Here is a 57,671-nt window from a genome sequence, read left to right on the forward strand (position 1 = left end):
AAGCCTTTAAAAGAACAACATGGCCGAAGGTTAGACGATGTTTTTAAGTTCACCCTGGAAAACTATCACCGACCCATTCAATTAGAAGAAGTGGCCGAAGTGGTCCACATGAACAAGGCAGCCTTTTGCCGTTATTTTAAACAGCACACCCGAAAAACCTATCTCAACTTCCTCAATGAAATCAGGCTGCAGAAAGCCACTGAATTGCTCAAAAATTCTGAAATGCCTATCGCCCAAATTGCTTATGAAGTGGGTTTTAATAACCTTTCGAACTTTAACAGGACTTTTAAGTTAATGAAAGGGCGTACACCGGTAATGGAGCGTTCGAGATTTACAATTGCCTGACAATCGACTCAAAATCCAGGCTCTGCCAATGTTCCTCAAGACTCTCTTGCTCCATTACCTTATCCATAATCTTCTGTTGCTTCCGCCCAATTTCCAGGGCCTCGGAATAACGAAGATCACTGAAGGTTACCATTGAGTAGAGCGGAAGCCATTGATTAGGGTAGAGCTCATTCAGCCGTTTTTCAATCTTTTTTTGAAGAACGAATTTAGGGTCGGCTACCTTGTCGCGCATTTCTATAAAGTTGTATAGGGCCAAATCGGCTATGGCCTCAGCGTCCGGCTTGCGCATTTCCTGATACCGGCTAAGTACCTCGGCATTCAAGGTTCCTAGTTCTTCAAGCAGTTGGTTTAGCACATGACAGTCTTCAAACCCCGCATTCATGCCCTGTCCGTAAAACGGAACTATGGCGTGAGCGGCATCGCCAATAAGGGCACAGTTTTGTTTTACCCACGGATAGCACCGCATTGTAACCAAGCCCGAAGTTGGGTTGCTGAAGAAGTCTTCTACAAAGTCGGGCATTAAGGGTACAGCATCGGCAAATTCACGGTTAAAGAATGTCAGAACCTGGTCAGGGCTCTGCAAACTTGCAAAAGAGTTTTCTCCTTCAAAGGGAAGAAAAAGAGTTACCGTAAAGCTCTTGTCTAAATTAGGCAGGGCAATGAGCATAAACTTACCTCTTGGCCAAATGTGCAGGGCATGAGGGTCCATAGCAAACTCGCCCTTAGTGGTGGCCGGAATATGAAGTTCTTTGTAACCGGCCGTTATATAGTGCTGCTCATAGTTGAACCTATCGGTGCGCATAAACGAATTTCTCAAAGCGCTAAAGGCGCCATCGGCCCCAAACACAAAATCGGAGTTTACTTCAATACTTCCCTGGGGTGTAGTAAAGTAGGCCGTGGTTGTTTGATGATCTACCCGGGTACATCGGTGTTCAAAATGGAGGTAAACACCTGCTTTTTCGGCTTCATTAAGCAATAGTTCATTGAGTCCGCTGCGCGAAACGGAGTTGATAAACTGTCCTTCCTTTCCGTAGGGATGAAAGTCCAAATTGCCGGCCGTATCATGTATCATTCTACCGGGCATTGGTATGCATCGGGCTTTAATTTCGTCTTCCAGCCCCACGGCCTTCAGTGCTTTAAGTCCTCTATGGCTCAAGGCCAGGTTGATAGAACGACCGCCTTCCAATTGAGATTTCCGGAGGTCCGGGCGTCCTTCATAGGCATGAACATTATAGCCTCTTTTGGCTAGAAAGATGGAGAGCAATGTGCCAACAAGCCCGGCTCCAAGCACTGTTACTTTTTTACTCATAGGTTAAAAAATTTTGCCTAAACCTCCTTTGCTTACCACAACCGTAAAGCCTGCCTGCTGTAGGAGAGCAAAAGAGAGCTTCAGTGCTTCGCCCCCATAAGCGTAAGGATTGACTGAAGCATTAAAATCGTATGTCGTGGCAGAGCTACGCATCAGCATATTTCTTGATAGCTTCCTTCAATAGTCGGCCAAAATGATAAACGTCTTCAAACGAATTATACATAGGAGCTGGAGCAATACGAATAACATTGGGCTCTCGCCAGTCTCCTATTACACCTTCTTCTACCAGATAATCGAACATTAATTTACCATTTCTGTGGAAGTAAATGGAAAGCTGAGCTCCACGCTCCTGAGGGTTTCTGGGTGTAATTATCTCAAATAGCTTGTCTTCACCACTTAATTCATCGATGATGTACTCCAGAAACCCGGTGAGTTTAAGGCTCTTTTCGCGCAATGCCTCCATGCCCACTTGTTCAAAGAGTTGAAGCGAAGCCAGGTGAGCGGCAGTAGAAATTACGTTTACGTTGCTAAGCTGCCAGCCATCGGCCCCTGGCATGGGGTCAAAGCCTTTTTCCATAAGAAAGCGCTCTTGCTCGTTGTGCCCCCACCAACCGGCAAAGCGAGGCAAATCTTTATCGTAGGCAAAGCGCTCGTGAACAAATATTCCGCTTACATTGCCCGGCCCCGAATTAAGGTATTTATAAGAGCACCAGGTGGCAAAGTCTACGTCCCATTCATGCAAATGCAAGGGAACATTACCTGCCGCATGGGCCAAATCGAAGCCCACAAAGGCTCCCGCCTTATGGCCGGCTTTGGTAATGGCCGGCATATCGAATAGCTGACCGGTGTAGTATTGCAATCCGCCAAAAAGCACCAGGGCCAGCTCGTCTGCATTTTGCTCAATAGTAGAAATAATGTCTTCTGTTCTTAGGGTTTGCTCACCGGTTCGGGGAGCCACTTCTATAAGCGCTTCGGCCGGGTTTAATCCATGAAATTTGAGTTGCGACTCAAACATATACTGATCGGATGGAAAGGCACCTGCTTCGCAAATCACTTTGAAGCGCTTTTTTGTAGGTCTAAAGAAAGAAACCATTAACAGGTGAAGGTTTACAGAAAGGTTGTTCATGCATACCACCTCCAGGGGTTTAGCACCTACAATTTTAGCCAGAGCGGCTTTGCTTGCTTCATGAAACTTGAGCCAAGGTCTTTCTTTGGGTACAAAATGACCTTCGACTCCGTAGGTTTCCCATTTCTTCATTTCTGCTTCCACAAAAGTGCGGGCTTGCTTGGGTTGTAGCCCCAGCGAGTTGCCTGTAAAGTAATAAGCGTCTTTACCCTTTATTTGTGGAAAGTGAAATTCATTCCGCCACTCTCTAAGCGGGTCGTTCTTGTCTGCCTCTTGGGCAAACGCTAAGCTGTTTTCGTAGATCATCCGAATAGTTTCAGTTGATTATAACCAGGTATGGAGTTTTCGTGTTTAAGTAGCCATTCTTTTCGATGCAGGCCTCCGGCATATCCGGTCAGGCTGCCATCGGTGCCAATTATTCTATGGCAGGGTATAATTATGGCTATAGGGTTTTTCCCATTGGCCGAACCCACCGCTCGTATTTTTTTGAGGTCACCCATTTTTATGGCTTGTTTGGCGTAAGTGGAGGTTGAACCAAAGGGTACGCTGAGCAGATTGTCCCACACTTCTTTCTGAAAATCGGTGCCTTCCGGATCAAGCGGAACGTCAAAAGTTTTGCGTTTGCCCTCAAAGTATTCTTTGAGCTGAAATTTACAGGTACGAACTATGTTAGGAACCTTTCCATCGGTCGATCGTTCGGCCTCATCGGTAAACGACACCAGTTTAATGGCCGTTTCATCGCCCACTATTTTGAGCTTACCGATGGGGGTTTCCAGAAAAGATATGGCTGTGTGTTTCACTACTCAAATATTTCGCGTTTCAAATTGAGCCATTCCAGCGCGGCATTGCAATAAATATCTTCAACAATTTCCGGGGCCAGATTCATTTCCTCAATGTAGGCTCCTATTTCCAAATCGCCTAAGGGGAAGGGGTAGTCCGAACCTAACATAATGCGCTTAGACCCTTGCATTTTTAGTACATACTCGAGCAGGTCGGCATCGTGGGTAATAGAATCTATCCAGAATTTTCCTAAATACTCCCTGGGGTTTACGGGGTTGTCTATGGCCACAAGGTCCGGACGACAGTTAAACCCATGTTCAATTCGGCCCAAAGTAGGTAAAAACGACCCACCGGCATGCGAGAAGCAAATGCGCAAATCCGGGAGACGCTCCATTACTCCGCCAAATATTAGCGAGCAGGCTGCACGTGAAGTTTCGGCCGGCATTCCTACTAACCACGGAAGCCAGTAGCGTTCTATACTCGAGAAGCCCATCATGTTCCACGGGTGGATCATTATGCACATACCCAGCTCCTGGCAGGCTTGGAAAATGGGGAAAAACTTGGGCGAGCTTAGGTTTTTATCGTTGATATTGGATCCTATCTGGATGCCCGGCAAACCGAGTTCATTTTTACAACGCTCCAGCTCCTTTACCGCGAGGTCTTCATCTTGCATAGGCAGTGTAGCCAGGCCAACATAGTTTTTAGGGTACTTGCGGCATATTTCGGCCATGTGGTCGTTGAGAAAACGAGCCATTTCCCATCCATCTTCAGGCTTGGCATCATAACCAAACATTACAGGAATGGTTGAAACTACCTGCACTTGTGTATGGTGCCGGGCATATTCTTCAATTCGTAGTTCAGGGTCCCAGCAATTGGCTTGTATTTCTCTAAAGAATTTTGCTCCCTTCATCATCATAGCGGCCCCTTCTTTGTGGTGGTGCAGATGAATGAAATCACCATATCCGAACTTGTCTGCCCATTTTGGCAGGTGTTCCGGAATGATGTGGGTATGCATGTCGATTTTTAGCATAAGTTATCGGTTAATTAGTTATCAGTTAATCGGGAGCCCTGATTACTGATAACTGCTTTCTGAACACTATCCTACGAAACGTGGATCCGTTTCCATCACTTGCCCGCAATTTTTGCAGGTGCGCAGTTCTTCGGAGTTGTAGAATTCTTTAAATCTTGGAAGAAAGTCTTTCTCAATATTGGTAAGCGGAAAGTAGGTGTCATGAAGCTTGGTGTTGCAGTTGTCGCAGAACCACATCAGTCCATCGGTATGTTCGGGTTTTCTTACTCTTTCAATCACCAGACCTAAAGAGCCTTCTGAACGAATGGGGGAGTGAGGTACTTTGGGCGGGTGTAGGTACATGTCGCCTGGGCCAAGTGGAATGTCAACCGCTTTGCCATCTTCCTGAATACGTACCGTAATGTTGCCTTCCAGTTGGTAAAAAAGCTCTTCGGTTTCGTTGTAGTGGTAATCTTTTCGGGCATTTGGCCCGGCAACAATCATCACAATATAGTCGGTACCTTCCGGATAAAGGTTTTTGTTACCAACGGGTGGTTTCAGTTTGTCGCGGTTTTCTTCAATCCACCGCGTCAGGTTAAATGGTCTTCTTATTGACATAATTTCTCTCCATTTGATGTGTTCGAATTTACCCAAAAATCGGCTCATGCCTAAATTCGATTTTCATAACTTTGAATGAACCCCAATGTCTATGGATTTAAATTTAAAAGGAAAGTCGGCTTTGGTTTGCGGAAGTACGCAGGGCATAGGAAAAGCCATTGCAGAAGAACTGGCCAACTTAGGGTGCAGCGTTACACTTTGCGCCAGAAATAAGCAAAAACTAGAGGAGGTGAAACAAGGGTTGTTCAAAGCCTCTGGTCAAAAACATCAGATTCTTGTGGCCGATTTTGCTAGCCCAGCGGAACTGAAATCGACCATTGATAAGCATCTGGCCGAGGGCAATCAATATCATATTTTGATCAATAATACGGGTGGTCCACCTGCAGGTCAGGCCATAGATGCCGATGTGGAGGCTTTTAGAATTGCGTTCAACCAGCATTTGGTATGCAACCAGATCTTGGCTCAGGCTTGTGTGCCGGCTATGAAAGAAGCAGCTTACGGAAGAATCATCAATGTGATTTCCACTTCCGTGAAAATGCCCATCCCAGGCTTGGGGGTGTCAAACACCATTCGTGGAGCCGTGGCCAATTGGTCGAAGACTCTGGCGAATGAGCTGGGTCAATTTGGCATTACAGTCAATAACGTATTGCCTGGGGCAACTTCAACACAACGCCTTTCTTCAATCATTGAGAATAAGGCCAAAAAGACAGGCAGGGCTGTAGAAGATGTTGAAGCAGAAATGAAGTCGGAAATTCCGGCCAGGCGATTTGCCGAAGCTTCTGAAGTGGCCGCTGCGGCAGCTTTTTTGGCTTCTCCGGCAGCAGGTTATATCAATGGAATTAATGTGCCCGTAGATGGTGGTAGAACGGGTTGTTTGTAAAATGGAAAGGATACTCAATTATATCGGAGGCAAATTAGTAGAACCTCAGTCAGGGGGCTATTTAGATAATATTGAACCGGCCACAGGAAAGGTATATGGTGAAATTCCAGACTCAGATCATCAGGATATTGAGCTGGCTGTTCAGGCAGCCGAAGAAGCATTTCTTGCATGGTCAAAGACCTCCAGAGAAGAGCGTTCTCGTTGTATGCTTAGGATTGCAGACCTGATCGATGACAACCTGGAAATGCTGGCTATGGCCGAAGCCAAAGACAATGGGAAGCCGGTAAAGCTGGCCAGGTCAGTCGATATTCCTCGGGCTTCTGCAAATATGAGGTTCTTTGCCACGGCTATTCTACATGAGTCTACTGAGGCACACCAAACCGATGGTGAAGCTTTGAATGTGACCACCCGGAGCCCATTAGGGGTAGTAGCCTGTATTTCTCCATGGAACCTGCCACTCTATCTCTTTACCTGGAAAATTGCTCCTGCTCTTGCTTCGGGCAATACGGTGGTGGCTAAACCCTCAGAAATTACACCTATGACGGCCTTTATTTTTTCCAAACTTTGCAAAGAGGCCGGTCTGCCCGATGGAGTACTCAATATTGTTCATGGCTTAGGCGCCAAAGCGGGGCAGGCCTTGGTAGAGCAACCAGGAATAAAGGCCATTTCTTTTACGGGAGGAACACAAACCGGGAAAAAAATTGCAAGCACGGCTGCCTCTCAATTCAAAAAACTATCGCTGGAGTTGGGTGGGAAAAATCCCAACATAATCTTTGCCGATGCCGATTTTGAGAAAGCCCTGAAAACCTCTGTGCACTCCAGTTTCGCCAATCAAGGACAAATTTGCCTATGTGGATCAAGAATATTTATAGAACGATCCATTTATAACAAGTTTAAAGAGGCATTTGTGAGCAAGACCAAAGCGCTGCGAATAGGTTCGCCCTATGCCAGCGATACTCAGGTTGGTGCTTTGGTTTCTAAACAGCACATGGAAAAGGTGCTTTCATACATCGATCTGGCCACAAAAGAGGGGGGGGCTTTACTTGCCGGAGGTCAGCGAGTCGTGCTGGATGGGGAGTTTGCTGAGGGCTATTATGTACAACCAACGGTGTTTGAAGGTCTTTCACAAGAGTGCAGAACTAATAGCGAAGAGATTTTTGGTCCGGTAGTTACCCTGCAGCCTTTTGATACAGAAGAAGAGGTAATTGCTATGGCCAATGCAACTGACTATGGCCTTTCGGCTACAGTTTGGACAAGTCACTTAGACCGTGCCAACCGTGTGTCGGCTGCTCTTCATAGCGGCATAGTGTGGGTAAATTGCTGGCTATTTCGCGACTTGAGAACCCCTTTTGGTGGGGTAAAACATAGCGGTATGGGTAGAGAAGGTGGCTGGGATGCGTTAAATTTCTTCACGGAAAAGAAGAATATCTGCGTTAAACTTTAATTTTGTGACGTACAGCAAATTAAATGGTGTGAATTCAACCCTAAGTGTGGATTTCGATGTGAATAACTTTTTTGAATTATTGGTTTGTTAAATTTTATTTAATAAAAAATCCTACTAACTTTGACTTCACATGAGGAAGAAATTCCTCTCCTCCAAAGACAATTCGCGAAAGCAATTAAAGATAAGTCTGGGTGTAGGAATCGAAAGATTCACTATGAGTAGTTAGTTACCCAGGTGTTTAGGTGAAAGGGAGTCGCTCCAACGGGAGTGACTCTTTTATTTTAGCCCCTTGTCTTTAAGCCTTACTCTATGCCTGCCATGCCCGTGAATATTTAGCTTTTTTTTGCAACTTTTTGAAAATCAGCAAGTCTCTGATGTAATCTTTTAGGTACCAGGGTCGTCTTAGAAGACAGACACAGAAAGTCGCAACCAACTAAACTTAATTCAAATCGCCATGGTCAAAAACTATTTGAAAGTAGCATTGCGCTCATTGCTCAAAAACCAAATCTTTTCTTTAATCAATATTACAGGTCTTGCTCTGGGCATTGCCGCCAGTCTGCTCATTATGCAATACGTTAGTTATGAGCTGAGTTATGATAATTTCAATCAGAATGCGGATCGTATTTATCGGCTGAAAACCAACCGGTACGAAAAAGGAGTATTGAGCACAGAATGGGCTGCCGGTGTGGTTTCCATTGGGTATTTGCTCAATGAAAACCTGGCCGATGTAGAGGCTTATGCCCGACTAACCCAAACCAGCGGTGTGTTTTCCAGAGGAGACATAGAGTTTGCTGAGAGCAAGGTGTATTTCGCCAATCCATCAGTGTTCGATGTTTTCGATACTAAAATATTATATGGCGATAAGGAAACGGCTTTAGTTGATCCCTCTTCGGTAGCTATTTCAAAGACAACTGCACAAAAATACTTTGCCAAAGTAGATGTGGTGGGAGAAACCATGTATTTCAATAAGAACCGGCCCATTAAGATTACAGCAGTGTTTGAAGACGTGCCCCAAAACTCCCATTTCAAGTACGATATTTTGGCCTCATGGAGCACCATGGCACAAGGAGAGAGAGCTCAACAGGCCAACAGTGTCTGGTATTGGGATGGCTACTTTAATTATGTGATGCTCAAAGAAGGGGTTAATCCGGAAGAGTTTGCCGGCAAGGTCGATGACTTTGTAGAGGCTCAGTGGGGAGATGAAATGCGAGAGAATGAAACCTGGATGGACTTTGATCTTCAGCCATTAAGAGACATTCATCTCTACTCGAACTATATGATGGAAGCAGAGGTAAATGGCGATGGTGATGCGGTATATGCGCTTCTTGGCATTAGCTTCTTTATCATAATTATTGCATGGGTCAACTACATTAACCTGGCCACAGCCAAGTCCATGGAGAGGGCTAGAGAAGTAGGTCTGCGTAAAGTCTTAGGTTCGCTGCGAGGGCAGTTGATCAGGCAATTCCTTACCGAAAGCTTTTTAATTAATCTGCTGGCAGTAGTACTGGCCTTTGGTATTGTGGTTTTGGCTCTGCCTTCTTTTGCGCGTTTGGCAGACCAGCCCATAACCATGGAGCTTTTTATGCAGCAGGGCTTCTGGGTAGGCCTGGGGGCACTTTTTTTAGTTGGAACATTTCTTTCAGGGTTATATCCGGCTATGGTGCTATCGTCTTACAAACCCATTGATACCCTGAAAGGTGGTGCGGTGTCTGGCTCAAGGGGTGCTTGGCTAAGAAAGGGGCTGGTGGTTTTTCAATTCATGGCATCTGTGGGCTTGATTATCGGCACTTATACGGTTTATGAACAGATTTCATTTATGAGGAACCAAGAGCTTGGGGTAAACATAGACCGGACTTTGGTAATTGAGGGGCCAAGTGTCAGAGATTCCACTTATCAGGAAAAACTCACCGCTTTTGGCGATGTAATGGAAGCCAATGCGAACGTCAGGAAAGTGGTAGTAAGTACCGGTGTTCCAGGTAGATCGGTCGATTGGAATGCAGGAGGAATCAGAAGACAGGGAGAGCCGGACACCGAAGGTAAGCAATACAGGGTTTTGGGTATAGGTTATGATTTTGTGGAAACTTATGACCTGAAGTTGGTAGCTGGGAGAAGCTTTGATGAGAGCTTTGGCGATGAAGGCTCCAAAATTCTTTTCTCTCGGTCGGCTGTAAGGCAGCTTGGTTTCGATAATATTGAAGATGCACTGAATGTGGATATATACTTTTGGGGGCAGAACTATACCATAATAGGGGTTCTGGAAGATTATCATCATACTTCGCTCAAGGAAAATTATGATCAACTGATTTTTAGGCTTATTCCCGATGCCAGCAACTACTATTCGATAAAGTATGAAGCGGCCAATACTCAGGAAGTCATTCGACTGGCGGAGGAAAATTGGGCCAGGTTCTTTCCGGGAAACCCATTTGAATACTTCTTCCTGGATGATCGATTCAATGAACAGTACAAGGCCGATCAGCAATTTGGTAGTGTATTCACCATTTTCTCAGGCTTAGCCATTTTCGTAGCCTGCTTAGGATTATTTGGATTGGCTGCCTTTATGACTGCCAAGCGAACCAAGGAAATTGGCATTCGAAAAGTGCTAGGAGCTTCCATTTCAAGTATTCTGCAATTGCTTTCTACGGACTTTATGAAGTTAATTTTAGTGTCGGTGGTTCTGGCAATTCCTGTAGCCTATTATGGCATGGAGCAATGGCTCAACGGCTTTGCCTTTAGAATAGACCTCTACTGGTACATTTTTGCCTTGCCGGCCGTGCTGGTTTTGACTATTGCCTTGTTAACGGTAAGCTTCCAGACTTTCCGGGCGGCTAAGTCTAATCCTGTGGAGAGTTTGAGGTATGAGTAGATGTATTTAAAGGTATTTTTTGACTAGTCACCTATCCAAAAAATACCTTTAACATCAATTGCCTCGAAATACCCGGTTTCGATATTTGCCCATCCCAACAAACCGAGTTGTGTTTTGATGAGATAATAGAATTCACTCAAGTTATCTTTTTTATAGGCTAACACCACCTCTATTTTATAGTTTGGAGGCAATGATGCGATCTCTGTGTTCATTTGTCTATCCGTATATAGTTTGATGCTCCTTAGGGTTTCGGTTTGTAAGCCTAGATGATAAAATTCAGGTTCTATTTCGACTGTTTTGTAGTTCTCTAGGAGAACAAACTTTTTTCTTATAGTGAAGGGAGCGTTGTAGCGTCCTACTGTATAGAATTTGTCATTTTGAGGCATAAATAACTCTGTGCCTCCCATGAAATTTCTGCCAATCGAGTCATTTTCTGAATCAAAAACATAAAAATGAGGGTCGCAACTTGGTCCCCAGGAAAAAAGTAGGGCTAATTCCTTGTTTGGATTTTCGGGTGGGTTAAAATAGAGCACGAGAATGTCAGTATCTCTCAATTCATCCCTCAACGGGTTATGAGTTTCTAGATATTGAACCTCTTTGTTGACTATTCGAACTTTATTGGGGTCGAAGTGGATTTTAGGCTCAGATTTCACCCCTTCTATTTTACAGGCATCAGCGTTGCCTAATTCCAAGCTTGTGAGGTATGAGAATGCTTCTTGGCCCATCAAGGTGAAGGAGCAGATTCCAAAAATGATTATGAAAACTGAGCGCATGATTAATTCAATCTAGTGATTTGATGTATGCTTCTCAAAATTACTTTCGTACTTCTCACTTTCTGTTCTCATCAACTTGTCCCAAAAGGTAAAGTATAGGCCAAAATTGTATTTGTATTGAGTGTGATGAAGGCTGTGATGCGTGGCACCAATAAACCATTTCCCTAGCCAATGTTTATGAAAGCCTTTCGGGTAAATCTCCACATTGGAATGATTGATAGCACTAGTGATGGTCATAAAAGTGAGTAAAGCCACAATGGTCCAATAATGCATTGGGAGAAAGAACACGATCATAGGAATGATCAAAGACTGAAGCAATCCCTCTCCCGGGTGGAATGAAAAGCAGGTCCAGGGGGAGGTGATATGACTGTCATGATGCGTCTTATGAATTAGTCTGTAAACCCTTGGTTTGTGCATCCATCGATGAAACCAGTAGTAATAGGTTTCATGAATGAAGGCGGCAATCAAAAAGCTCGTAGGAACCCACCACCAGCCGAACCGATCGATCTCTTCATAAATGGCAGTATACCCCAATTGCCACATCACCACCATGCCTGCGCCCGCCAAGGCAAAAAGCATAGAAGTAAAAGTTGACCAGAATATTTCCTTTCGAAACTGCTTTTTAGATGTGCCCGAGCTGAATATTTTTCTGCTTCGGGTCGATTTTGGGTCAATTACATAAAACACCAGATAGAAGATGCCTGCTACAAATGAGTAGCGAAAGACCACCACCAGAAACATAAGTCCTGTAAGAATAAGGAAGTTTTCAGGTTGGGTAAAATCGTGGTCACTCATTTAGATTATTTATACTTGAACTGGCTTCGAAGGACTTTTTCGAGCTCTGCTTTTTCAAACTTATTGAGTAACGGAATTCGTAAAACTTTACCCGTTTTTAATGTACAGATTAGCACTTCTCCTCTACGTAGACCATTATTTAGACAAACAATTCCCAAAGCAAGTGGAATAATTGGTACCACAAATTGCTCAATATATATGATGTCATCAGTGTTAATAAGAAAGTCTATTAACCTAATAATATAATAGCTTGCGAACGCTATCAGACCAAGCCCCATACTTAACAGAACCATCCAGTTCTTGACCTGGGGCCCTCTTGTAATGTACACTTTTACTAAGTCAGTCTTAAGTAATGTTTTATAGTCAAAGCCGTTTCGGAGTAAGTGAATACCATCATTCTCAATATGGAAATTCTTGTGTGTAAAGAGGGGTGTGCTCATGGTATTCTATCGAGAGAAATGAATGGAACATTAACCTATTTGATGTCGTTAGAAGATTGCTAATTTAATCAAGTAATGAAAGGAAAATTTGATGCTTTAGTGAGTCAGGATCAGCCGGTGTTGGTTGATTTTTATGCCGATTGGTGTGGCCCTTGCCAAATGATGGCACCTGTGTTGAAGGAAGTGGCACAGGAAATGGGCGACAGGCTTAAGGTCATTAAGATTGATGTAGATAAGAACCAGCCGATAGCTCAAAGATTTGGCGTTCGGAGCATTCCAATGCTTATTCTGTTCAAAAGCGGAGAGATACAATGGAAGAAGGCAGGGGCCATAACCAAACGAGAACTTACTCAACTACTCAGTCAGGTGTAATTAGAGCCTGTCATCCCAAAAGAAATTTTCCAGAGAGGCAATGCTCACATTCTTAAATGCAGGGTGCTTTGTATTGATCACATAGTTGAACTCAGAAGGTATCAGTACCGATGGAACCTTTAGCAAGAGTTGCTTACTTTCTTCATACCATTGAGAGCCTATTCTCTGCAACTGCGGATATGCCTTTACCGATTTCCAGTTTTTGGGGAGTTCTTCATCGGTTATTTCTTCAATCTTTGTTTCTGGGATTTCGATAACCATGGTTCTATAATTTCCGGCAGGAACCACTCCATTGGTATGGGCCAGTAGTTCCAGGGCACACAAGGCTCTGGATTCAGCAGCGTAAATCACATGCTGGCCATCTTTGTTCCACCGGTTCATTCGTCCCGATGCCACTAGCTCAAGGGAATATTCCTCCCTACAGATTCTGAAAACCCTCATTTAAATAGTGTCTCCTGATTCTATAGAGCACAGCTTATGATCTAAAAACTGTATGCCCGATATAGTTTTGAGAAATTGAAATGGCGGCAGGTTGTCAAAAAAGTAATTGGGCTTCTCTAGCCATTCGGTGAGTTTCTCTTTGCTGCCAAACACCTTAACTCCATGCTTCAGAACCGATAACATGGCCAATGTATGCTCTTGCTGTATGGGCTTTAACTCAACGGTTTTGTCTCGGTAGCTTCTATAGGTTTTTACGTTGATGTTCAGGCACTCGGAAATAATTTCATCATTGAGAGTGGTGAACTCTTTAATGAATGGCACATAGTTGGAGCTTATGGTATGGCCTATCAAATAGGCCACAAACGCCTCATCTACGACTGAATCTGGAAATTCGGGTATGGTGTATTCTTTGCCCATACCCTAAGGTATTAATTTTTTCTTGAATCAGGTAATTTTACCTAAATAATTTTCCAAAATTACCTTAATCTGATTTTCGTCTTCAAACATGCCCATATGCCCAATTTCTGGCAGAATATAACCGTCTATCTTGTCTCTCGCATATATGTGTTCTTCAGAAACCCGGGCGGGAATCCTTATGTCTTCACTCCCTCCTATATAAAGGCAGTGATTCGCTATGTTTTGCCATACTTCAAACCTGTTCTTTCGGTCTCTCATGGCCAGAGTATAAGCCACTATGGTTTCAACTTTCGTATTCACTCCCATGGCATGCACCATGGCAACAGCCTCTTGGCAATAGGCAAGGTTGTTTTTTGCGAATAGACTTGGAGCAAAAGTCTCTATCCACTTTTCATGACCATGCTTGCCAATGAATTCAATTACCCTATTTCTATTGATTTTTCCTTCCTCCGAGTCTGCAAAGGCAGTAGAGTGTACCAAGCCCACACCAGCTATAAGTTTAGAGTACAGCTCGGCCAGGGCCAAACAAACGTAACCTCCAAGCGAGTGGCCAATAAAAACTGCTTTATCAATTTTCTGATCCTCGACCCAGTCGGCCACTGCAGAGGCTACTGACTCCAGGCTCACTGTGGTTTGCCACAATGGCGATTGACCAAAACCTGGCAGGTCTATGGTGTAAACCTTATAATTCTTTGATAGAGTGGGTACAAGGTGCTTCCACATTTCCAGGTTTTCACAGAAACCGTGGATGAGGACAACCGGCAACCCTTCACCTTCAACCTTGAAGTTAATTGCTGGCATAGGAGCTCGTCACCTTTACTCCAAGCATTTGTCTTACGGTGTTGGCAATACCCAGCGGATCGAAACCACATTCAGCGTGCAGTTCGAGTTGAGTGCCATGTTCAACAATTCGGTCGGGGATACCCAAAATTTTGATTTGAGCAGAGTAATTGTTTTGAGCCATAAATTCTAAAATGGCGCTGCCGAAGCCACCCATCACACACCCATCTTCTACCGTAACTACTTTCTTGAAGTTCCTGAAAATATCGTGCAATAGTTCTTCATCCAGAGGCTTAACAAAACGCATATCATAGTGAGCGGGAACAAGGCCCTGCTCAGCCAGCATTTCTTTGGCTTCTACGGCATAGTTGCCCATATGGCCAAGGGTTAAAATGGCCAAATCCTTTCCGTCAGAAATTTTTCGGCCGGTACCAATGGCTATTTTTTCCATGGCCGTGCGCCACTCAGGCATTACACCTTCCCCCCTGGGGTAACGAATAGTAAAGGCCTGTCCTTCGCGCGGAAGCTGAGCCGTGTACATCATGTTGCGAAGTTCGGCCTCATTCATTGGGGCGGCCACAATCATGTTGGGTATGCAGCGCATGTAAGCAATATCATAGGCACCATGGTGTGTGGGGCCATCTGCACCGGCAAAACCGGCTCTATCGAGGCAGAAGTTGACCGGTAAATCCTGAATGCACACATCGTGAATTACCTGATCGTATGCCCGCTGCATAAACGTGCTATATATGTTACAGAAAGGTACCAGTCCTTGCGTAGCCAACCCGGCAGAGAAAGTAACCGCGTGCTGTTCGGCAATTCCTACATCGAACGCCCGATCGGGCATTGCTTTCATCATTATGTTCATGGAAGAACCTGAAGGCATAGCCGGAGTTACCCCCATAATTTTATCGTTCTTTTCGGCCAGTTCTACGAGTGTATGACCAAACACCTCCTGATACTTAGGAGGAGTTGGTTTGTCTTGAACTTTCTTAAAAACCTCACCTGTCACTTTATCGAACTTGCCGGGAGCATGCCAGGTAGTGGCATTTCCTTCTTCGGCCGGTTTGTAGCCTTTTCCCTTTACCGTAACACAATGCAATATTTTCGGACCCGGAATATCCTTCAGGTCATTCAAAACATGGGTTAGGTGGTGTACATCGTGTCCGTCTACCGGTCCAAAATACCTTAAGTTGAGCGACTCAAAAAGATTGCTTTGCTTGAGAAGCAATGCTTTAAGGGAATGTTCTACTTTAGAAATTATGTCTTGGGCACTTTTTCCAAACTTGGAGAACTTGCTCAATATTTTCCACACATCGTCTTTTACCTTGTTGTAGGTGTGGGAGGTTGTCACATCAGTAAGGTAATCTTTGAGTGCCCCCACATTTGGGTCTATCGACATGCAGTTATCATTCAGGATGATAAGTAAATTGGCATTAGTTGAACCCGCATGGTTCATGCCCTCAAATGCCAGACCGCCAGTCATGGCACCATCACCTATAACTGCAATGTGCTGTCGGTTATCGTTCTTGTATTGGTTGGCAATGGCCATACCCAGAGCACCAGATATGGAGGTAGAAGAATGACCTACCCCAAACGTATCGTACTCACTTTCTTTTCTTTTTGGGAAGCCCGAAATACCGTTGTACATCCGGTTGGTATGGAAAATGTCGCGTCTTCCGGTTAATATTTTATGGCCATAGGCCTGGTGCCCAACATCCCAAACCAGCTGATCGATTGGCGTATTGAATACATAATGAATAGCCACCGTCATTTCTACCACCCCCAAACTAGCACCAAAATGGCCTCCATATACAGAGACGTTGTCTATGATGAATTGTCTGAGCTCATCGCATATCTGAACCAGTTGGGCCTGATCCAGTTTTTTTAAGTCTGCGGGAGAATCGATTTTCGAAAGTAGTGGCCCTGGCTTTATCAACATTGCTTAGTTTGAATGTCTAATGAACAAACAGATACTACAAATGTTTTCATCAGACTTTTATAACAAGCCGTAAAATTAAAAATAATTTTTGCTCCATCCGTTCCATTCTGTCAATCTCTATATATTTGATTCAAAAGAAATTATCCGGTGAGTTTCGAAATAAAGCTTCCATTGTTCGAAGGCCCTTTCGACCTGCTGTTGTTTTTTATTCAGCGAGACGAGCTGGATATTCATGATATTCCCATCAATAAAATCACTAAGGACTTTCTGGACTATCTCCATCATTTGGAGCAACTCAACGTTGAAGTAGCCAGTGAGTTTATTTTAGTGGCAGCTACGCTCATGCGTATCAAAGCTAAAATGCTTTTGCCTCGTCCTGTTTTAGACGAAGAAGGCAACGAGGTTGATCCGCGAGAAGAGCTGGTCAGGCATTTGTTGGAGTATAAGAAGTACAAATCGGTAGTAGAAGAGCTGGCCAATATGGAACACACCCGTTCCTTGCAGGAGTCTCGTGGCAACATTGCCAGGGAACTTAAAAAGCTTGCTGAAGGAAATAATGTGGAGGCAGAGCTGCAAGATATTGACCTCTATAAATTACTCAGGGTGTTTCAAAAGGTAATGTCGCGCTATGAATATGAGCAAAGCAAACCGAAGCACGAAGTAGTGCAATATCCCTATTCCATTGCCAAACAGCGCCAGTACATACTGGACCAGTTGGTAGAAATACCGCGACTTTCATTTACACAGCTCATTGAGTTTGAACCCAACAAAATTGCAGTCATATTCAACTTCCTATCCATTTTAGACCTGTTGCAAATGAGGCAAATTACTATGCACCTGGGAGAAGGCTTCAATAATTTCTGGATTGAGCGTTTGGAAGAAGACCTAGTATCGGAGGGGTAGCATGGAGCGGGCCAAGGCGCAAAAAGTTCTCAACCCTAAGAGTGTTTGGTTACCTGTTGTTATTGGCATTTCTATAGTAGTCTTTCTGGCTTATAGAGACGATCAGTTTTCAGGCCGTTCACTTCAATTGTTTTCCGATTTCCGGGTGGCTTTCCTGCTTTTTGTGTTTTTTCTACTGCTTATTAAAGACGGGCTGAATGCTTTTCGTATTCGGCTGCTCTCTCATGGGCAGTTAAATGGGCTTTCGGCCATACGCATTGTGCTGCTTTGGGAGTTTGCCATTGCCGTAACGCCTCCCGTTATTGGTGCAGCTGCTGTTTTGGTTTTCATAGTATACAAGGAAGGTCAGCCATTGGGAAAGGCTCTTGTCTACACCTTGTTGCTGGCCATTCTCGATAATCTTTTTTTTCTAACAGCTTCTCCATTGGCAATTGGGTTGAGCAACGGAGCGGTATTTCCGATCTTAAAAGAAGCTCCGGCTTATTTTGAATCGGGAGTGAGCCGGGTTTTTTGGTTGAGCTATACCTCCATTGCTTTTTATACCTTCTTTATGCTTTCGGCACTTTTATTTTTTCCTGAAACCGTAAAGAAAATACTCACCTACCTAATGACTATCAGGGTTCTGAGGCGCTGGAAGGAGCCAGTTATTCAGCAAAGTGAGGAGTTGGTGTTAGCTTCAAAAGTGCTGAGGGGCCAATCGCCAGCATATTGGGTTAAGTTGCTGGCTGCCACCTATGCCATCTGGATTTTTAAGTTTGCTCTAATAAACGCCTGGGTGAGTGGGTTTAATCAAGTTTCTGTAAACGACCAGCTTCTCATGCTGGGTCGGCATCTCACCATGTGGGTGGTCATGCTGGTATCTCCTTCTCCGGGCAATGCCGGCACAGCCGAGTTCATTTTTCCGGTTTTCTATGAAGATTTTGCGGGGAAGTACACCTTTATTTCCGGCCTGTTATGGCGGCTCACCACTTATTATCCCTACTTAATTGCCGGGGTTTTGCTTATTCCCAAATGGTGGAAAAAATAAAAGCGCCTGAGTGTTTCTCAAGGCGCTTTTAAAACTTGCTTAATGCTTATGCTTAGAATCTCTCAAACTCAGAGAAGAAGAAGTTACCTTCTATGGCTGCGTTTTCGTCAGAGTCAGAGCCATGTACAGCATTTTCGCCAATAGACTTAGCATATAATTTTCTAATTGTTCCTTCAGCAGCTTCGGCTGGATTGGTAGCACCAATAAGGGTTCTGAAGTCGGCCACAGCGTTGTCTTTTTCCAGAATAGCGGCTACAATTGGTCCGGAAGACATGTACTCAACAAGCTCTCCGTAGAATGGTCTTTCGCTATGCACAGCATAGAACTTTCCGGCCAGTTCGGCAGAAAGTCTTGTGTATTTCATAGCGATGATTTTGAAGCCTGCCTCCTCAATCATTTTCAAAATTGCTCCCATGTTACCATCCGCCACAGCATCAGGCTTAATCATTGTAAAGGTTCTGTTACCTGCCATTTTATTTGTCGTAAAATTGTTGCGTTTCAAAATTCGGTCGCAAAAATAGAAGATAATTTCGATTTAAACCCCTTAAGCTACGTTCTTTTAAATTCTTAATAATCAGATAATCAAGGCCTAGCATTGTTTGGTAAAACAATTCTTGTCAAATTTGCCCTCCTTTCAAAGGCCCTTAGGGTTGTTGATTGCATGCAAGACATCAAAGAACTTCAAAATAAATTAGCCAAACCCTCTAAAGTCGTCATTACAACCCATGATAAGCCAGATGCTGATGCACTGGGCTCTTCACTGGGAATGGCCAACTACTTGCTCAAGCTTGGGCATGAGGTTACGGTAATTACCCCTTCAGATTATCCGGCTTTTCTTCACTGGATGAAAGGTAACGATAAGGTGAAGATTTTTACGGAAGAAGATCCTAACGACTGCCGGCAGTGGATCGAAGAGGCCGCCCTTATTTTCTGTCTCGATTTTTCAGTACTGAGCCGAATCAACGAATTGGGTGAGATGGTTAGAGCGGCCAGCGGCTATAAAGTAAATGTAGACCACCACCTGGATCCGGAAGATTTTGCCGATTTTAGGTATTGGAGTACCCAGGCCGCTGCTACTTGCGAACTTTGCTACCAACTTATTGTAGACCTGGGCCATAATAACCTCATCGATAAAGACATTGCCGAATGTTTGTATGCCGGTATTATGACCGACACAGGAGGTTTTAGGCACCCAAACACAACCAAAAATGTACATGAGGTTGTAGCAAAGCTTATTGAGAAAGGAGCCGATAACAGTAGAGTAGCTAAAAACATATATGACAGAAACTCCCTGAACAGGTTGCGTTTTATAGGCTATGCCCTCAGTGAAAACATGCAGGTGTTGCCCGAGTATCGAGTGGCCTATTTTGCCATTACTGAAGAGGAATTGGCCAGATACGAATCGAAAACCGGTGATACCGAAGGGCTGGTAAATTATGCCCTGTCCATAGAAGGAGTTACATTGGCGGGCCTCTTTAAGGAGGCCGATGGCAAAGTGAAAATATCTCTCCGCTCCATTGGAGACTTCCCGGCCAATGAACTAGCCGCAAAATATTTTAATGGTGGAGGCCATAAAAATGCGGCCGGAGGAAGGGTAGAAAAAAGCCTTTCCGAAACCATCGAATACTTTAAAAGCATACTTCCGGAGTATGCCAACCAACTAGAAGACGAATACAAGAAACTATGAGAAATATGAAGAAATATCTTCCTGCGGTTGCCCTTGCGGTAGCCTTGATGGGCTGTGACAGCACACCAAAATACGTTGAGCTTGAATCTGGCCTGAAATTTAGAAAATTGGTGAAGGGCGATACCACCAAAGCCCAACCTACCGATGTAATGAATGTGGTAATGACCCACGTAGAGGGCGATTCAGTGCTCTATGATTCCGGCTCCGATCCAGGCTATTTTGTGAATCCAAGCGTAGGGTTGCCGCCCAACTTGCAAGAGGCTTTTTTACTTTGTAGCAAGGGAGATAGCGTTCAGATTGAAATGCCTTACACCGAGTATGCCACAATGACCGGCAGGCCGGTGGGAGCTGCAGACAGCTCGAAAGTTGTTACCTGGAATATTAAAGTACGCGAAATAGAAAATGAACAGGTGGTAATAGACCGACTGGTAGGCGAGCAGTTGGAGAAAGACAAAGTAAAAATCAACGAATACCTCGTTAACAATAATTTAGAAGCTACTGAAACAGAAGAAGGTGTTTCGGTAGTAACTTTGAAAAAAGGAAATGGAAAGTACCCGGCTTCGGGCGATAAAGTGGGAGTGAATTACGTTTTACGCCTGTTAGACGGTACTATTATTGACACCAGTTATGAGGAACTAGCTAAAGAAAATGGTCTGTATAATCCAAACAGAGATTATGCACCCTATTCTTTTACTTTAGGTAACAGAGAAGTGATTCAAGGCTGGGATGTGGCCATTCCTAATGTGGATCAGGGAGGAAAAGCCAGGCTCTTAATTCCTTCTAAGTTAGGTTATGGCTCAAGAAATACAGGAGGACCAATACCTCCTAATTCCGTTTTGGTTTTCGATGTTGAAGTAGTTGAATTGAACAAATGATGAAAGTAAGGTTTTTGTTAATGGTGTTGTTCGTTGCCCTGATGGGTTGCGATGGTGAAGAGGTTTTTGACGAGGCGCAACAATTGGCCATTGATAGAAAGCTCATTGAAGACTACCTGGCCGAAAATAATATTGTAGCTCAGGAGGTTGGTGAAACCGGAATCATGTATGTGATTCATCAGGCCGGTTCAGGGCCCAAAGCCGCTTTTGCCAACTCAGTTTTCACCCATTACAGAGGTTATTTGCTCGATGGCACCGAGTTCGATACTTCCTCAGGTCGGGGCGTTTTCGATTTTGTGATTGGAGCCGGACAGGTAATAAGAGGATGGGAGTTAGGTTTTCAGGAACTAAACAAAGGGGCTAGTGCCACATTGTTTATTCCTTCTAAATATGGCTATGGTTCTACCCGTCAGGGTTCTATTCCACCTAACTCCGTATTGCTTTTCGATGTAGACGTGGTAGACATTCGCTAATAATAGCAGCAATGCAAATTTGCTTTACCACCAATAACCAACACAAGCTCCAAGAAGTAAAAGCCATGCTTGGCGATAGCATCAAACTGCTGTCGCTGAGCGATATTGGCTTTGAAGGAGAAATTCCTGAAACCCACGAAACCCTGGAGGAAAATTCGTTGGAGAAAGCCCGGTATATTTTCGATCGGTTTGGTACAGCCATTTTCTCTGATGACTCAGGCTTGGAAGTAGATGTGCTAAATGGTAGGCCGGGCGTCCATACGGCCCACTACTCGGGTAGCCGCCATGCCGTAGACAATATGACCAAGGTGCTAAACGAAATGGGAGATACCTCCAATAGAGCCGCGCGTTTCAGAACTGTAATGACCTACATTAACTCTCAGGGAGAAGTTCATCAGTTTCAGGGTATTGTGGAAGGAACCATTGCTGCAAAAATAGCGGGTTCCGATGGTTTCGGATATGATCCCATTTTTATACCCAATGGGTACAACAAAACTTTTGCAGAATTGCCGGCAGAGGTTAAAAATAGTATCAGTCATAGAAAAAGAGCCCTAGACAAGCTTATTCAGTTTCTTAATCAATAAACATTTTCAGTTCCTTTCTAACTTTGCACGATGGAAAAGCCCTACATCATTGGTATTTCAGGCGGAAGCGGTTCAGGGAAAACACTCTTTCTCAACGAACTTAAAAAGTGTTTTGATGCCAAATCGGTAACCTGCATTTCACAAGACGACTACTACATGCCACGTGAGTATCAGTTGGTAGATAAAAATGGTCAGCACAACTTCGACAGGCCCGAGTCCATAGACCATGAGCACTTTGCCAGCGACCTCAAAGCTCTGAGTGAAGGCAAAGAAGTGGAGAAGGAAGAATATACCTTCAACAATCCGAGCATTGTGCCCAAGAAGATTATTCGAAGACCGGCTCCTGTTATTCTCGTAGAAGGCATATTCATTTTTCATTACAAAAAAGTGGCCGAATTGCTCAATCTGAAAGTGTTCATTGATGCTAAAGACTATATTAAGCTTCAGAGAAGACTTAAGAGAGACAGGGAAGAGAGAGGATACGATGCAGACGATGTGTTGTATAAATATGAGAACCATATAATGCCCTCTTTCCAAAAGTATATAGCCCCTTACAAAGAAACGGCAGACCTGATAGTGCCAAACAATACGGACTTTCAGAATGCTTTAGATGTACTAAAGGCTGTAATAACCTCAAAAATACCGGTTAAAGCCTAGGATTTTCGGTGCATTTGCTACATTTGTGACCCAATATGAGAAAAAAGGCTACATCCATGAACAAACTAAAACATACCCTGGTGTTTCTGCTAGGCTTGTTTGTGGCTGTTTTTGTGGTAGCCCAGGAGGTGCTGGAGATTCCGTGTGAAGAATCGAACGAAAAACAGGAGCAAGCCGAAGGAGAAGATTCTCAAGAGGTGGTCTATGAATATACCTGCGATGCCCTTTTACCGGCCAGCGGTGTTCATATAGAACCCTTTGAGGCCATACTTATTGCGGAAATAGGTTTTGAGATTACCGAGGAGCCACACCCGCTAGTGAGTGTTCCCTTATGTAATTCGCCTTATTACAAGACCCTATTCAGGCAAATAATATCGCCTAACGCGCCATAGGGAAAAGCCCTTTTTCCCTGATAGAACCCAACGGTTCACCTTTATTATTACTCCAATTTTTGCAAAACATACTATTAACATGAAGAATAAGAATACCATTGTATTTCTGACGCTCGTAATTACAGCACTCTGTCTGTATTACTTGTCAATCACCTTCTTTTCGAGGGGTATTCAGGCCGATGCCATAGAATATGCCAAGAATGAGCAAGGCGTTATCGATCAAAGTAAAAAACAAGCCTACCTGGATTCCATTTGGTTAGAGCCTGTTTTGAATCTGTTAGGTGCCGAGTTTACCTACAAAGAAATTAAAGAACAAGAACTCAATCTGGGGCTCGACTTGCAGGGAGGTATGCATGTAACCCTGGAGGTTTCTCCGGTAGAAATTATTAAAGGATTGGCCGGAAACAGCCAGGACGCTAACTTTCTGCGAGCACTGGAACTGGCCACAGAGCGCCAGCGTAACAGCCAGGCACCATTTACGCAGTTGTTTCAGAATGCCTACAACGAAGTAAACCCTGACGGGCGCTTGAGCAGAATTTTTGCCAATGCGGCCAACCGAGGAAAAATTAGCTTTGAGTCTACCAATGCAGAAGTAATGCAAGTGATTGAAGAAGAGGTAGACCAGGCCATAGATAGGGCTTTCCAGATTTTGAGAACCAGAGTAGACCGCTTTGGTACGTCTCAGCCTAATATTCAGAGAATTCAGGGTACAGGTAGAATTCAGATTGAACTACCGGGAGTAGATAACCCTGCTAGGGTAAGAAAACTGCTTCAAGGTGTGGCTAAGCTCGAATTCTGGGAAGTGTACCGTGAAAATGAGATACTGCCAACACTCAACGCCATAAATGAAGAGGCATTAAAGATTGAGAAGCTTAGCAACAGCAATAGCCTCAATACAGAAATTAACACTGCCGCCAAAGAAGGTGAAACACCTAATTCACTGGAGGCTAAAATAGCTCAAACAGATAGTGCCAAAACAGACTCAACTAGCCTCGATGCTGCTACCTCCGGTTTATCTAAGTTTTTTAGTCTTAGAAGACAAGGCCCTTACCAGGGATTTTTCTATAATCTGGCGGATACGTCTCAGATTAACAGAATTCTTAAGCATGAGCGCATAAAGCGTGTTATTCCTGCCAATCTGGACTTTAAATGGGGAGTAAAACCGGTTGAAGAAACTGAGCTTCTTATTCTATATCCCATCAAAGTATCGCGTGGAGAGGCTCCTCTAACCGGAGAAGTAATAACCGATGCCAGACAAACTTTAGATGAAAGAGCACGACCTGCAGTAAGCATGCAAATGAATACGGTGGGTGCAAAAAAATGGAAAAACATAACCGGCCAGAACATTAACCGACAAATCGCCATTGTACTGGACAACTATGTATATACGGCTCCAAATGTAACTGGAGAGATACCAAACGGCAGCTCTTCGATTTCAGGAAACTTTACTCAAGAAGAGGCAGAAGATTTGGCCAATATTCTCAAGGCCGGTTCTTTACCAGCACCAACCCGAATTGTGGAAGAAGCGGTAGTAGGACCAACTTTAGGTAAGGAAGCCCAGCGTCAGGGAGTTACCTCTATAGTAGCTGGTCTTTTGATAGTGATTGTGTTCATGATCTTCTATTATGCCAAAGGAGGTATTGTAGCCAATGTGGCTCTCTTGTTCAACATCTTCTTTATTCTGGGTATTCTGGCCAATATTGGCTCTGCTCTTACCCTTCCGGGTATTGCAGGTATAGTACTTACCATCGGTATGTCTATCGATGCCAACGTACTGATCTTTGAAAGAATAAGAGAAGAACTAAGAAACGGTATTCCGTTGCTTCAAGCCATAAGTTCAGGTTATCAAAAAGCTTATAGCTCTATTATAGATGCCAACGTAACCACTTTGCTTACCGGTGCAATTCTTTACTTCTTAGGTCAGGGGCCTGTGAAAGGATTTGCCATTACCCTGATAATAGGTATCATTTGCTCATTCTTCTCAGCGGTATTTATTACCAGAGTAATTGTTACCTGGATGACCAAGAAAGGAAATGACAGCAATATTTCGTTCGAGACCCCACTTTCAAGAGGTTGGTTGTCCAATATCAACCTGGACTTCCTTGGCAAAAGAAGAATGGCCTACATTGTTTCTGCGGTGGTAATTACTTTGGGTATTTCTGCCCTCTTTACCAGTGGTCTAAGACTTGGGGTAGACTTTAAGGGAGGTCGTTCTTATGTGGTTGAGTTCGATGAGCCCATGGTGGCTTCAGATATTAAAAGTGCTCTTTCTTCGGGCGTGTTTACTGAGGCCGGTGTGGAGGTGAAAACCTATGATGCCAGCAACGTGCTTAAGATTACCACCTCTTATCTGGTAGACGAAGAGTCTACTGAAGCGGATAATCAGGTTAAAGATGCCCTAACCCAAGGTATTGAAAACGCTACCGGAAAAACCTTTGTGGATGGTACGGTAGATCTCAGCGAAGGCCAGTTTACTATTGGAGCTTCATCTAAAGTTGGAGCAACCATTGCCGATGACATCAAGAAGTCTTCGTTCGAAGCCTTCGGGTTGTCCATTCTGGCCATATTCGTTTACATTCTGGCCCGATTTAGAAGATGGCAGTTCTCGTTAGGTGCCATTTTGGCTCTGATTCACGATGCCACAATTGTACTTTCTGCATTTGCTATTGCAGGTTGGTTTGGTCTGAGCTTTGAAATCGACCAGGTATTCATCGCATCCCTGTTAACCATTATTGGTTACTCCATCAACGATACGGTGGTTGTATTCGACAGGATCCGTGAAAACCTTCAACTTAAGGGAGGGAAAGACCTGATCGGAACCTTCAATATGTCTATCAATTCTACCATCAGCCGTACACTCATTACTTCTATGACAACCCTCATTGTGGTATTGGTGCTATTGATTTTTGGTGGTGAGGTATTGAGAGGATTCTCGTTTGCCTTGTTGGTGGGTATATTAGTAGGTACTTATTCTTCAGTTTTCATTGCCACCCCAACAGTGGTAGACTTAACGAAGAAAACACTTACCGCAGCTGCCGATAAAGAGCAGGCAAGTGCCAGAGCCAAAGCTGCCGCCAAGGCTGAAGCTTCAGCACAGCAAGGATAATATCAACAGAGGGGCTTTGGCCCCTCTTGTTTTAAGCTATAAAAAAGGCTACCCCACAACTCTAATCCGGAAAGGGTATGTGTTAACCAACATACCGCTTCGGGAATAAAGTGACGGAGGTAGCCTTCTTGTTTTGAAAAATGAGAGCTATTCTCCAAATAGTTCTAGCCATGCCGCTTGCACAGCCCTCGACTGATTCCCCTTCCATTCCGGAGCTCCCGGTATCTCATTGGCTTGAGCCAGTTCTTCTTTTGTCTTTCCGTTGGCTTTCCCTTTCTTCACAAAACTTAGTACCTGGGCCAGATAGTTCTGAAAAGCTTTGAGGTCTTCTCTGTTGCCGGTTATTTCATAGCCCTCTCCGGAGTGGCCATAAACAAACAAAGTGTCTGCATCGAAGGTGTTGTAGGCTTTTTCAAGCACCTGTTGCCAGTTGGCTATGTCGGCTCCTGCCGATTTATCGATGTAAGGCACCCGTCTGTTAAACAATAAGTCTCCGGTGTGTACAATGTTTGCATTTTCAAAATGTACAAACGAATCACCGTTAGTGTGTCCTGCGCCAAAATAATGGAGAGCTATGCGTTCACCACCTACCCTTTCTCTGTGCACACCACTCTTATACGTAGTATTGGGTAATAGCTGGCCATCTAGTCCACCGCGGGCTTCAGCAGTAGTTTTCTGGTTGAGCATAGAGTTTTCATGGGCCACCACTTTGTTCACCAAGCCCTTAAAGGCAATGTTGCCGGCTGTGTGATCGCCATGGTGATGCGTGTTTACCAGAAGGTCTATCTTCCGCTCCGATTGTTTTTTAATCTCATCAATAAGGTGTTGCGATTGATCGGGGAACTGAGAGTCTACCACAGCTATTCCTTCACTACTGATCATGTAGGCAATAGTTCCGCCCCTTTCCGTAAAAATGCCCACATTGTTGCGGAGTACCTTCATTTGATATCCGTTTTGAAACAAGAGCTTTACCAGAGGCGAAGAAAGGCTAAGGCCGGCAGTGCTAATAATGGATTTTTGAATAAAGTGTCGTCTGCTAATCATGGGATTCAATTTGTATGAAATTACACGGTTCGTTTTCCAAGTACCAACCACTTATGTAATTGAAAGTTTAGATACGGCCTGTGTTGGGCGTTTTTTGGTATTTTGGGCGACTAAATTTCAACTCATGAAGCAAATACTGATTGTTCTTCTCGTTTCATTAACACTTTCCCTTCAGGGGCAAGAATGGCCCAGGGAGTTGCTTACTCACCCCGAACTGACAGCCTACCGCGAAACCTCCAGCTATGAACAGGTGATGGGCGTGGTAAAGGCCGCCATAAAAGATAGCCCATATGCTCACCTCATTTCTATGGGGCAGTCTAAAGAAGGAAAAGATATTCCCGTTGTAGTAATGGCCAACCCGAAAGTGACTTCGGCTGAAGAAGCAAAAGCTACCGGAAAGCCTATAATTTATGTTCAGGGCAATATTCACTCCGGTGAGGTGGAAGGCAAAGAAGCTCTGCAGGTACTGTTGCGCGAAATATTAAAAGGAGAGCGTAGCTATTTGCTCGACAATCAGATATTGCTTTTTGCACCCATTTACAATACCGATAGCAACGATAAAATGGAACAGGGCAGAAGACCTTCTCAGGAAGATAGCCCCGTAAAAGTAGGGATTAGGGCCAATAGCCAGGGTTGGGATCTCAATCGCGATGGAATGAAGGCTGAGGCATTGGAAACACAAGGTCTTTTTCAGAACATAATTGTTCCGTGGGACCCCGCCCTGTTTGTAGACTTACACACCACCAATGGTGTGTGGCATGGATACTCCCTCACCTGGGCACCTAGTTATCATACGGCCGGAGAGAAAGCACCATTTGATTATACCTGGAATAAAATTCTGCCTGATGTAACAGATAGAGTACTTAAAGATTATGGCATTTACCTTGGGCCATATGGCTACTTTTATACCCGAAGTGAAGGCTGGCCCATAAAGTCTATTTATACCTACAACCACCATCCGCGTTATCTGGTCAACCAGTTTGGTTTGCGGAATCGAATGGCCATACTCAGCGAAGCATTCGCTCATGAGCGCCTTTATCAGCGAATGGCCAGCACTTACGCCTTTGTGCGCGAAATTTTGGAATATACCCACAAACACGGCCGCGAAATACTGGAAGTGAACAAGACAGCAGAAGAGGCTGCCATTCGTTTGGTTAAGGAACAAGCAGGAAAGGTTAAAAAGGGAGTTCGGTTTGAAATGGTAGCCATGGAAGAACCCATAGACGAGTATAGAATATACAACCACGCCAAAACCACCAATGCTCAAGGACAGGAACAATACATTCGTTTGCCCGAAATTATTACCCTCAAAAATGTAGAAAATCACAGTGCATTCAATGCCACCGTTACTGCCACGCTTCCCAGGGGTTATGTAATACCCAAAGAAATGGGGCACATAGCCGCACATTTACAAATGCTGGGAGCAAAAGTAGATACCCTTACCCGAAATAGCCGGGCCACGGGCGAAGTATTTACTGCCACTGGGTTGGAGTTGGCCAATCGTCCTTTTGAAGGCCACAACATGGCTACGCTAGAAGGTTCATTTAGTAGCCAAACCCGCAGATTTAGCAAGGGCGATTTTTACATAGATCTGGCACAGCCACTGGCCAATCTTATTTTCTACCTTATGGAGCCTCAGTCAGACGATGGCCTGGTCACCTGGAATTTCTTCGATGCTTATTTTGAAAAGCAGAATATTGCGGAAAAACCGGTAGAATATCCCATTTTTAAGTACTTCGAACTAAAGTAAACTATGAAAAAGAGACACCTTACCCTAATGTTGGGGGCCTGCATACTTTCACTAGGAGCATGTGCCCAAAAGACCGACCTGGAAAAAACCCTGGAAACGGTCAGTCAGCAAACTATAAAAGATCACATTTACTACCTCGCGTCCGATGAAATGCGTGGTAGAGACACTGGGTCTGAAGAAATTTTGAAGGCGGCCGACTATCTGGCCAAACAGTTCGAAACTTATGGTGCAAAGCCGGTTCCAGGAGCCGATGGCTACTTTCAGCCGGTGCCGCTGCGTATGAAAACGCCTGCTACTTCGGCTTCTTTGGAGTTTAGCAATAAGTCTTTTGAACTTAATAAAGACTTTCTGATTGTAGACGGTCAAAGTGCTGAGGTAGAAGGAGAGGTAGTGTACCTCAATTATGCCTTTGAAGAAGATTATACCAATGCCGATGTGAAGGGTAAGATTGTATTTGCCAAAGCTGGCGATGGAAAGGTGTCTAGCCGTCAAGAGATACTACGCCTTAGTCGGGAGAAGTACGAAATCGCCAGAGCCAACGGAGCTCTGGGGTTGGTGGAGTTTTATAGTTCGCCCTCTACTCCATGGGAGCAGCTGGGTTTCCTTTTCAATAGGGTCAATATTAGCCTCGATAGTTTCGAAGATAAGGCAGAGATAATTCCACACCTGTGGTTGAAAGACCTGGACAATGCCAACCAACGGTTTATGATGACCAAGAGTATAAAACGTGCTTCAATTGGCATTGAAGGAATGAAAAATGAGCTTACCAAAGATAAAAACGTGGTGGCCATGGTAGAAGGAACAGACCCCGAACTGAAGGATGAATACATCATGTTCTCGGCCCATTACGACCACGTGGGTGTAGGACGACCCAACGAAGAAGGAGACTCCATTTATAACGGTACCAGAGACAATGCCATTGGTACAGTCACTGTGCTTTCAGCTGCTGAAAATATTGCCCGGTACCCCATGAAGCGCAGTGCTTTATTCGTGTTGTTTACGGCCGAAGAGAAAGGGCTAGTGGGTAGCCGATACCTGGCCAACAATCCAATTATTCCTAATGAGCAAATTGTATTCTGCTGGAATAGTGATAATGGCGGGTATAATGATACCACCATTTCTACCATTATTGGTCTGGAAAGAACCACTGCGGCTCAGTATATTAAAGATGCTAATGTGGCATTTGGACTCACGGCCATCGATGATCCGGCTGGGGAACAAGGGCTTTTCGATAGATCTGATAATGTGAGTTTTGCCCGTAAGGGAATTCCAGCCCCCACGTATAGCCTGGGCTTTAGAGCCTTCGATGCAGAGATTATGAAGTACTACCACCAACCGGGAGACAACCCCAACACGGTGGATTATGACTACCTGGAGAAGTTTTTTAAGAGTTACGTGTATGCTTCGCGCCTGATAGGCAACGCTGCCGAAACACCTTTCTGGTTGCCCGGTGATAAGTACTACGAGACGGGACTTGAACTGTACGGAAGGGATAACTAGGGTTTATAACCCCTGCGCGCAAGCCCCAATGATAAATGGAGGCTGTCTTAAAAGCTAGTTAGCGTTACCCTAAACTTGCCTGCCTGTCGGTAGACAAGTTTAGGGTGATGAGTTTTGATGCTTTTGAGACAGCCTCTTTTTTGGAGCAACTTGTTGATCTTGGGCTCAAACGTCCATTCTAATGAAGGAATTGTCAGGCTAGTTTACTGTGCAGATGTCTCGGCTTCGCTCGACATGGAAAAGGGAGGTGGAGCCTGATTCTGTACATTCTTCCAGATGCTCTGAACAACTCCAATTTTTATCCTGACGAAGGAAGGAGCTGCAGAGATAGTTTGCCTTGTAGATGTCTCGGCTTCGCTCGACATGGAAAAAGAGGGGTGGAGCCTGATTCTGTAAATTCTTCCAGATGCTCTGAACAACTCCAATTTCTATTCTGACGAAGGAAGGAGTTGCAAAGCTAGTTTGCTATGTAGATGTCTCGGCTTCGCTCGACATGGGAAAAGGAAGAAGATTTGAACCCCTATTCTTTACCCTGCTTACTCTGAAACTTCTCCTTTAAATATTTGTATCGGTACCAGCCAAACGCTACCCCCGCGGGTATAGCAATAATCAGGTTAATTAGGTTCTTTTCCGGCTCCATAGGTTTGGTATCGTCAAAATATGGAATACCAATATAAATGATCAGCCACACGGCCAGCATGAAAATAACGCCTTTAACGGCCCAGTTATACTTGCGCATCTTTGTTTACAATTTGGTGAATTAAGCGAAGGCCATCCAGTGTTAAATGTCGTTTTACTTCATCGAACCGCTGATGGAGGGGATGCAATATAGACGAAAGACCTCCGGTGGCTACTACCTTCGTTTTTTGGCCCAATTCTGCATGAATTTTATCGAGCATTCCTTCAACCATGCTCACATAGCCCCAAAGCACTCCCGACTGAATGGCATGTATGGTGTCTGTACCCAGTACTGAGTCAGGCAATTCTAAAGGTACTTCAGGCAGTTGAGCAGTATTGCCCACCAGTGCCTTGATAGCAGTTTTTAATCCGGGAGCAATGTTAACCCCCTGAATGAGTCCGTCTGCCCCCACTATGGTAAAAGTAAGCGCGGTACCAAAATCTACGATCACAATATCTTGTTTGTACAGCACATGACCGGCTACTGCGTTGGCTATTAGGTCTGTGCCAATCTGGTACGGCCTTTTAGTGCGAACAGGTAAATACTCATAAATCTTTGGCCCAACGAACAGCGGCTCGCGCTTAATAAGCGGTTTAGAAAACTCAGAGAGAATATCATTGAGTTGTGGAACCACCGAAGAAATCACAATACCATCAACCTCTTCGAGTTTAAGGTTTGCCTCAAGAAAATTGAGCCTGAGAAACATTTCGTACTCAATCTGATTCTTAACAGGCACGGTGTTAAATCGCCATTCATGGATCCACTCTCCCTCTTTGTAAATACCAAATACTATGTTGGTGTTACCTGCGTCTATAGCTAAAAGCATCTTTTCAATTTGACATTCAAGCTTTGGGGCTTAAAGTTGCCCAAAACTTTCAAGCTTTAAACATTATACAAACTAATCGATAAACTTTGGCGGGTGTTGCTCATCGTACTCAGTGGCCTCCTGATATGCTCTGGCCACTGCCAGAATGGTTGCTTCATCGAATAAGTTGCCTATAAACGATATACTCGTAGGGCTGCCATTGGTGTTGTATCCATTTTTGAGTACCACACACGGGTGCCCTGTCAGGTTAGTGGTGAGCAGTTGACTTCCTCCAAAGCTTGGAGTCACTATTACATCGTAATTTTTCATTAGCTGATTTACTTTTTCTATCAGCTCGTATCGTGCCCTGTTAGCATTGATGTAATCTACGGCAGAAGTGAAACGCGCTGAGCGAAACAGGTTGGGCCATGCTCCGGCATTTTGTCTAACTAACAGTGTGTCCTGATCAGAGCGGGTGAGTGCATCGAAAGCTGCTGCAGCTTCGGCTGTTAATATGGCTTGCATTCCACTGAAAGGCATGTCTGAAACCCATTCTACCGGCTCTAAATTGGCTCCTAACGACCGCAATACCTCCAGTGTTTGGTCATCGTTTTCTTTTTGACTGCCTCTCCCATTTTCAAAATAGTCTTTGAGATAACCAATCTTAAGCTGGCTTAAATCTACTCTGCCTTTAAAATTGAAGGGATGATCTTCCACCGTAAGGTCTATTCCATCTGTTCCGCGAATGGCTTCAAAAACCAGAGCACAGTCAAGAGCGGTTCTGGCCATAGGGCCAATTTTGTCCATGGTCCAGCTTAGAGCCATAGCTCCTGCCCGACTCACACGGCCAAAGGTTGGTCGAAGTCCGGTAACACCATTTCGGGTTGAAGGCGAAACAATGGAGCCTAGTGTTTCTGTACCAAGAGCAAACGGAACCAGCCCCGCAGCCGTACTTGATCCTGAGCCTGCGCTCGATCCGCTGGAGCCCTGTTCTAAATTCCAGGGGTTTTTTGTGGTGCCTCCATACCAGACATCGCCCATGGCCAAGGCTCCCAGGGTAAGCTTTGCCACTAGCACGGCCCCGGCCTCATCGAGCTTCTTTACCACTGTAGCCAGTTCATCGCCCCTGTACTGATCTTTAAAAGGGCCAGCACCCCAGGTGGTTTTGTATTCAGGAACAGCCAGTAAATCTTTTGCTCCGTAAGGAATGCCATGCAGTGGTCCCAAATAAGTGCCGTTTTTGAGAAGTTCATCGGCTTTTCGTGCCTGTGCCATGGCGCGTTCTTCGGTAACGGTAATTACCGACTGTAGAGTGTCTCCATACTTCTTTAACCGTTCAATGAAAAACTCTGTAAGCTCTACACTGCTAATTTTTCGCTCCCTTATTAGTACCGATAGTTCAGCCACGGTGTAAAAAGCCAGATCGTTTCGGTTGGCCGGCAAATCTACTTTTTCAGGTAATTGCCAACGCAGTGTTTCCTGTCTGGAGGCAATGGCTTTGCCTGTTTGTTGAGGCTTGAACCAAACAGCGGGAGGGGTGCTGTTGTCTAGTTCATAGGCGTGTAGCTCTTGTATTCCATTGAGGTTGCGGTTCACATTGGGCAAAAGCTGTTCTATTTCATTATCTGTAAAGTTCAGGTTCAGTATTTTCTGTGCAGCTTTAATGTCTTCTGCCACAATGGGGCTGTCTTGAGCCACTTTATAGCCGGCAAAGAAACTTAGGCCTACAACGGCTATAGTGCCCAATGCCTTGTGGCTTGTAAGAAATGAGAAGCGGTTTTTCATAGGTTAGAAGGTTAAGCTTAATATTGTAGCGGCTTATCGCAATAAGTCTTCAACAATAAGAATGGACATAAGTTATATAATCGATGGAAACACCACAAAGATTATTTCCACACTGGATGAGAGGCCTGCTTCTGGCTGCAGCAGCGTATAATATTTTATGGGGAGTGTTTATTGGATGGTTCCCTCAAACCTTTTTTCAATGGGTGGCCGAAACCGAAGCGGTGGCACCTTCTATTATTCGTTGGCAGGGTAGAGGTGTTTTGGCTATGGCACTGGTATATCTTTTATGTGCCATACACCCCGGCAAACTTTGGTTTTTGGCGGCTTTTGGTGCCCTTACCAAATTACTGGGAGCCTTGTGGTTCTATCAGGTGGTATTGGAGCAATTCTTAGGTAAAAAGGCCTTGTTTCATCTCATTATGAATGATCTGGTTTGGGTGCCATTGCTCTTCTGGATTTCCATTAGAGCCTATCAATACAAAAAAGAGAAAACATGAAAGAACGCTTTACCAGACTGTTTGAATATAACTTATGGGCCAATGGTCAGTTGGCAGAATCGCTGAGGGTGAATCCCATAGAAAACGATAAAGTGCTTAAGCTTACCAGTCATTTGGCCAATGCGCAGGTTATTTGGTTAGATAGGGTTCAGAGGCAATCGTCTACGGTTGGTGTTTGGGATGAGTACTCTCAAAAAGAAACCCTTGAGTTGTTGGAAAGATCGAGTCAGGATTGGCTAGACTTTCTCTACTCTGCCGAAGATTTGGAAAAGGTTATTGAATATAAAAACTCAAAAGGGCAAACCTATGAGTCGCGTATCGAAGACATTCTGAACCATGTGGTAAATCATGGTACCCACCATAGAGCTCAGGTAATGCTCTTGCTGAGACAAGAAAATATAGACCCGCCCTCGTTAGACTTTATCTTCTACGTGCGCAGCTAGAAGAAGATAAACTTCTTGCGCTTATAAATAGGGGTGCGCTGCTTTCTTACCATTGCACTTCCCACACGCGAACTTCCAAAACAATAAGGCTTTCTGGCGTTGGCTTTCAGCTGGCTGATGGAGATGCTAAAGAAAAAACCGGCCGAGGTTTTCTCTTTCTTAAAGAGTGTTTCTAAGGTATGAGTGCCAATGGTGAATGGTCCATAACGAGCTGCCAGCCCCACTTCGGTATCGTTGCTAAAGTTGTACATTATGGGAAGGTACACTCCATAAAGCCCCGTTTCGTAACGAGGTGTTAGCATAAGGTGATTGATATACGATACTCGAAAGTCTGCCGGCATAGCCCAACTCAAATCGGCCAAAGCAGCTGCATTAAAGTAAAAATTGTTGCCAAAGTTGTAATCGTAATTGAGTCGCAGGGCGGTTGGTAAACTCACAGTGTATGTGCCTGTAACATCGGTAGTGGTTAAGTAATTTTCAAGACTATTGCGAAAGGCTCTAAAGCTTGTCACTCCGGTGAACAAGCTGTTGAAGTCGGCACTGTTTGCATTGGGATTAAGTCCGGTTGTTGCAAAAGAAGCTGAGCCATAGTCCATGGTCATTGTGCCTATGTCGGTGATGCTGGCACTTACTCTGAATTCATAAGTAATGTCGGGGTGTAGGCTTGTGCCGGAGGCACTCTTGGGGTCGGCTCTAAAGGCAACCCGTTCATAAACCAGACCTATGTCTGCCCCGCTCAGTTTATAACCTGTGCCTTGGGGAGGAATGCGCATGGCATTAGTTCCGTCAAAAGGTTCATAACCGTCAAGGTTGGCAGAGTAGCCCGCGCGTAGGTTAAATCGGTTTACGTCCAGTCTACCATCCGCCAATACATCATAGTCTGCACGTTCTAAAACTGCCCAGGCATGGCCCATGGGGTTTACTGCCTTAAGAGTAACACCCAGTTTTATGCGATTCACCCCGTCATCTCTGAGTAAGCCTCCATAAGTAAAGGCCAGTTCTTGCCATGTGGCCGAAGAAAAATTCAATTGTTCATTCAGGTAAGTTCGCCCGGTGTATTCAGGTGAGTTGAATCGGTTGATTTGTGCAACAAAATTGGGCGATATTTCGGTGCCGTTCATTACGCTTCTCACATTGTAACGAATACCCACGCCTCGCTTGCGGCTCAACGAAAGCAATACAGAAAGTCCGCCAAGACTGGCGTTTCCTTTCACATATTTTGTTTCGGTATCATCGAACCGAATAAGCCGAATGGCTCCTTCGGAGTTTTTAGCAGTGTGGGCAATGTTGTTGGCGAGGTATATATTGCCATTCACCAGATTAAAATCGTATTTGTAAGGCGAGTTGGCTACTGAAGCAGGCTGCTCCCCCAAGCCCAATACTCCCGAGAAATCTGAAGTAAAAAAGCCATTGAACTGTTGAGCCGAGAGCCTTTGAAAACAAAAGGTTGTTGATAAACAGAGACTTATGATCAGGCTAAAATGTCGCACTTACCGGTTGGTTTGACCAAAAATAAGCGATGAAAACTAAATTTTTTTTCATTCTCAACGCATTTGGCATTTGTGAATCTTTAACGACTAAAACAACAGGGTCTTCTCTCTAACACCAAATAAAATTCCACTAAATAAGAAATGTTACATATTTTCTATTTATGGGTAAGTTTAGTTATTGTCTTTAAAATGCATAAAAATGTATGTCAACGACCATATTTTTTGTACGAAATGCGTTTTTCTGTATCTTTGTAGCACTTTCACTTACCACCTAGAGAACTCCTTCTCGCAGTAAAACTTCCCTTAGACTACTTTTCCAAACAACCTGAATCGAACTAGCGACTACGCTTTGGCGTGCGCTCATAAGTATTTTTCCTACGCCCTGATATCAGGGTGACAAGTAGGTGTTTTACGATCGAACTAAGTAAAATACCCAAAATGAATGACCAGTAAATCGCTCTCATTATAGCGAGCCTTTACAGGGAATTTTAGGCTGTTATGGAACGCACCTTACAGCCGCTTGAACATCGCCCTGATGACCAGTCAACAGGGTTAACGATGAACAAGAAATTGCTTAGTAGCGCATTCCTTTTAGTGCTGATCGGCATTGTGTCGATTGTACCCATATCCCTTTTTGCCAACAACAACTTAGATCGACTCCTATCCCGCGAAGCTGCAGCTGAAGATATTGAGCTTTATTTCAGTATAATTGATCAGCAGCATGGGAATCCATACCAATACATTTCCCGAAAGGAATTCAGACAATTGGTCGATGAAACCATTGCCCGCTTGCCTGAGTCCATCCCCTACAAAGAGTTTGACGTGTTGCTCACGCAGCTCAACAATAAAATCAGATGTGGCCACACTGTGGTAAGCCTAGACACTGACTTCTTAAAGAGTGCCACTAACCTTGCTCAGTTTTTTCCTTACCCGGTAAGAATTATTGAGGGCAGGTATTTCATCGATTTTGAAGATGGCGATCTACCCCTTGGGTCTGAGCTTATTTCAATTAATGAGCAGGCTATTGCGGGCATGACCGAGCAACTCAGTGCACTTACCGTGACAGACGGCTTTAGTTCAACCAAGCCCATTAGAGAAATTGAAAGCCGTTTTGGCTACTACTTCTTTTTAAAGTATGGAGCTGCCAGTAGTTTCATGGTTACATATAAAACGCCCAATGGTTCTATACACCAAGCCGAAATTGCGGCTATAGAGGGAAATCGTATGCTGGCCAATAATTACTACAGACCGGTGTACAAACAACATGAGAGATACTATCACTTTACACATTTAGATGCGATCGACTCCCTTCAGACATTGGTGCTCACCCTAAATACGTTCCAGGCTAACCCTGACTGGTTCTATGAGAAACTGGCATCGCGATACAACGAGGAGACCAAAGAGTTCGACTTTGAAAACCTAGTGATCGATTTACGATTGAATGAGGGGGGCGATCGCAGAATATTAAACTTCCTTTATGAATTTATTGGAGGAGGTCAGCTAAACGATCCGTCAAAAACGGTGGTTAGAAACCAAGATATTGCCCTGGCAGACTATCTGGTGGGTATTAACGGGTCTAATAGTTCGGCTGAAGTGATTGCCAAGGCCGATGCTTACCTGAAGCAGCATTTTACCAATGCCACCGAAAAAGGCTTTGAAGGTGAGGTTCAAAACTGGCACAATACCTTCGACCTTGGTATTCACTGGAAAGGAACGGCATTTAAAGGGCAAATTTATGTGCTTACTTCAGGCAAAACCTTTTCTGCGGCTGCAGACCTTGCCCGAATTTTGAGCGATATGCCCAATGTTACGCTGGTTGGCGAAGAAACAGGCGGTGGTCATAAAGCCCGTACGGCCAACATGCTGCTCAATTATAGCCTGCCCAATACCGGAGTAAACTTGCAGGTGCCTGTCATATATGAGGAATTCCTGAACGTTTCTAATCAGTCTACTGGCCGCGGTACTTTCCCCGATCATTTGGTAACCCAAACTTATGAAGACTTGCTGGCCAAAAAAGATACGGCCTTCGAGTTCACCCTTCAACTAATAGGCCAGCGAAGCTCGTTCGGCACGAATTAGTCAGAAACATTTTCCTGACTTAGCCCGAATAATTTACCTTTATGGAATGAGTAAACCCGAGAAGACCCTCTTCTTGCTCGATGCTATGGCGCTTATTTACCGAGCCCATTTTGCATTTAGCAAAAACCCTAGAATTAACTCAAAAGGACTCAATACAGGAGCTCCTTTTGGCTTTACCAACAGCCTGTACGAAATCATAGAAAAACGAAAGCCAACACACATTGGTGTAGCTTTCGATACCAGTGCCCCAACCTTTAGACACAAAGAGTACAGCGAGTACAAAGCTCAGCGAGAGGAAACCCCGGAAGACATAAAGATTGGGACACCTATTGTTAAAGATATAGTAAGAGCTTTTAACATTCCCGTGCTGGAACTTGACGGTTACGAAGCCGATGATGTGATAGGTACGCTAGCTAAAAAAGCAGCCAGAGCAGGGTTTGAAGTATTTATGATGACCCCCGACAAGGACTATGGGCAACTGGTGGAAGAGCATATTTACTTATACAAACCTGCTTTTATGGGTAATGGGGTAGACATAATGGGAGTACAGCAGGTTTTGGATAAATGGGATATTGAACGGATTGATCAGGTTGTAGATATGCTTGGCCTGCAGGGCGATTCTGTCGATAACATTCCGGGCATTCCGGGCGTTGGGCCCAAAACTGCTTCCAAGTTGCTGAAAGAATACGGATCAATGGAGGCCATTATTGATAACGCGGCCGATATAAAAGGAAAGCTCGGAGAAAAGATTGCCACTTTTTCAGAACAGGGTCTGCTTTCGAAAAAACTGGCCAGGATTAACATTGAAGTACCCATAGCATTCGATGAGAAGGCCTTGGAATATACCGGGCCCAATGTAGATAAGCTAAAGTCCATTTTTGAAGAACTAGAGTTTAGAACAACCCTAAAGAGAATATTGGGCGAGTCTACCGGAACAACCGCCAGACCAAAACCAGTGGCTTCAGAACAAATGGCTTTGTTTGGAGAGGCTCCCCCTCTAATGGAAAAAGAAGTGCCGGTTGTAGAAGAAAAATTGAACATTTCTACCACCCGCCACCACTACCACCTCATAGATACACCCAGCCTCAGAAAGCGCCTGGTGAATTACCTCCTGTCCCAGCCAGAGTTTTGTTTCGATACAGAAACAGACAATCTGGAGCCTATTGAAGCTAATCTGGTAGGGCTGGCCTTTGCCTACAAAACAGGTGAAGCTTACTACGTGCCAACTCCAGAAGACAAAGAAGAGACCCGTGCTATTTTAGAGGAATTTAGACCGGTATTCGAAAACCCAGAGATTGGTAAAATTGCGCAGAATGCCAAATATGATATACAGGTGCTCAAGAACTATGGTATTCAGGTAAAAGGCAAAGTCTTCGACACCATGATTGCCCACTACCTTATTGACCCGGACACACGCCACAACATGGATGTGCTGGCCGAAAATCTACTCAACTATACCCCTATTTCTATAACCGAACTCATCGGTAAAAAGGGTGTGAAACAGGGTAATATGAAAGATGTAGCTGTTCATAAGGTGGTGGAGTATGCGGCAGAAGATGCAGACATAACCCTACAGCTTAAACATAAACTCGCTCCCGGCCTAAGCGAGGGGCAACTACAAAAGCTGTTCGATGAAGTAGAAATGCCTCTCATGCATGTGTTGGCCGAGGTAGAATATAATGGTGTGAAAATAGACACGGAGGCCCTTGCTGCTATGTCTAAAGAGCTGGAAGAAGCCAGTGCCATCGCTCAAAAAGAAATTTTCGAAATGGCCGGGGAAGAATTCAATGTAGCTTCTCCCAAGCAGTTGGGTGTGGTGTTATTCGAAAAACTTCAGTTGGTTGAAAAGCCCAAGAAAACCAAAACAGGACAATATGCCACTGGCGAAGATATACTTTCCAAACTGGCTGTAGAACACGATATTGCCCGTAGGATTCTTGAATTTAGAGAATATCAGAAGCTAAAGTCTACCTATGTAGACGCTCTTCCTAATATGATTAGTCCGGTAGATGGTCTTGTCCATACCGACTATCGACAAGCCGTGGCGGCCACCGGAAGGCTAAGCTCCAACAACCCCAACTTGCAAAATATCCCCATCCGTACAGAAAAAGGAAGGGAAATACGAAAGGCATTTATTCCTCGTTCGCAAGACCATGTACTAATGGCGGCCGACTACTCGCAGATTGAACTTAGAATTGTGGCCGCATTTGCGAAAGATAAGAGCATGATCGAAGCCTTTAGGTCAGGAAAAGATATTCATGCAACCACCGCCAGTAAAGTTTTTGGTGTGCCACTAGAGGAGGTAGACCGAGACATGCGTAGAAAGGCCAAAGAAGTAAACTTCGGGCTCATATATGGTATTTCAGCCTTTGGTTTGGCACAAAACATTGGCATATCCCGTACAGAAGCTCAGGAAATTATTACCGCTTATTTCAATGAATTTCCGGGAGTAAAGGAATATATGGATGCCCAAGTGAATAAGGCCAGAGAGTATACGTACGTAGAAACCATTTTAGGCAGAAGAAGGTATCTCCGCGACATTCATTCAAAGAATATGACGGTTAGGGGCCATGCCGAAAGAAATGCTATTAACGCGCCCATACAAGGGAGTGCAGCCGATATGATTAAAATTGCCATGATTAATATTCATTCATGGATGAAAGAAGAAAAGCTGAAATCTAAAATGATTATGCAGGTGCACGATGAACTGGTATTTGATGTTCACAAAAGCGAGCTTGACTTAATGAAAGAGCGAATACCAGAACTTATGAAAAACGCTATGACCTTAGAGGTTCCTATGGATGTTGAGGTAGGCGTAGGAGAAAACTGGTTAATAGCACACTAGCATGGCAACATTTAATGTATCGTGGCAAGATATTGAGCAGGCCCATGAGCGGGTTAAGCCCTATATTCACCGTACACCGGTGCTCAGCTCAGAAAGTATTAACACTATAGTAGGTGCAGAGCTTTATTTTAAATGTGAGAACTTTCAGAAAATAGGTGCCTTTAAAGCACGAGGAGGGATAAACGCTGTTTTTTCACTACCCAAAGAACAACGTTCCAGGGGGGTTGTCACGCACAGTTCGGGCAATCATGCCCAAGCCATTGCTTTGGCAGCGAAAATGGCCGGTGTACCAGCTTACATTGTTATGCCCAAAACCGCTCCGCAGGTAAAAATTGCGGCTGTAGAAGGCTATGGAGCTCATATTACACTTTGCGAGCCTACTCAGGCATCGCGCGAAGAAACTTCTGCACGAATTCAGAAAGAAACAGGAGCCGTATTTATTTCGCCATACAACGACTTTAAGGTTATTGAAGGGCAGGCCACTTGTGCCAAAGAGCTTCTGGAAGAATTGCCCGAATTGAACACCTTAATAACCCCGGTTGGTGGAGGAGGCCTGCTGGCCGGAACCGCATTGACTGCGCACTACCTGAATGACAAGGTAGAAGTATTGGCCGGTGAACCGGAGGGAGCAAACGATACGTATCTTTCTATGCAAAAGGGAGAGCTTGTGAGAATTGACGCACCGAAAAGTATTGCCGATGGACTTCTGGCTACTATGGGAGACAAGAATTTTGAGATAATTAGGCCTCTTGTAAAGCAGATATTGGTGGTTTCTGATTCAGAAATAATTGATGCAATGCGGATGATTTGGGAGCGAATGAAAATTGTCATTGAGCCCTCTTGTGCAGTTCCTTTTGCCGCCATCTTAAAAAATAAAGAACTGTTCGAAGGTCAAAAAGTGGGCGTCATTCTTACCGGAGGCAATATAGACCTAGGGAAGCTGCCCTTTTAATTAGGGAGTATACAGGAATGCCAGAGGCTATTTTACCGGGGCATAGGGATTAATCTCTTTCAGTTTTTCTTCTAAAGCACGCAGGTCTTTGAGTCGTAGCCAACTCACTTTTATTCTGTGCTTTCTAAGTTTCTCCTCCTCATCAAGCACGTTGAGGCCAATGTGAAGATGGTCTGTTTCAAAGTAGCTATCGAAGTTGTATTTGGTAACCACCAGCGAGTTTCTTTTTTTGGAAAAGAGCTTTTGCGTATTAATAACCACTCCGCCATCGGCTTCTGTAGCATGCACATATACGGGCCAATTGACAAATGAAGACATAAAGCCAAACAATGGAGCAAATGCGGCAAGTAAAATGAGTCGTGGTAAATCAGGAGCTATAATAAAAGTGTAAACAAACATGAAGAGCACAAAAAGCCCGTAGAAATAGAGCAGATACTTAAACCGGTTTACTCTTCCTTTGTTGTTAATGTCTTTCATAATGGGTTAGTGTTATGTAGCCAATTATAGCATATAAATACGGTAATGTTATGAGCAGTCAATACAAGCACTTTTGCTTGGGGGTCAGGCTCGCCTTACTTTGCTGAGGATGTCCCACAAAACCACCCCAATACTAACGCTTACATTTATGGAATGTTTAGTGCCGAACTGAGGGATTTCTAAACACAAATCGGCCGATTTAACAATGCTTTCTTCTACACCAAATACCTCATTGCCAAAAACAAGAGCTAGCTTTTCGTCAGGCAGAGGGTTAAACTCATTTAGCAGAATACTTTGATCTGCCTGCTCAACGGCTGCAATGCGATAGCCCGCTTTTCTCAAATCTTCACAAGCCTCATTGGTGGAGCCAAAGTATTTCCACTCTACCGAATCAGTAGCTCCCAGTGCCGTTTTATGGATTTCGCGGTGTGGTGGTTGGGCGGTAATTCCACAGAGATAGATGGCCTCAATAGCAAAAGCATCGGCCGTGCGAAAAGCAGACCCCACATTGTGCATGCTTCTGAGGTTGTCCAAAACCAAAACTATGGGGTGTTTGGGTAGTTCTCTAAAGGTTTCTATATCGGGTCTGTTGAGCTCCTCGTTACTGATTTTTCGCATGATTCAAAAATAGAAAAGATTTTGGAGCCCAGGAGAGCCAGACTTACCCTATCAATAGGAGAAGCCCGACTCTCCAGCCGGGCTTCGTGTCCCGAAAAGGGTTTCGGGATCAACACCAACCAACAACTCAAATTTTCTTTGATATCACCAGGTATTTGCTAACCTTCCAGAAGCGCTCAGGATCGGTAATCTCCAATACCTTTTCGGCTTCAGATTCTCCCGGCAGTATTTGGTAAGATCCTTCCGGATGGCTGCTCACCAGGTCGAGCATAGAGGCTTCAATTCTAAGGCGTTGCAGGTTTCTCCGGTCCACGGTCATAAAGGCAGCTTCATCGGCTTCTTCCTGAAGTTTCCAGGCCTTGCCAAATAAGCCCAGAAAACCACCTTCTTTCATTACTACTCCTTTGGCTTTTAGGTCTTCGTATGTGCCAATGGCGAGGTAGCTTTTGTTGAGCTCATTGTTTTGAGCGGTGAGCTGCTTTACCTCTAACGATCGCTGTTCAAGGTTTTCCAACTGGGCGTGTATAGTGCTGTGGAGTGAATCTTGCTCAACAATAAGTTTTGCAAGCGACTCATCTTTTTTACTGAGCTCTTCTTTTAGCGAAGCTATTGTTTCAGAACGTGTGCTGAGTTCGGCTTGCAGGCCTGCAATTCGTTTTTCAAAAAGCCCTAGTTTTAGGTTAGCACTTTTGGCTTCATCCTCGAGCTGGCGTAAGTCTTGCTTCGACCGAAAGATAAGGTCATCAATCATGCTAATCTGCTTAAAGATTTTTTGCGGATTGCGCTTATCGAGCTGGTCGGCATTGTGCTGCTGAACAAGCCTTTCTCTCTCCAGGATATCACCTATCTGTCCTTCCACCTTATCATAGAGGGTCAGGATGTCGTTAAATGCCAATTCTTTCTGCATTATTTCCGCCTCCAGTTCGGTGTATTGGTTGGTGAGCACTTCTTTTTTTTTGGATACGGAAGATATTCCGAACCACATGGCTATGGTAAGGGCGCCTAGCAGTACCATGCCTACTTTCATTGTTTGTTTCATCTTGCTTTTATTTAAAGGGTTCAAAAAAATTCACTACGATTTCCGTTTTCGGAATGTGATGAAACTGGGGTTAAGGGTTGGTTGTTGGTGGTTTGGGTTATGGTTAGTGTTGCACAAAAGCGCCCGGCTTACCCCGTTAAGGTGGAGGCAGCGCCACCGTAGGCGGCTGTTGCCTCCTGTGCTTGTCTACTTAAAACCTAAACCTAAACTCAGCGTTAATGCAGAGTTTTTAGCATCTTCAGTGGCTTCTCCTGCAAAGGAGCCGCTACGACCAATTTCTCTCATACCATAGTTGTACCTTAGCGATATATGGCCTCCGTTAAAGGTGTAGGCCAGTCCTAGCGCGGCACCATAGTCGAGTGTATTGAAATCGTCCCTGTCTAATTCCGTGATTTGGTTGATGTTGCCGTTGCTGTCTACATCTTTTACATTGGCACTAATGAGGGCGGCAATGTAGGGTCCGGCATGGAGGTCTAGCGAGCCGGCTTTGGCCGATAGCATGACGGGAAGTTTAATGTAGTTGAGGTTGAACCTATAAGTGCCACTTCCCTGAAAGAAGTTGTTGTAATAGGCCGATGCCCCTTTCTGGCTGTAGAGCAACTCGTGTCTAATGCCCACATTGCCGGCTAAATCCCAGCGATTGTAAAGGCCCAGGTTCAAACCTATTTTGGCATTTTCATCGTCTACATTATCTATGTATAGGTTAGACATGTTCGCTCCTATAACAAAGCCTCCCTGGGCTTTTAAACCGATGGTAAGGAGCAACATGGGTACTATCAATAAAATATTTCGCGTTTTCATGGTTGTTATGTTTTGGGTTGTTTTAGGTGAGTGCCGACCCGTAATGACCGGGTCGGCACCGATCTATTGTTGAGGAATTATCCTTTGGTAGTAACTACCAGGTAATTCGAAATTTCCCAGAATTTTTTGGCGTCTGTCACCTTCAGGTATTTTACGTTTTCGTTGATTTCATCCTGCACAATGGTGTAGGAATCCTTAGGGTGTTCGGTTACCAGTTCAAATTTGGAAGCATCTATTTTGAGCTCAGAAAACTCTCTTATGTCAGTTTCAACAAAGTCTTCTGTGTTGGCTGTGGCCTTTAAGTCAATGGTTCGGCCAATCCATAAGAAGCCTCCTTCTTTATCAACAAGCCCTTTTTCTTTTAGCTCTTTGAATGTGCCTACTGCGTAGTGCACTTTGTTAAGCTTGTTGTTGGTGTCATTGAGCAATTCAATTTCTCTGGTTTGCTCAGCAATAAGCTGTTTTTGGTCTACCGTTTGAATCTGTATAGAGTCGTACTTAGAAGAGATCAGCTCAATCTGTTGATTTTTGCTGGCTACTTCGGCTCTCAACTGCGTAATGGTTTCTTTCTGAACATCGAGCATGTCAGAGAGCTTATCGATCCTGTTCTGGAAGGCATTGAGTTGCACATTGCTCTTTTTTAACTGAGCTTTCAGGTTCTGAATAGAGGCATTCGACTCCTTTACCAGTTCGTCAATTAGCTGTAATTCTTCTAGCAGTTGGCCCTCCTTCTTTTTTCCTTCTTCACCGGAAGTACTCACCACCAGGTTTTCTCTCCTTGAAATTTCAGCTACTTGCTCCTCTGCTTTGTTAAGCATTCCAATCAACTCATTGTATGTTGAGTCCCTCTCAGCTAGTTCTTGCTGAATAGTTTCTATCTGGCTAGACTGCTGAGCAATTTGCTCATCTTTCTTCTTGCTACAACTGCTGAGCACCACAGCTCCGGAGAGCATCAGTGCCATGGGCAGTTTTATTTTGTTTAACATTGTCTTTTTCATGGTTATGCGGTTTTATGGTTTATTCTAGAAGAATACTTTTACTCCAAATCCGGGGTCAATTCCAAAGTAGGCATTGCCCGTAGTGGCCACCTCAAAGAATGGCTTAATGTCTAAGCTCAAGGCCAGCGGAGTTTGAGGAATCATCAACTCAAGGCCCAAAATAAAATCTACCCCCAGGCCAAAGGCATCATCTGCATCGTCAAACCGGTTGCGATCTACCCCGAGGTTTGAATCGGATTGGAAGACAGCATGGCCACCAAAACCGTAGTAAAGCTCCAGGTAGTCAGAGTCGAATGGCGCTGCATATTTTTCGGCCAAACCGGTAATGCTGAACGAGTTGTTGCCAAATCCAAGAATGGCCTCGAAGGCATTTCCTTTTGCATTAAAATGCTTGTAGGTGAGCCCGGTAGTACCCACGGCTCTAATACCCAGTGCGTTGATGCCGTAGTTATTGGCTACTTGCAACATGGGGTCTCGGTATATCACAGAGTCTTCAGGTTGTGGGTCGGTAGCGGCATTGAGTTTATTGGTTGTACTTACTAGTGCCATGATCATCACGGCAATTCCAAGTATGGTTAATGTTGATTTTTTCATGGTTTTATGTTTTTAGTTCATTTGGTTGAATGAGGCCTGAGGCTGTTGAGTATTTCGGTTTTGTTTTGGTTTTGCGCCAGTGCGCTCATTCATTTGCCTTTGATTATGCCAAAATGAAACCAACAATAGAAACCAATGTAACTAACTGATTTACAGTAGTTAATGATGGTAATAAATAAAAAAGCCTCTACTTTTGAGAGGCTTTTTATCAGTTTGACAAAATTTTTGAGATTACATCTCCTTGAGCATACGGTAGATGGTGGATTGTCCTATGTCTAGTTTTTGAGCGACTAGCTTAATGTCGTCATCATAGGTTTGTAGGTAGTGCTTTACAATTTTGAGGTTGTACTCTTTCAGGGTCATTTCTTCACCGGAGAATTCGGCAATGATATCTTTTGTTCCGAAAGAAATGTCTTCAGCCTGAATGGTGTCGCCTTCGGCCATTACTACCGAAAGCTCTACTACCGATTTTAGTTCGCGAATGTTGCCGGGGTAGCCATAACCCATAAGCTTTTTGCTAGCTTCAGAGGAGAGCTTCTTTTCAGCCATATTATTTTCCTTACAGAAGGCCTTAATAAAGTGCTTGGCCAGCAATAAAATGTCTTTGCCTCGTTCGCGCAATGGAGGCAGGTTAATGGTAAGTCCAAACAATCTGAAGTAAAGATCTTCTCTAAAGTTGCCTTCTTTTACTTCGCTCAGCAGGTCGCGGTGAGTAGCGGCAATTATGCGGCAATCAATTTTAATGGTGTCTTTGCCACCCACACGTACAATTTCGCGTTCCTGCAGTGCCCGAAGTATTTTGGCCTGAAGGGTTTTATCCATTTCGCCCATTTCATCAAGAAAAAGGGTTCCTCCCTTGGCCTGTTCGAATTTACCTATGTGTCGGCTGGCGGCTCCTGTAAAGGCTCCTTTCTCGTGACCAAATAGCTCACTTTCTGCCAGTTCTTTTGGAATGGCACTCATATTTACCGCCACAAAAGGATTGTTTTTACGGTCTGAATTGTAGTGAATAGCCTTGGCTATTACTTCTTTACCGGTACCGGTTTCTCCATTAATAATTACTGAAATATTGGTAGAGGTAGCTTTTTGAAGCAGGTGGAAGACTTTCTTTAGGGGTTCGCTTTGCCCTATTATTGATTTCTGAAAGTCGTATTTACCCTGTACTTCTGTCTGAAGTTCTTCAATGCGCTCTTCCAGGTCGGAGCGTTCCCGAATGTGTTTAATCACATTGTGAAGTCTCTCTTTAATGTCTTTGGTTTTGGTAATGTAATCGAAGGCTCCCGATTTGAGCAGGCTGACGGCCGTTTCAATTTCGCTCTGCTCACTAATTACGATCACTTTGGTGTGAGGAGAAATGCTAAGCACCTGCTTGAGGAGGTCTTCTCCATTAATATCGGGCAGGCGATAGTCTAGCGTAAGTACTTCGGGCCGCTCTTTCTTTACGGCTTTCAGTAGCGTGGTGCCATCTTCAAAAGCTGTTACCTTAAAATCGGGGTTAAGCTCCAGGGTGTATACCAAAAGTTTCCTGTACCAATCGTCATCATCGACAACATAAATGGAATAAGAACTGCTGTTCATCGCTAAAAAGTTAGTAGTTAAAAGTAAGGTCTTAAACCTGGCTTTCTAAGTCTTTTTTTATCTGCGAGTAGATTTCTTCTACAATTTTAATCTGCTCATTGATTTCTTCGAAGCTAGCCTGCTCTGCCATGCGCTGTAGTTTTTCTATAGATGACACCAGGCTGTTGGCACTGAGGTGTCGGGCAGGCGGAAGCATTTTATGGGCCTCTTCTTTAATGCTCGACCTTATTTTGAGGTCTACGGCTTTGTATAGGTTTCTGATGCTTTTGGCAGCGCTAATTTTAAAAGTATTCACCATTTCGGTTACAAAATCTTTGTCTCCAATGCTTTTTAAGGTGCTAAGATCATAAAGACTTTGTCCGTTCATATGCTGTGAATGCTGAATGCCGTTACGGGTTTTGGTTTTTTGAGCAGTAAGTTGGTGTACGGCTTCAAGAAACTCGGCTTCATCGAATGGCTTACGCATAATATGGTCGAAACCAATTTTTTTACTCATTAGGCGCTCTTGGTCAGAAATAGTGGCGGTAAGCGCCAGGGTTGGTGTTTTTTGGTTGGGGCCATCATTTTTGCGAAGCTGTTCCACCACTTCAAAACCGCTCATGCCCGGCATTTTCACATCGAGTATGGCAATATCAAAAGGCTGCGAAAGTAAGGCTTCTAAAGCCGACTGCCCGTCATTGGCCAAAGTAAGCTCTACCTCATGACTCTTGAATACCGCTTCGAGTAGTTTTAAGTTGAAGGGCTCATCGTCTGCTATGAGTATAGTTAATTGCTTCAGGTGTATTTGCGGTGTTTTGGCCTTATCTTTTTTGGGAGTCAGAGCCTCGCCAATTTCATAAGGAAGGTAAAGAATCATTTCAGTGCCTTCGTCTACCTCGCTATCGATGTCTATACTGCCGCCATGCAGGTTAACGAGCATACTGGTAATGGCCAGCCCTAGCCCGGTGCCCTGTCTTTGGTCGCTTGCCTGGGCCTGTTCAAATTCTTCAAATATTTTCTGCTGTTTTTCTTTTGGTATGCCCACACCGGTATCTTTCACGCTAATTTTAAGGGTCACCTGCTTGTCGGTCTTTTGTTGGATCGAGGTGCTTAGGGTAATAGAACCACTGTCAGTGTATTTTATGGCATTGTGTACCAGGTTGGTAATCATTTGCCGTAATCGGTGAGGGTCACCATTCACATATTTGGGTACTCCTTCAAACTCAGATTTTAGTTTGAGGCCTTTGGCCGATGCTTTGTCTTCGAAAATGCGGATTACTTCCAGCAGAGTAGCTCGAACATCGAAGAGTTCTTTTTCTAACTCAACTTTATTGGCCTGGAGTTTAGATAGGTCCAGTATATCATTGAGCAGGTGAATGAGGTGGTCTGAAGAGTTTTTTACTACCTCTAGCTGATCGCGTTGCTCGGGCGACATATTCGATTTAAGAAGCTGATTGGTGAAGCCGGCAATGGCATTCATTGGGGTTCTTATTTCATGGCTCATATTGGCCAGAAAGCGCTCCTTGGCATGCGCTAACTCTTCGGCATTGCGCTTGGCCGATCGTAAGGCCTGTTGGTATTTTCTGTTTCTGGCCAGGTAGTTTACTTGGGTTACAATGGTAATGAGCAAAAGAATGCTAGTGAGTGCCGAAAAAACTACAATTTCCTGGTTGGTGGCTTTAGCCAGAAGCTCCACATTTTTCACGTTTTGTTGGTCTTTCTCTACTTCTATGGCTTCCAGATTGTTAATGAGCGAAACAATTTCATTCTGTAGCTGAGCCGACTCCTGGCTGAGATTGGCCAGTCTGTTTTTGAGGGCATCGCCCTCGCGGCTGCTTTGAGACTTGGCATTGGATAGTTCAGCTAAAATTTCTTTTTGCAAACGTTCCGATTGGCTAGGACGTGTGGTAGTATCTTGTTGATTTTTTTTCCTGCCAAAAATTCTGCCCAAGAAACGTTTCTTTTCTTCGGGTATGGTGGCCGTGTCATCTTCGGCCAATGTTTCGGGTAGTTGTGCAATTTTCTGGGTTAGGTCATCTAAAGTACTCTCAAGAATATCTGAGTTTAGTGCCCCTATTTGGGTTTGCACCTTGGCCCACTGACCTAGCAGGCTGGATAGGGAATCATAAAGGCCTACGACTCTGTTGTCGTCTATGGTTTCTTTTAAAGAGTCTATAAGGTATAGGCTCTCATCGAGCGCGGTGTTGAACGATCTCATATGATTCGATCGGGAGTCCACTCTGTAGGCATCTATGTTTCTTTCCATTTCATTGATGTAGAAGGACAACTCGTTCAGGGTAATCAAATTATAATTGGGCTTGGCACTCTCTTCCAGTGTATCTACCATGGTGTTGAGTTTAGTATAGGCTTTATAACCCATAAAGAGAACCACTACCGTAGTTACGGGAAGCGCGATATTAACAATCCAGGCGAGTGTCCTTCTCTCAATAATTTTCATAAGAGGCTAAATAAGTAGAAGGTCTTTTAATTAAAAAGTGACGTTTGTAACTTATTTAACTCCTGGCCTGAACTATTGTTATCGACTAGTGAAAAAAAGACCCTGACTGAGCAGGGTCTTTTGGGTTTATGTTCTATGCATTAGAATATGTCAATTAACAGGCTGGTAACTGATCGGGCTTTTACATTGAAGGCCGACATTACACTACCGTTGATCTCAACTTCTACTTTGGTAGACGATTCAAACTCTACCTCGTTGTTCAACTGGTTTTCTTTGTACTTAGCTACAATCAGCTCGTACTTACCTTCTGGCATAAAGGCCAGCGTAAAGTTACCGGTGGCAGTGGCTACTGCACTGTTAATAGATCCTTCAAATCTGGTTCTACCTTCAGCTGGTTCATTTTGCTCAGCCTCGTTGTAGGTTCCTTCAAGGTAGGCATATACCACTACTTTGTCAGCATCCTGCATGTCGTCCATATCTACTTTACCCTGAATTGAACCGGCATTGGCTTTAGATACTAGTCTGGCAGTAGGTCTTAGCTTAAAGTCGCCATTTCCTTCTTTAACCAAAGCTTTTCTAAGGTCAACGTCCAATACAATTTCAGAAAGTCCGTTGGCCAATACTTCAAAGTCTCCAAAGATTTTGTAACCTGAAGTTGATCCGCTAGGCACAGAAATCTGCTTGGTGGTATTGTCAGTAAACTCTACCCAGGCTTGAGAGGTGCTGTTCAAAATTAGTCGTACCTCATCATAGCTTCCGGCATCCAAGTCAGTCTGTCCTAAGAATTTGGTTTGCCCGTTCTGATAAGCCATTAAGTCGAACGTTTCAGGCTCTTCGAAAGTAATTGTGTTTTTTACTTTTCCATTGGCAATTACCTGAAGTTCATCTACCGAAAGGTAAACACCTGAAATATTCTCAGCATCTACTGCTGCATCTGTAGCTTCAAAACTGGCCGAACCAGTTCCACTCATTTCATTATCATTGTCATCGCAACTCGTCAAGACAAAACCTGTGGTGACAATAAGTGCTGCAATTAATGTTTTAATAGTTTTCATCGTTTTGGGTTTTTAGTTTCAAATTGTTGTGCCAGTCTTATTTCCAAACTGATGCCATTGACGTAAGTAATTGATATTCAGTGTGTAAAATTTTCGTATTCCTTTGTTTTTCTATCATTGAGAGAATTTCTCTTTCATTTTGAAAAAGAAATTGAGGCGGAAAGCGAACTGTACAGGAAACTGTTGGCAAATGAGTAGACTGAGCCCTAGTAAGGCAGAGGGAATTTTCTATTTTTGAGTTTTCAAAAAGTCAACCACATAAGCATTTCTTACCCTATGGCTTCATCCAAATCTGCTAAGGAAACACCGTTGATGAAACAATACAATGCCATTAAGGCGAAGTATCCGGGTGCACTGCTATTGTTTAGGGTGGGAGATTTCTATGAGACCTTTGGAGAAGATGCCGTAAAGGCCAGTAAGGTGCTTGATATTGTACTCACTAAAAGAGCCAACGGTGCGGCCAGCCATATTGAATTGGCCGGGTTTCCACATCACTCCCTCGACACGTACCTTCCAAAGCTGGTGAGAGCCGGCAATCGGGTAGCTATCTGCGATCAGCTAGAAGACCCCAAATCAGTAAAAGGCATAGTAAAGCGTGGCGTAACAGAGTTAGTAACCCCGGGGCTATCCTTCAATGACAATGTGTTGGAGCAAAAGCGCAATAATTATTTATGCTCCTTGTTTTTTGGAAAAGACCAGGTGGGTGCCGCTTTTCTCGATCTTTCTACAGGAGAGTTTCTAACCGCTGAAGGAAGTGCCGGATACATCGATAAACTGGTTCAGGGCCTTATGCCTTCAGAGTTTATTTATGCCAAAAATCAAAGAACCCAGTTTGAGGCTCACTTCCGGGACGACTACAATACCTATACTATAGACGACTGGGTATATGCCTTCGATTACGGCTATGAAAAGCTAACCAACCACTTTGGCACTAATAACCTGAAAGGCTATGGAATTGAAGAAATGCAGTTGGGTATTGTGGCTGCAGGAGGCATCTTACACTATTTGGAAGATACAGAACACAAAGAGGTAAGCCACATTGCCAACATTAGCCGCATAGAGGAAGACAAATATGTATGGCTGGATAAGTTCACCATTCGCAATCTGGAACTCATACATCCGCAACATCAGGGAGGAGTACCGCTGATTGATATTCTGGATCATACCCTTACCCCCATGGGGGGAAGGCTCATGAAGCGGTGGCTGGTTTTGCCTCTCAAAGAGCGCAACAGAATTGAAGAACGTCTCTCGGTGGTCGATGCATTTTATGAAAATCCGGAACTGCGCGACCAAATAGCTGAACACCTTGAGCAAATCAACGATTTGGAGCGGCTGATTTCCAAAGTAGCGGTTGGACGCATCAATCCGCGCGAAATGCTGCAGTTGCGTAAGTCGTTGGAGAACATAGCTCCTATCAAGGCCTATTTGGAAAACACAGGAGTGAAATCGTTGGAGCGTCTGGCCGACCAACTTCAGCCCTGCCAAAAACTGGTAGATAGAATTGTGGCCGAGGTAAAAGATGATGCCCCCATGCTCATGCATCAGGGAGGTATTATTAAAGAAGGAATAGACAAAGAGCTTGATGAACTACGCAAAATAGCTTTCAGCGGAAAAGACTATCTCATCCAGATTCAGCAAAGAGAAATAGAAAACACGGGAATAAGCTCATTGAAGATTGCTTACAATAAGGTATTTGGCTATTACCTGGAGGTGAGCAATACTCACAAAAGTAAAGTGCCGGAAGGGTGGATTCGCAAGCAAACACTGGTGAACGCTGAACGGTACATTACCGAAGAGCTGAAAACCTATGAGGAAAAAATTATTACCGCAGAAGACCAGTACAAAGTCATTGAACAACGCCTTTTTCAGGAACTGGTTGCTTTTGCCGGAGACTATGTAGGGCAGATTCAACAAAATGCACGCTTTATTGCCACATTAGATTGTCTCATTTCATTTGCTATAGTGGCCCGTCAAAACAACTATTGCCGCCCCGAAATGAGTGATAAAATGGTGATTGATATTCACGAAGGACGTCACCCTGTTATTGAGCAGCAATTACCCGTGGGAGAAAGCTATGTGCCTAACGATGTTTCTCTGGATGATCATAATCATCAAATTTTGATTATCACCGGGCCCAATATGGCGGGTAAGTCCGCTTTGCTTAGGCAAACCGCCTTAATTGTACTTATGGCTCAAATGGGGAGTTATGTGCCGGCCAGCAAGGCCAACCTGGGTATTACCGATAAGGTATTCACGCGGGTGGGAGCCAGCGACAACCTTTCTAAAGGGGAATCTACCTTTATGGTAGAAATGACCGAAACAGCCAGCATACTTAACAACCTTTCTAACAGGTCGCTGGTGCTCATGGATGAGATTGGGCGTGGAACCAGCACATACGATGGTATATCCATTGCATGGTCAATAGTGGAATATTTGCATAACCATAAAAAGTTCAAACCCAAAACTCTTTTCGCCACACACTACCATGAGCTGAACCAATTAGAGGAAGACTTTCCGGCCATTAAGAATTACAATGTTTCTGTAAAAGAAGTGGGCGATAAGGTAATCTTCATGAGAAAACTTAAGCGTGGAGGTAGCGAACATAGTTTTGGTATACATGTAGCCCAGATGGCCGGAATGCCCAATCAGGTGGTCATTCGGGCAGCAGAAATCATGCAACACCTAGAAAAGGATAAGATTCGGAATAAGAGTGACGAGAAGATTAAATCCATTCCTAAGAACAATTATCAAATGACACTTTTTGAGGCTGACCCGGCATTTACGGAGATTAAAGAGATTCTGGAGCAAACAGATATCAATACCATTTCGCCAGTAGAAGCCTTGTTGAAGCTGAACGAGATAAAGGGTAAGTTGAAAAAATAATTTTTTTTGAGATAGCCGTTGCATATTCATAACCCTTGGTTAAATTTGCACTCCCAATCGCGAGAAGAGCGGTTCAGTGGATTGAAATAATAAGCGAGAGTAGCTCAGTTGGTAGAGCACGACCTTGCCAAGGTCGGGGTCGCGGGTTCGAATCCCGTCTCTCGCTCTGAGGCTAAAAAGCGTGTTTGACACGCTTTTTTAGTTTAAGGCCTGTGGCATTTGACTATTCAAAGTCCGGAGTGGGCAGAGAGTATATTAAGAATATTACAACTACCATGTAGTTGAAGCCGGAGTGGTGGAATTGGTAGACACGCAAGACTTAAAATCTTGTGACCTTTTGGTCGTGCGGGTTCAAGTCCCGCCTCTGGTACAGAAGCCCTGCTGAAAAGCGGGGCTTTTGTTTTAAACCCTCCTCAAACCTTACATCTTCATTTTACTGCAACTAATGATTGTCTATGTGAAAGTCGCCCTATATATTTGCGACTCTTTAGAATTAATCTAAATAAGAATAGAGATGAAAGGATTGAGAAGATTGTATGGTTTAGGCCTATTGACAGTGATTTTAACCGTAGCTGCTTGCAGCGATAGTGATGATACCCTGCCAACTGTTGAGGCTCCTGCCACATATACATTTGAGAGGAATGGACAGTCAACGGTTTCATTTAGTGGACAAACTACCCGAATACAAATGGCCACTGAATTGGTAAGTGCCATGAAAGATTTTGACAATAGCACAGAAGCGTTGTTGTTGGAAATGTTCAGAAACGAAACGGCCAATGGTGGAGATGCCAATCCTTTCAGCAATGCAGACCTAAATGCTTCTACCAAAAGCGTAAGAAGTAAAACGGGGGCATCTAAAGACTATTTCTTTACCAACGCCACCGAGGCTGCTCAAATCAAAGCCGACTTTGAAGGCTGGATCAGTGCGCAGGTGTCGGAGGTGTTTCCTGCAGAAAATCAAATAGCCACTCCGGGCAATCCCGGTCAATTGGCCGATGGTTCATCCACTCGTTACGTGAATGGCAAAGGTCTTGAATATGATCAGGCCGTAAATAAGGGACTTATCGGTGCCCTTATGCTCGATCAAATGCTTAACAATTACTTGTCGGTTTCTGTGTTAGATGAAGCCGATAACCGTGCAAACAATGACAATGAAGTATTGGTTGAAGGGAAGATGTATACCACTATGGAACATAAGTGGGATGAAGCCTATGGTTATTTGTTTGGTACAGCTGCCAATGCTGCCGATCCTGTAGCCACTATCGGTTCTTCCGATGCCTTTTTGAACAAGTACCTGGGCAGAGTGGAAGGCGATCCTGATTTTGCCGGTATAGCACAAGAGGTATACGATGCTCTTAAGCTGGGCCGTGCCGCAATAGTGGCTGGTGAGTATGAGGTAAGAGATGCACAGGCGGCCATTGTTCGGCAAAAACTTTCAGAAGTAATTGCCATTAGAGCCATATACTATCTTCAGCAGGGTAAAAATGCGTTGGCTCAAGATCCTCCAGCCTATGGTACCGCGTTTCACGACCTTTCCGAAGGTTTCGGGTTCCTGTACAGCTTGAGGTTCACACGTCAGCCTCAGGGAGACATGCCTTACTTTACCAAGGCCGAGGTAGATGGGTTTATTCAGGCCGTATATGGTTCTACCAACGGTTTCTGGGATGTAGATGCAACCACACTGGATAATGTATCGGGCCAAATAGCCGCAAAGTTTGACTTTACGGTAGCTCAGGCAGGAAACTAATCACATAAATATAAAAGCGAAGATGGTAGTGAGAGGAGTGAAGAAACTGTGGACGTTATGGGTTTTCATGCTGATGGGTGCAGTGGCCTGTTCAGATTCAGACCCCAGTACGGAAGAACCTATTGATGATTTCGATCGGTCTGAAATTCTGGTGAACTGGGCGGACAACATCATCATTCCCAACTATCAGGACTATGTGGAAAGCCTGACTGATTTAAAGGCTGCGATTACCACTTTTGGCCAGACATCTTCTGCAGATCTGTTGGCCGATGTGAGAGAGGCCTGGCTGGAAGCCTACCTGGACTGGCAACGAGTGAGCATGTTCGAGATTGGCAAAGCGGAATCGGTGTCATTGAGGAACTTCACTAACATTTATCCGGCCGATATTCAAAAAATCGATGAAAACATAAACACGGGTAGCTACAACTTGGAGTTGCCCTCTACCAACGATGAACAAGGGTTTCCTGCCCTGGATTATCTGCTTTATGGTAAGGCCGACACCGATGAAGGCACGGTGGCCATTCTTAGTACTCCGGCACACAAGGAGTATCTTCAACAGTTAGTAGAAAGACTGCATAATCTGGCCTCAGAAGTACTCAATCATTGGACCTCAGGTTATCGGGATACTTTTGTGGCCAACAATGGTTCTTCGGCTACCAGTTCGCTCAATAAACTAGCCAATGATTTTATGTTCTACTACGAGAAGAGCCTGAGGGCCGGTAAAGTGGGAATCCCTGCCGGAGTCTTTTCAACATCGCGACTACCTGAAAAAGTGGAGGCTCGTTTTAGTGGAAAAAGTAAATTGCTCTTTTTGGAATCGCTCGATGCTGTACAAGACTTTTTTAATGGTACGGGCAGCTCCAACACGGGCAAAAGTTTCGCACACTATCTTGACTATCTGAACACCATAAAAGAAGGTGAAGATTTAAGTGCGCTGATCAATTCGCAACTGAACTTGGCCCGGCAAAAAGCCGAAATGCTCAACAGCGATTTTGCAGCTCAAATAGATGATAACAATGTGTCTATGCTCGAAACCTACGATGAACTTCAGAAGGTTGTGGTGCTTTTGAAGGTAGACATGTTCCAGGCATTGAGTATTCAGGTAGATTTTGTGGATGCAGACGGAGATTAATGCTTTCCCGATTCCAAGGCTATATCGATAAAAATGCAGAGGCTGCCCCATTGGCAGTCTTTCGCATTTTCTTTGGTGTCATGATGTTTCTGAGCATTGTGAGGTTTTGGAGCTATGGTTGGATTGATAAGCTATACATTCAGCCGCGTTTTTTCTTCTCTTATTATGGTTTTGAATTTGTGAAACCACTTGGCAGTTATACCTACCTGCTTTTTGCTCTTTGCGCAATGGCAGCCCTTGCCGTTGCGGCAGGTTATCGCTATAGGTTAGCCATCATTACCTTCTTTCTGAGCTTTACTTACATAGAGCTCATGGACAAAACCACCTATCTCAACCACTACTACTTCATCAGTCTTCTTTCTTTTCTCATGATTTTCCTGCCGGCACACAGGTATTTCTCGCTCG

52 protein-coding genes and 2 tRNA genes (2 of these 54 cut by a window edge) are annotated in these 57,671 nt (G+C 44.3%); 27 read left to right on the forward strand and 27 right to left on the reverse strand.

Annotated elements, in window-relative coordinates; all coding sequences use genetic code 11:
• A protein-coding gene (locus IE164_RS05210; protein WP_189629117.1) for an AraC family transcriptional regulator crosses the window boundary here: on the forward strand, positions 1-345 show its 3' end. It extends 516 nt beyond the left edge of the window; the window shows 345 of its 861 coding nt (coding positions 517-861); its start codon lies beyond the left edge, outside the window; it ends in the stop codon at positions 343-345.
• Here the strand turns inward: IE164_RS05210 and IE164_RS05215 are convergent.
• From IE164_RS05215 to IE164_RS05240, 6 genes are all read right to left on the reverse strand, one after another.
• Positions 332-1,654, reverse strand: a complete 1,323-nt coding sequence (locus IE164_RS05215) for an FAD-dependent oxidoreductase (RefSeq protein WP_189629118.1) — start codon at positions 1,652-1,654, stop codon at positions 332-334. The two genes, IE164_RS05210 and IE164_RS05215, sit on opposite strands and share 14 nt — an antisense overlap.
• 3 nt (positions 1,655-1,657) lie before the next feature.
• A complete protein-coding gene (locus IE164_RS05220; RefSeq protein WP_189629119.1) occupies positions 1,658-1,807 on the reverse strand; it encodes a hypothetical protein in 150 nt (49 codons plus the stop codon).
• Positions 1,800-3,086 (reverse strand): kynureninase, encoded by a 1,287-nt coding sequence (kynU, locus tag IE164_RS05225; protein ID WP_189629120.1) that lies wholly within the window; start codon positions 3,084-3,086, stop codon positions 1,800-1,802. Before kynU ends, IE164_RS05220 begins: the two co-directional genes overlap by 8 nt.
• The gene (locus IE164_RS05230; protein ID WP_189629121.1) at positions 3,083-3,580 is read right to left on the reverse strand and encodes a methylated-DNA--[protein]-cysteine S-methyltransferase; all 498 of its coding nucleotides are present in this window, start codon (positions 3,578-3,580) and stop codon (positions 3,083-3,085) included. The genes kynU and IE164_RS05230 overlap by 4 nt, the downstream gene beginning before the upstream one ends.
• Positions 3,580-4,590 (reverse strand): amidohydrolase family protein, encoded by a 1,011-nt coding sequence (locus IE164_RS05235; protein WP_189629122.1) that lies wholly within the window; start codon positions 4,588-4,590, stop codon positions 3,580-3,582. Before IE164_RS05235 ends, IE164_RS05230 begins: the two co-directional genes overlap by 1 nt.
• Before the next feature lie 66 nt (positions 4,591-4,656).
• Positions 4,657-5,187 carry a 3-hydroxyanthranilate 3,4-dioxygenase gene (locus IE164_RS05240; RefSeq protein ID WP_189629295.1) on the reverse strand — a complete coding sequence of 177 codons (531 nt, stop codon included), beginning with the start codon at positions 5,185-5,187 and terminating at the stop codon, positions 4,657-4,659.
• Between the two features lie 91 nt (positions 5,188-5,278).
• Here IE164_RS05240 and IE164_RS05245 point away from each other — a divergent pair, with 91 nt between their 5' ends.
• The 3 genes from IE164_RS05245 to IE164_RS05255 all read left to right on the forward strand — a co-directional run bounded on the left by IE164_RS05245 (position 5,279) and on the right by IE164_RS05255 (position 10,374).
• Positions 5,279-6,067 (forward strand): SDR family oxidoreductase, encoded by a 789-nt coding sequence (locus IE164_RS05245; protein WP_189629123.1) that lies wholly within the window; start codon positions 5,279-5,281, stop codon positions 6,065-6,067.
• A 1-nt stretch (position 6,068) separates the two neighbouring features.
• The gene (locus tag IE164_RS05250) at positions 6,069-7,511 is read left to right on the forward strand and encodes an aldehyde dehydrogenase (protein WP_189629124.1); all 1,443 of its coding nucleotides are present in this window, start codon (positions 6,069-6,071) and stop codon (positions 7,509-7,511) included.
• 454 nt (positions 7,512-7,965) lie between these two features.
• Positions 7,966-10,374, forward strand: coding sequence for an ABC transporter permease (locus IE164_RS05255; protein WP_189629125.1), 2,409 nt, complete (start codon positions 7,966-7,968; stop codon positions 10,372-10,374).
• Positions 10,375-10,397: 23 nt separating this feature from the next.
• On the opposite strand, the gene IE164_RS05260 is transcribed toward IE164_RS05255, so the two are convergent.
• Both IE164_RS05260 and IE164_RS05265 read right to left on the reverse strand, forming a co-directional pair.
• Positions 10,398-11,147, reverse strand: a complete 750-nt coding sequence (locus IE164_RS05260) for a hypothetical protein (protein ID WP_189629126.1) — start codon at positions 11,145-11,147, stop codon at positions 10,398-10,400.
• Positions 11,148-11,159: 12 nt separating this feature from the next.
• On the reverse strand, positions 11,160-11,942 hold the full coding sequence (locus IE164_RS05265) for a sterol desaturase family protein (protein ID WP_229838528.1): 783 nt from the start codon (positions 11,940-11,942) through the stop codon (positions 11,160-11,162).
• 515 nt (positions 11,943-12,457) lie between these two features.
• Here IE164_RS05265 and trxA point away from each other — a divergent pair.
• On the forward strand, positions 12,458-12,754 hold the full coding sequence (gene trxA / locus IE164_RS05270) for a thioredoxin (RefSeq protein ID WP_189629127.1): 297 nt from the start codon (positions 12,458-12,460) through the stop codon (positions 12,752-12,754).
• On the opposite strand, the gene IE164_RS05275 is transcribed toward trxA, so the two are convergent.
• The 4 genes from IE164_RS05275 to dxs are packed head-to-tail and all read right to left on the reverse strand — an operon-like array spanning position 12,755 to position 16,334.
• Complete coding sequence (locus IE164_RS05275; RefSeq protein ID WP_189629128.1) at positions 12,755-13,195, reverse strand: RES family NAD+ phosphorylase; 441 nt, start codon at positions 13,193-13,195, stop codon at positions 12,755-12,757.
• The gene (locus IE164_RS05280; RefSeq protein ID WP_189629129.1) at positions 13,196-13,612 is read right to left on the reverse strand and encodes an antitoxin Xre/MbcA/ParS toxin-binding domain-containing protein; all 417 of its coding nucleotides are present in this window, start codon (positions 13,610-13,612) and stop codon (positions 13,196-13,198) included.
• A gap of 27 nt (positions 13,613-13,639) precedes the next feature.
• Positions 13,640-14,413, reverse strand: a complete 774-nt coding sequence (locus tag IE164_RS05285; protein WP_189629130.1) for an alpha/beta fold hydrolase — start codon at positions 14,411-14,413, stop codon at positions 13,640-13,642.
• Positions 14,400-16,334: a 1-deoxy-D-xylulose-5-phosphate synthase gene (dxs, locus tag IE164_RS05290; RefSeq protein WP_189629131.1), complete on the reverse strand. Its 1,935-nt coding sequence runs from the start codon at positions 16,332-16,334 to the stop codon at positions 14,400-14,402. The genes IE164_RS05285 and dxs overlap by 14 nt, the downstream gene beginning before the upstream one ends.
• A 147-nt stretch (positions 16,335-16,481) precedes the next feature.
• Between dxs and IE164_RS05295 the strand changes: the two genes are divergently transcribed.
• Positions 16,482-17,237 (forward strand): segregation and condensation protein A, encoded by a 756-nt coding sequence (locus tag IE164_RS05295; protein ID WP_189629132.1) that lies wholly within the window; start codon positions 16,482-16,484, stop codon positions 17,235-17,237.
• Between the two features lies 1 nt (position 17,238).
• A complete protein-coding gene (locus IE164_RS05300; RefSeq protein WP_189629133.1) occupies positions 17,239-18,264 on the forward strand; it encodes a lysylphosphatidylglycerol synthase transmembrane domain-containing protein in 1,026 nt (341 codons plus the stop codon).
• Between the two features lie 52 nt (positions 18,265-18,316).
• Here IE164_RS05300 and IE164_RS05305 read toward each other — a convergent pair whose 3' ends face one another.
• Positions 18,317-18,736 carry a nucleoside-diphosphate kinase gene (locus IE164_RS05305; protein ID WP_189629134.1) on the reverse strand — a complete coding sequence of 140 codons (420 nt, stop codon included), beginning with the start codon at positions 18,734-18,736 and terminating at the stop codon, positions 18,317-18,319.
• A 189-nt stretch (positions 18,737-18,925) separates the two neighbouring features.
• Here IE164_RS05305 and IE164_RS05310 point away from each other — a divergent pair, with 189 nt between their 5' ends.
• The 7 genes from IE164_RS05310 to secDF all read left to right on the forward strand — a co-directional run bounded on the left by IE164_RS05310 (position 18,926) and on the right by secDF (position 26,038).
• Complete coding sequence (locus IE164_RS05310; protein ID WP_189629135.1) at positions 18,926-19,951, forward strand: DHH family phosphoesterase; 1,026 nt, start codon at positions 18,926-18,928, stop codon at positions 19,949-19,951.
• Between the two features lie 5 nt (positions 19,952-19,956).
• A complete protein-coding gene (locus IE164_RS05315; protein ID WP_189629136.1) occupies positions 19,957-20,826 on the forward strand; it encodes an FKBP-type peptidyl-prolyl cis-trans isomerase in 870 nt (289 codons plus the stop codon).
• Positions 20,823-21,299, forward strand: a complete 477-nt coding sequence (locus IE164_RS05320) for an FKBP-type peptidyl-prolyl cis-trans isomerase (protein WP_229838530.1) — start codon at positions 20,823-20,825, stop codon at positions 21,297-21,299. Before IE164_RS05315 ends, IE164_RS05320 begins: the two co-directional genes overlap by 4 nt.
• Before the next feature lie 11 nt (positions 21,300-21,310).
• The gene (rdgB, locus tag IE164_RS05325; protein ID WP_189629138.1) at positions 21,311-21,883 is read left to right on the forward strand and encodes an RdgB/HAM1 family non-canonical purine NTP pyrophosphatase; all 573 of its coding nucleotides are present in this window, start codon (positions 21,311-21,313) and stop codon (positions 21,881-21,883) included.
• A 30-nt stretch (positions 21,884-21,913) separates the two neighbouring features.
• Positions 21,914-22,540 (forward strand): uridine kinase, encoded by a 627-nt coding sequence (udk, locus tag IE164_RS05330; protein ID WP_189629139.1) that lies wholly within the window; start codon positions 21,914-21,916, stop codon positions 22,538-22,540.
• A gap of 56 nt (positions 22,541-22,596) precedes the next feature.
• Positions 22,597-22,932, forward strand: coding sequence for a hypothetical protein (locus IE164_RS05335; protein ID WP_189629140.1), 336 nt, complete (start codon positions 22,597-22,599; stop codon positions 22,930-22,932).
• Between the two features lie 79 nt (positions 22,933-23,011).
• Positions 23,012-26,038: a protein translocase subunit SecDF gene (gene secDF / locus IE164_RS05340; protein ID WP_189629141.1), complete on the forward strand. Its 3,027-nt coding sequence runs from the start codon at positions 23,012-23,014 to the stop codon at positions 26,036-26,038.
• A 147-nt stretch (positions 26,039-26,185) separates the two neighbouring features.
• Here secDF and IE164_RS05345 read toward each other — a convergent pair whose 3' ends face one another.
• Complete coding sequence (locus tag IE164_RS05345; protein WP_229838531.1) at positions 26,186-27,082, reverse strand: MBL fold metallo-hydrolase; 897 nt, start codon at positions 27,080-27,082, stop codon at positions 26,186-26,188.
• Between the two features lie 124 nt (positions 27,083-27,206).
• Between IE164_RS05345 and IE164_RS05350 the strand changes: the two genes are divergently transcribed.
• Both IE164_RS05350 and IE164_RS05355 read left to right on the forward strand, forming a co-directional pair.
• Entirely contained in the window at positions 27,207-28,832 is a 1,626-nt protein-coding gene (locus tag IE164_RS05350) for a M14 family metallopeptidase (RefSeq protein ID WP_189629142.1), read from the forward strand.
• Between the two features lie 3 nt (positions 28,833-28,835).
• Positions 28,836-30,332 (forward strand): M28 family peptidase, encoded by a 1,497-nt coding sequence (locus tag IE164_RS05355; RefSeq protein WP_189629143.1) that lies wholly within the window; start codon positions 28,836-28,838, stop codon positions 30,330-30,332.
• A gap of 520 nt (positions 30,333-30,852) precedes the next feature.
• Here IE164_RS05355 and IE164_RS05360 read toward each other — a convergent pair.
• From IE164_RS05360 to IE164_RS05370, 3 genes are all read right to left on the reverse strand, one after another.
• Positions 30,853-31,071 (reverse strand): hypothetical protein, encoded by a 219-nt coding sequence (locus IE164_RS05360; RefSeq protein ID WP_189629144.1) that lies wholly within the window; start codon positions 31,069-31,071, stop codon positions 30,853-30,855.
• On the reverse strand, positions 31,058-31,837 hold the full coding sequence (locus IE164_RS05365; RefSeq protein WP_189629145.1) for a type III pantothenate kinase: 780 nt from the start codon (positions 31,835-31,837) through the stop codon (positions 31,058-31,060). The genes IE164_RS05360 and IE164_RS05365 overlap by 14 nt, the downstream gene beginning before the upstream one ends.
• A 72-nt stretch (positions 31,838-31,909) precedes the next feature.
• The gene (locus tag IE164_RS05370; RefSeq protein ID WP_189629146.1) at positions 31,910-33,601 is read right to left on the reverse strand and encodes an amidase; all 1,692 of its coding nucleotides are present in this window, start codon (positions 33,599-33,601) and stop codon (positions 31,910-31,912) included.
• An 83-nt stretch (positions 33,602-33,684) separates the two neighbouring features.
• Between IE164_RS05370 and IE164_RS05375 the strand changes: the two genes are divergently transcribed.
• Together IE164_RS05375 and IE164_RS05380 are read left to right on the forward strand one after the other, a co-directional pair.
• Positions 33,685-34,098, forward strand: a complete 414-nt coding sequence (locus tag IE164_RS05375) for a hypothetical protein (RefSeq protein WP_189629147.1) — start codon at positions 33,685-33,687, stop codon at positions 34,096-34,098.
• Positions 34,095-34,541, forward strand: coding sequence for a DinB family protein (locus IE164_RS05380; protein WP_189629148.1), 447 nt, complete (start codon positions 34,095-34,097; stop codon positions 34,539-34,541). Before IE164_RS05375 ends, IE164_RS05380 begins: the two co-directional genes overlap by 4 nt.
• Here IE164_RS05380 and IE164_RS05385 read toward each other — a convergent pair.
• A complete protein-coding gene (locus tag IE164_RS05385; protein WP_189629149.1) occupies positions 34,538-36,031 on the reverse strand; it encodes a DUF5723 family protein in 1,494 nt (497 codons plus the stop codon). The genes IE164_RS05380 and IE164_RS05385 overlap by 4 nt on opposite strands.
• Before the next feature lie 558 nt (positions 36,032-36,589).
• Here IE164_RS05385 and IE164_RS05390 point away from each other — a divergent pair.
• Genes IE164_RS05390 through IE164_RS05400 form a run of 3 tightly spaced genes read left to right on the forward strand, consistent with a single transcriptional unit; the run spans position 36,590 to position 41,907 of the window.
• Complete coding sequence (locus tag IE164_RS05390) at positions 36,590-38,110, forward strand: S41 family peptidase (RefSeq protein ID WP_189629150.1); 1,521 nt, start codon at positions 36,590-36,592, stop codon at positions 38,108-38,110.
• 46 nt (positions 38,111-38,156) lie between these two features.
• Positions 38,157-40,955 carry a DNA polymerase I gene (polA, locus tag IE164_RS05395; RefSeq protein WP_189629151.1) on the forward strand — a complete coding sequence of 933 codons (2,799 nt, stop codon included), beginning with the start codon at positions 38,157-38,159 and terminating at the stop codon, positions 40,953-40,955.
• 1 nt (position 40,956) lies between these two features.
• Positions 40,957-41,907, forward strand: a complete 951-nt coding sequence (locus IE164_RS05400; protein WP_189629152.1) for a pyridoxal-phosphate dependent enzyme — start codon at positions 40,957-40,959, stop codon at positions 41,905-41,907.
• A 27-nt stretch (positions 41,908-41,934) separates the two neighbouring features.
• Here the strand turns inward: IE164_RS05400 and IE164_RS05405 are convergent, their stop codons facing one another.
• The 9 genes from IE164_RS05405 to IE164_RS05445 form a co-directional block, all read right to left on the reverse strand.
• On the reverse strand, positions 41,935-42,384 hold the full coding sequence (locus IE164_RS05405) for a hypothetical protein (protein WP_189629153.1): 450 nt from the start codon (positions 42,382-42,384) through the stop codon (positions 41,935-41,937).
• A gap of 84 nt (positions 42,385-42,468) precedes the next feature.
• Positions 42,469-43,002, reverse strand: coding sequence for an RNA methyltransferase (locus tag IE164_RS05410; RefSeq protein WP_189629154.1), 534 nt, complete (start codon positions 43,000-43,002; stop codon positions 42,469-42,471).
• Between the two features lie 127 nt (positions 43,003-43,129).
• Entirely contained in the window at positions 43,130-44,041 is a 912-nt protein-coding gene (locus IE164_RS05415) for a Cbp1 family collagen-binding glycoprotein adhesin (RefSeq protein WP_189629155.1), read from the reverse strand.
• Positions 44,042-44,227: 186 nt separating this feature from the next.
• On the reverse strand, positions 44,228-44,842 hold the full coding sequence (locus IE164_RS05420) for a porin family protein (RefSeq protein WP_189629156.1): 615 nt from the start codon (positions 44,840-44,842) through the stop codon (positions 44,228-44,230).
• 77 nt (positions 44,843-44,919) lie between these two features.
• Positions 44,920-45,840: a Cbp1 family collagen-binding glycoprotein adhesin gene (locus IE164_RS05425; protein WP_189629157.1), complete on the reverse strand. Its 921-nt coding sequence runs from the start codon at positions 45,838-45,840 to the stop codon at positions 44,920-44,922.
• Between the two features lie 24 nt (positions 45,841-45,864).
• Positions 45,865-46,434, reverse strand: a complete 570-nt coding sequence (locus tag IE164_RS05430) for a hypothetical protein (RefSeq protein WP_189629158.1) — start codon at positions 46,432-46,434, stop codon at positions 45,865-45,867.
• 231 nt (positions 46,435-46,665) lie between these two features.
• Entirely contained in the window at positions 46,666-48,012 is a 1,347-nt protein-coding gene (locus IE164_RS05435; RefSeq protein WP_189629159.1) for a sigma-54-dependent transcriptional regulator, read from the reverse strand.
• Positions 48,013-48,043: 31 nt separating this feature from the next.
• Positions 48,044-50,449, reverse strand: coding sequence for an ATP-binding protein (locus tag IE164_RS05440; RefSeq protein WP_189629160.1), 2,406 nt, complete (start codon positions 50,447-50,449; stop codon positions 48,044-48,046).
• Between the two features lie 140 nt (positions 50,450-50,589).
• A complete protein-coding gene (locus IE164_RS05445; RefSeq protein ID WP_189629161.1) occupies positions 50,590-51,504 on the reverse strand; it encodes a DUF4382 domain-containing protein in 915 nt (304 codons plus the stop codon).
• Positions 51,505-51,780: 276 nt separating this feature from the next.
• Between IE164_RS05445 and mutS the strand changes: the two genes are divergently transcribed.
• From mutS to IE164_RS05475, 6 genes are all read left to right on the forward strand, one after another.
• Positions 51,781-54,387: a DNA mismatch repair protein MutS gene (mutS, locus tag IE164_RS05450; RefSeq protein WP_189629162.1), complete on the forward strand. Its 2,607-nt coding sequence runs from the start codon at positions 51,781-51,783 to the stop codon at positions 54,385-54,387.
• A 93-nt stretch (positions 54,388-54,480) separates the two neighbouring features.
• Positions 54,481-54,553: transfer RNA gene (locus IE164_RS05455), tRNA-Gly, on the forward strand.
• 120 nt (positions 54,554-54,673) lie between these two features.
• Positions 54,674-54,757 (forward strand) — tRNA-Leu (locus IE164_RS05460).
• Between the two features lie 144 nt (positions 54,758-54,901).
• A complete protein-coding gene (locus IE164_RS05465; RefSeq protein WP_189629163.1) occupies positions 54,902-56,134 on the forward strand; it encodes a DUF4856 domain-containing protein in 1,233 nt (410 codons plus the stop codon).
• 22 nt (positions 56,135-56,156) lie between these two features.
• Positions 56,157-57,266, forward strand: a complete 1,110-nt coding sequence (locus IE164_RS05470; RefSeq protein ID WP_229838533.1) for an imelysin family protein — start codon at positions 56,157-56,159, stop codon at positions 57,264-57,266.
• Positions 57,266-57,671 carry the beginning of an HTTM domain-containing protein gene (locus IE164_RS05475; RefSeq protein WP_189629164.1) on the forward strand. It continues 953 nt past the right edge of the window, so 406 of the gene's 1,359 nt are visible here — the first part of the coding sequence; the start codon lies at positions 57,266-57,268; its stop codon lies beyond the right edge, outside the window. The genes IE164_RS05470 and IE164_RS05475 overlap by 1 nt, the downstream gene beginning before the upstream one ends.

Source organism: Roseivirga thermotolerans, assembly GCF_014653175.1.
In the GTDB taxonomy this organism is placed as follows: domain Bacteria; phylum Bacteroidota; class Bacteroidia; order Cytophagales; family Cyclobacteriaceae; genus Roseivirga; species Roseivirga thermotolerans.

Coding starts and splice junctions, on each gene's coding strand:
- IE164_RS05215 (WP_189629118.1), bottom strand. CDS start 1,654: ATGAGTAAAAAAGTAACAGTGCTTGGAGCCGGGCTTGTTGGCACATTG.
- IE164_RS05220 (WP_189629119.1), bottom strand. CDS start 1,807: ATGCGTAGCTCTGCCACGACATACGATTTTAATGCTTCAGTCAATCCT.
- kynU (WP_189629120.1), bottom strand. CDS start 3,086: ATGATCTACGAAAACAGCTTAGCGTTTGCCCAAGAGGCAGACAAGAAC.
- IE164_RS05235 (WP_189629122.1), bottom strand. CDS start 4,590: ATGCTAAAAATCGACATGCATACCCACATCATTCCGGAACACCTGCCA.
- IE164_RS05240 (WP_189629295.1), bottom strand. CDS start 5,187: ATGTCAATAAGAAGACCATTTAACCTGACGCGGTGGATTGAAGAAAAC.
- IE164_RS05245 (WP_189629123.1), top strand. CDS start 5,279: ATGGATTTAAATTTAAAAGGAAAGTCGGCTTTGGTTTGCGGAAGTACG.
- IE164_RS05250 (WP_189629124.1), top strand. CDS start 6,069: ATGGAAAGGATACTCAATTATATCGGAGGCAAATTAGTAGAACCTCAG.
- IE164_RS05255 (WP_189629125.1), top strand. CDS start 7,966: ATGGTCAAAAACTATTTGAAAGTAGCATTGCGCTCATTGCTCAAAAAC.
- IE164_RS05260 (WP_189629126.1), bottom strand. CDS start 11,147: ATGCGCTCAGTTTTCATAATCATTTTTGGAATCTGCTCCTTCACCTTG.
- IE164_RS05265 (WP_229838528.1), bottom strand. CDS start 11,942: ATGAGTGACCACGATTTTACCCAACCTGAAAACTTCCTTATTCTTACA.
- trxA (WP_189629127.1), top strand. CDS start 12,458: ATGAAAGGAAAATTTGATGCTTTAGTGAGTCAGGATCAGCCGGTGTTG.
- IE164_RS05275 (WP_189629128.1), bottom strand. CDS start 13,195: ATGAGGGTTTTCAGAATCTGTAGGGAGGAATATTCCCTTGAGCTAGTG.
- IE164_RS05280 (WP_189629129.1), bottom strand. CDS start 13,612: ATGGGCAAAGAATACACCATACCCGAATTTCCAGATTCAGTCGTAGAT.
- IE164_RS05285 (WP_189629130.1), bottom strand. CDS start 14,413: ATGCCAGCAATTAACTTCAAGGTTGAAGGTGAAGGGTTGCCGGTTGTC.
- dxs (WP_189629131.1), bottom strand. CDS start 16,334: ATGTTGATAAAGCCAGGGCCACTACTTTCGAAAATCGATTCTCCCGCA.
- IE164_RS05300 (WP_189629133.1), top strand. CDS start 17,239: ATGGAGCGGGCCAAGGCGCAAAAAGTTCTCAACCCTAAGAGTGTTTGG.
- IE164_RS05305 (WP_189629134.1), bottom strand. CDS start 18,736: ATGGCAGGTAACAGAACCTTTACAATGATTAAGCCTGATGCTGTGGCG.
- IE164_RS05310 (WP_189629135.1), top strand. CDS start 18,926: ATGCAAGACATCAAAGAACTTCAAAATAAATTAGCCAAACCCTCTAAA.
- IE164_RS05315 (WP_189629136.1), top strand. CDS start 19,957: ATGAAGAAATATCTTCCTGCGGTTGCCCTTGCGGTAGCCTTGATGGGC.
- IE164_RS05320 (WP_229838530.1), top strand. CDS start 20,823: ATGATGAAAGTAAGGTTTTTGTTAATGGTGTTGTTCGTTGCCCTGATG.
- rdgB (WP_189629138.1), top strand. CDS start 21,311: ATGCAAATTTGCTTTACCACCAATAACCAACACAAGCTCCAAGAAGTA.
- udk (WP_189629139.1), top strand. CDS start 21,914: ATGGAAAAGCCCTACATCATTGGTATTTCAGGCGGAAGCGGTTCAGGG.
- IE164_RS05335 (WP_189629140.1), top strand. CDS start 22,597: ATGAACAAACTAAAACATACCCTGGTGTTTCTGCTAGGCTTGTTTGTG.
- secDF (WP_189629141.1), top strand. CDS start 23,012: ATGAAGAATAAGAATACCATTGTATTTCTGACGCTCGTAATTACAGCA.
- IE164_RS05345 (WP_229838531.1), bottom strand. CDS start 27,082: ATGATTAGCAGACGACACTTTATTCAAAAATCCATTATTAGCACTGCC.
- IE164_RS05350 (WP_189629142.1), top strand. CDS start 27,207: ATGAAGCAAATACTGATTGTTCTTCTCGTTTCATTAACACTTTCCCTT.
- IE164_RS05355 (WP_189629143.1), top strand. CDS start 28,836: ATGAAAAAGAGACACCTTACCCTAATGTTGGGGGCCTGCATACTTTCA.
- IE164_RS05360 (WP_189629144.1), bottom strand. CDS start 31,071: ATGCGCAAGTATAACTGGGCCGTTAAAGGCGTTATTTTCATGCTGGCC.
- IE164_RS05365 (WP_189629145.1), bottom strand. CDS start 31,837: ATGCTTTTAGCTATAGACGCAGGTAACACCAACATAGTATTTGGTATT.
- IE164_RS05370 (WP_189629146.1), bottom strand. CDS start 33,601: ATGAAAAACCGCTTCTCATTTCTTACAAGCCACAAGGCATTGGGCACT.
- IE164_RS05375 (WP_189629147.1), top strand. CDS start 33,685: ATGGAAACACCACAAAGATTATTTCCACACTGGATGAGAGGCCTGCTT.
- IE164_RS05380 (WP_189629148.1), top strand. CDS start 34,095: ATGAAAGAACGCTTTACCAGACTGTTTGAATATAACTTATGGGCCAAT.
- IE164_RS05390 (WP_189629150.1), top strand. CDS start 36,590: ATGAACAAGAAATTGCTTAGTAGCGCATTCCTTTTAGTGCTGATCGGC.
- polA (WP_189629151.1), top strand. CDS start 38,157: ATGAGTAAACCCGAGAAGACCCTCTTCTTGCTCGATGCTATGGCGCTT.
- IE164_RS05400 (WP_189629152.1), top strand. CDS start 40,957: ATGGCAACATTTAATGTATCGTGGCAAGATATTGAGCAGGCCCATGAG.
- IE164_RS05405 (WP_189629153.1), bottom strand. CDS start 42,384: ATGAAAGACATTAACAACAAAGGAAGAGTAAACCGGTTTAAGTATCTG.
- IE164_RS05410 (WP_189629154.1), bottom strand. CDS start 43,002: ATGCGAAAAATCAGTAACGAGGAGCTCAACAGACCCGATATAGAAACC.
- IE164_RS05415 (WP_189629155.1), bottom strand. CDS start 44,041: ATGAAACAAACAATGAAAGTAGGCATGGTACTGCTAGGCGCCCTTACC.
- IE164_RS05420 (WP_189629156.1), bottom strand. CDS start 44,842: ATGAAAACGCGAAATATTTTATTGATAGTACCCATGTTGCTCCTTACC.
- IE164_RS05425 (WP_189629157.1), bottom strand. CDS start 45,840: ATGAAAAAGACAATGTTAAACAAAATAAAACTGCCCATGGCACTGATG.
- IE164_RS05430 (WP_189629158.1), bottom strand. CDS start 46,434: ATGAAAAAATCAACATTAACCATACTTGGAATTGCCGTGATGATCATG.
- IE164_RS05435 (WP_189629159.1), bottom strand. CDS start 48,012: ATGAACAGCAGTTCTTATTCCATTTATGTTGTCGATGATGACGATTGG.
- IE164_RS05440 (WP_189629160.1), bottom strand. CDS start 50,449: ATGAAAATTATTGAGAGAAGGACACTCGCCTGGATTGTTAATATCGCG.
- IE164_RS05445 (WP_189629161.1), bottom strand. CDS start 51,504: ATGAAAACTATTAAAACATTAATTGCAGCACTTATTGTCACCACAGGT.
- mutS (WP_189629162.1), top strand. CDS start 51,781: ATGGCTTCATCCAAATCTGCTAAGGAAACACCGTTGATGAAACAATAC.
- IE164_RS05465 (WP_189629163.1), top strand. CDS start 54,902: ATGAAAGGATTGAGAAGATTGTATGGTTTAGGCCTATTGACAGTGATT.
- IE164_RS05470 (WP_229838533.1), top strand. CDS start 56,157: ATGGTAGTGAGAGGAGTGAAGAAACTGTGGACGTTATGGGTTTTCATG.